The 57,671-nt window shown below is 70.6% G+C and carries 49 protein-coding genes (1 of these 49 running past the window's edge); 23 read left to right on the top strand and 26 right to left on the bottom strand.

The annotated features are described in order from the left end of the window. From QC180_RS11225 to QC180_RS11210, 4 genes are all read left to right on the top strand, one after another. Positions 1-401, top strand: partial view of an RNB domain-containing ribonuclease gene (locus tag QC180_RS11225; RefSeq protein WP_278262630.1) — the 3' portion only. The gene continues 1,027 nt to the left of window position 1, outside the view; 401 of the gene's 1,428 nt are visible here — the last part of the coding sequence; its start codon lies beyond the left edge, outside the window; the stop codon is at positions 399-401. A gap of 108 nt (positions 402-509) precedes the next feature. Further along, positions 510-1,967 (top strand): WXG100 family type VII secretion target, encoded by a 1,458-nt coding sequence (locus QC180_RS11220; RefSeq protein ID WP_278262629.1) that lies wholly within the window; start codon positions 510-512, stop codon positions 1,965-1,967. After that, positions 1,964-2,269, top strand: coding sequence for a hypothetical protein (locus QC180_RS11215; protein WP_278262628.1), 306 nt, complete (start codon positions 1,964-1,966; stop codon positions 2,267-2,269). Before QC180_RS11220 ends, QC180_RS11215 begins: the two co-directional genes overlap by 4 nt. 4 nt (positions 2,270-2,273) lie before the next feature. Continuing rightward, positions 2,274-2,654 carry a hypothetical protein gene (locus tag QC180_RS11210; RefSeq protein ID WP_278262627.1) on the top strand — a complete coding sequence of 127 codons (381 nt, stop codon included), beginning with the start codon at positions 2,274-2,276 and terminating at the stop codon, positions 2,652-2,654. A 28-nt stretch (positions 2,655-2,682) separates the two neighbouring features. Here the strand turns inward: QC180_RS11210 and QC180_RS11205 are convergent, their stop codons facing one another. The 4 genes from QC180_RS11205 to panB all read right to left on the bottom strand — a co-directional run bounded on the left by QC180_RS11205 (position 2,683) and on the right by panB (position 6,101). Continuing rightward, a complete protein-coding gene (locus tag QC180_RS11205; protein WP_278262626.1) occupies positions 2,683-3,540 on the bottom strand; it encodes a CHAD domain-containing protein in 858 nt (285 codons plus the stop codon). Between the two features lie 3 nt (positions 3,541-3,543). Then, positions 3,544-4,506: a prolyl aminopeptidase gene (pip, locus tag QC180_RS11200; RefSeq protein ID WP_278262625.1), complete on the bottom strand. Its 963-nt coding sequence runs from the start codon at positions 4,504-4,506 to the stop codon at positions 3,544-3,546. Continuing rightward, positions 4,506-4,940, bottom strand: a complete 435-nt coding sequence (locus QC180_RS11195; protein ID WP_278262624.1) for a hypothetical protein — start codon at positions 4,938-4,940, stop codon at positions 4,506-4,508. Before QC180_RS11195 ends, pip begins: the two co-directional genes overlap by 1 nt. A gap of 294 nt (positions 4,941-5,234) precedes the next feature. Further along, positions 5,235-6,101 (bottom strand): 3-methyl-2-oxobutanoate hydroxymethyltransferase, encoded by an 867-nt coding sequence (panB, locus tag QC180_RS11190; protein WP_278262623.1) that lies wholly within the window; start codon positions 6,099-6,101, stop codon positions 5,235-5,237. A 211-nt stretch (positions 6,102-6,312) separates the two neighbouring features. On the opposite strand from panB, the gene QC180_RS11185 reads away from it, so the two are divergent. The 3 genes from QC180_RS11185 to QC180_RS11175 all read left to right on the top strand — a co-directional run bounded on the left by QC180_RS11185 (position 6,313) and on the right by QC180_RS11175 (position 12,352). Next, positions 6,313-7,845: an alpha/beta hydrolase gene (locus QC180_RS11185; protein ID WP_474646416.1), complete on the top strand. Its 1,533-nt coding sequence runs from the start codon at positions 6,313-6,315 to the stop codon at positions 7,843-7,845. A gap of 111 nt (positions 7,846-7,956) precedes the next feature. Then, positions 7,957-9,294 carry a type I glutamate--ammonia ligase gene (gene glnA / locus QC180_RS11180; RefSeq protein ID WP_278262622.1) on the top strand — a complete coding sequence of 446 codons (1,338 nt, stop codon included), beginning with the start codon at positions 7,957-7,959 and terminating at the stop codon, positions 9,292-9,294. Between the two features lie 43 nt (positions 9,295-9,337). Beyond that, positions 9,338-12,352: a bifunctional [glutamine synthetase] adenylyltransferase/[glutamine synthetase]-adenylyl-L-tyrosine phosphorylase gene (locus QC180_RS11175; RefSeq protein WP_278262621.1), complete on the top strand. Its 3,015-nt coding sequence runs from the start codon at positions 9,338-9,340 to the stop codon at positions 12,350-12,352. A gap of 55 nt (positions 12,353-12,407) precedes the next feature. Here QC180_RS11175 and QC180_RS11170 read toward each other — a convergent pair whose 3' ends face one another. Next, on the bottom strand, positions 12,408-12,611 hold the full coding sequence (locus tag QC180_RS11170) for a cold-shock protein (protein WP_278262620.1): 204 nt from the start codon (positions 12,609-12,611) through the stop codon (positions 12,408-12,410). A gap of 224 nt (positions 12,612-12,835) precedes the next feature. Here QC180_RS11170 and QC180_RS11165 point away from each other — a divergent pair, with 224 nt between their 5' ends. The 4 genes from QC180_RS11165 (at position 12,836) to QC180_RS11150 (ending at position 19,020) form a co-directional block, all read left to right on the top strand. Continuing rightward, positions 12,836-13,852, top strand: a complete 1,017-nt coding sequence (locus tag QC180_RS11165) for a hypothetical protein (RefSeq protein ID WP_278262619.1) — start codon at positions 12,836-12,838, stop codon at positions 13,850-13,852. A gap of 113 nt (positions 13,853-13,965) precedes the next feature. Then, entirely contained in the window at positions 13,966-16,479 is a 2,514-nt protein-coding gene (locus tag QC180_RS11160; RefSeq protein WP_278262618.1) for a GmrSD restriction endonuclease domain-containing protein, read from the top strand. A gap of 66 nt (positions 16,480-16,545) precedes the next feature. Beyond that, positions 16,546-17,496 (top strand): endonuclease/exonuclease/phosphatase family protein, encoded by a 951-nt coding sequence (locus tag QC180_RS11155; RefSeq protein WP_278262617.1) that lies wholly within the window; start codon positions 16,546-16,548, stop codon positions 17,494-17,496. A 75-nt stretch (positions 17,497-17,571) separates the two neighbouring features. Then, positions 17,572-19,020, top strand: coding sequence for a neutral zinc metallopeptidase (locus tag QC180_RS11150; RefSeq protein WP_278262616.1), 1,449 nt, complete (start codon positions 17,572-17,574; stop codon positions 19,018-19,020). Between the two features lies 1 nt (position 19,021). On the opposite strand, the gene QC180_RS11145 is transcribed toward QC180_RS11150, so the two are convergent. Both QC180_RS11145 and QC180_RS11140 read right to left on the bottom strand, forming a co-directional pair. Next, the gene (locus tag QC180_RS11145; protein ID WP_278262615.1) at positions 19,022-19,486 is read right to left on the bottom strand and encodes a 6,7-dimethyl-8-ribityllumazine synthase; all 465 of its coding nucleotides are present in this window, start codon (positions 19,484-19,486) and stop codon (positions 19,022-19,024) included. Between the two features lie 51 nt (positions 19,487-19,537). Then, positions 19,538-23,113, bottom strand: a complete 3,576-nt coding sequence (locus QC180_RS11140) for an ABC transporter ATP-binding protein (RefSeq protein WP_278262614.1) — start codon at positions 23,111-23,113, stop codon at positions 19,538-19,540. Positions 23,114-23,201: 88 nt separating this feature from the next. On the opposite strand from QC180_RS11140, the gene QC180_RS11135 reads away from it, so the two are divergent. Beyond that, complete coding sequence (locus tag QC180_RS11135; protein WP_278262613.1) at positions 23,202-23,906, top strand: TetR/AcrR family transcriptional regulator; 705 nt, start codon at positions 23,202-23,204, stop codon at positions 23,904-23,906. Here QC180_RS11135 and QC180_RS11130 read toward each other — a convergent pair. Together QC180_RS11130 and QC180_RS11125 are read right to left on the bottom strand one after the other, a co-directional pair. Then, positions 23,903-24,739 (bottom strand): alpha/beta hydrolase, encoded by an 837-nt coding sequence (locus QC180_RS11130; RefSeq protein WP_278262612.1) that lies wholly within the window; start codon positions 24,737-24,739, stop codon positions 23,903-23,905. The two genes, QC180_RS11135 and QC180_RS11130, sit on opposite strands and share 4 nt — an antisense overlap. Next, positions 24,736-26,157, bottom strand: a complete 1,422-nt coding sequence (locus QC180_RS11125; RefSeq protein WP_278262611.1) for a M20/M25/M40 family metallo-hydrolase — start codon at positions 26,155-26,157, stop codon at positions 24,736-24,738. The genes QC180_RS11130 and QC180_RS11125 overlap by 4 nt, the downstream gene beginning before the upstream one ends. 120 nt (positions 26,158-26,277) lie before the next feature. Between QC180_RS11125 and QC180_RS11120 the strand changes: the two genes are divergently transcribed. Continuing rightward, entirely contained in the window at positions 26,278-27,021 is a 744-nt protein-coding gene (locus QC180_RS11120) for a DUF4191 domain-containing protein (protein WP_278262610.1), read from the top strand. A 53-nt stretch (positions 27,022-27,074) separates the two neighbouring features. Here QC180_RS11120 and QC180_RS11115 read toward each other — a convergent pair whose 3' ends face one another. After that, positions 27,075-27,458 (bottom strand): YrdB family protein, encoded by a 384-nt coding sequence (locus tag QC180_RS11115; protein ID WP_278262609.1) that lies wholly within the window; start codon positions 27,456-27,458, stop codon positions 27,075-27,077. A 28-nt stretch (positions 27,459-27,486) separates the two neighbouring features. Then, entirely contained in the window at positions 27,487-27,942 is a 456-nt protein-coding gene (locus tag QC180_RS11110) for an RDD family protein (RefSeq protein ID WP_278262608.1), read from the bottom strand. A gap of 252 nt (positions 27,943-28,194) precedes the next feature. Here QC180_RS11110 and glnA (QC180_RS11105) point away from each other — a divergent pair, with 252 nt between their 5' ends. The 4 genes from glnA (QC180_RS11105) (at position 28,195) to QC180_RS11090 (ending at position 32,169) form a co-directional block, all read left to right on the top strand. Beyond that, complete coding sequence (glnA, locus tag QC180_RS11105) at positions 28,195-29,631, top strand: type I glutamate--ammonia ligase (protein WP_278262607.1); 1,437 nt, start codon at positions 28,195-28,197, stop codon at positions 29,629-29,631. A gap of 123 nt (positions 29,632-29,754) precedes the next feature. Next, positions 29,755-30,039, top strand: coding sequence for a hypothetical protein (locus QC180_RS11100; protein WP_278262606.1), 285 nt, complete (start codon positions 29,755-29,757; stop codon positions 30,037-30,039). 75 nt (positions 30,040-30,114) lie between these two features. Then, positions 30,115-30,465: a DNA-binding protein gene (locus QC180_RS11095; protein ID WP_278262605.1), complete on the top strand. Its 351-nt coding sequence runs from the start codon at positions 30,115-30,117 to the stop codon at positions 30,463-30,465. 60 nt (positions 30,466-30,525) lie between these two features. After that, entirely contained in the window at positions 30,526-32,169 is a 1,644-nt protein-coding gene (locus tag QC180_RS11090) for a CocE/NonD family hydrolase (protein WP_278262604.1), read from the top strand. A gap of 76 nt (positions 32,170-32,245) precedes the next feature. On the opposite strand, the gene QC180_RS11085 is transcribed toward QC180_RS11090, so the two are convergent. The 3 genes from QC180_RS11085 to QC180_RS11075 all read right to left on the bottom strand — a co-directional run bounded on the left by QC180_RS11085 (position 32,246) and on the right by QC180_RS11075 (position 35,585). Then, positions 32,246-33,979, bottom strand: a complete 1,734-nt coding sequence (locus QC180_RS11085; RefSeq protein ID WP_278262603.1) for an alpha/beta fold hydrolase — start codon at positions 33,977-33,979, stop codon at positions 32,246-32,248. 71 nt (positions 33,980-34,050) lie between these two features. Further along, positions 34,051-34,605, bottom strand: a complete 555-nt coding sequence (locus tag QC180_RS11080) for a TetR/AcrR family transcriptional regulator (protein ID WP_278262602.1) — start codon at positions 34,603-34,605, stop codon at positions 34,051-34,053. Positions 34,606-34,643: 38 nt separating this feature from the next. Beyond that, on the bottom strand, positions 34,644-35,585 hold the full coding sequence (locus tag QC180_RS11075; RefSeq protein ID WP_278263122.1) for an NAD(P)H-dependent flavin oxidoreductase: 942 nt from the start codon (positions 35,583-35,585) through the stop codon (positions 34,644-34,646). Positions 35,586-35,679: 94 nt separating this feature from the next. On the opposite strand from QC180_RS11075, the gene QC180_RS11070 reads away from it, so the two are divergent. Further along, entirely contained in the window at positions 35,680-35,979 is a 300-nt protein-coding gene (locus tag QC180_RS11070) for a hypothetical protein (RefSeq protein ID WP_278262601.1), read from the top strand. Here the strand turns inward: QC180_RS11070 and QC180_RS11065 are convergent. Next, positions 35,915-36,253, bottom strand: a complete 339-nt coding sequence (locus tag QC180_RS11065) for a hypothetical protein (protein ID WP_278262600.1) — start codon at positions 36,251-36,253, stop codon at positions 35,915-35,917. The two genes, QC180_RS11070 and QC180_RS11065, sit on opposite strands and share 65 nt — an antisense overlap. A gap of 127 nt (positions 36,254-36,380) precedes the next feature. Here QC180_RS11065 and QC180_RS11060 point away from each other — a divergent pair, with 127 nt between their 5' ends. Further along, positions 36,381-37,049 carry a class I SAM-dependent methyltransferase gene (locus QC180_RS11060; protein WP_278262599.1) on the top strand — a complete coding sequence of 223 codons (669 nt, stop codon included), beginning with the start codon at positions 36,381-36,383 and terminating at the stop codon, positions 37,047-37,049. Positions 37,050-37,119: 70 nt separating this feature from the next. After that, on the top strand, positions 37,120-37,773 hold the full coding sequence (locus QC180_RS11055) for an HD domain-containing protein (RefSeq protein ID WP_278262598.1): 654 nt from the start codon (positions 37,120-37,122) through the stop codon (positions 37,771-37,773). 61 nt (positions 37,774-37,834) lie between these two features. Here the strand turns inward: QC180_RS11055 and QC180_RS11050 are convergent, their stop codons facing one another. From QC180_RS11050 to QC180_RS11030, 5 genes are read right to left on the bottom strand one after another with little or no spacing between them, the layout of a single operon-like run. Beyond that, positions 37,835-38,557: a copper homeostasis protein CutC gene (locus QC180_RS11050; protein WP_278262597.1), complete on the bottom strand. Its 723-nt coding sequence runs from the start codon at positions 38,555-38,557 to the stop codon at positions 37,835-37,837. 1 nt (position 38,558) lies between these two features. Then, entirely contained in the window at positions 38,559-39,338 is a 780-nt protein-coding gene (gene nagB, locus QC180_RS11045; protein ID WP_278262596.1) for a glucosamine-6-phosphate deaminase, read from the bottom strand. After that, a complete protein-coding gene (locus QC180_RS11040; RefSeq protein WP_278262595.1) occupies positions 39,338-40,507 on the bottom strand; it encodes an N-acetylglucosamine-6-phosphate deacetylase in 1,170 nt (389 codons plus the stop codon). Before QC180_RS11040 ends, nagB begins: the two co-directional genes overlap by 1 nt. Then, positions 40,504-42,174, bottom strand: coding sequence for a phosphoenolpyruvate--protein phosphotransferase (ptsP, locus tag QC180_RS11035; protein ID WP_278262594.1), 1,671 nt, complete (start codon positions 42,172-42,174; stop codon positions 40,504-40,506). Before ptsP ends, QC180_RS11040 begins: the two co-directional genes overlap by 4 nt. Before the next feature lie 6 nt (positions 42,175-42,180). Beyond that, entirely contained in the window at positions 42,181-43,527 is a 1,347-nt protein-coding gene (locus tag QC180_RS11030) for a PTS transporter subunit EIIC (protein ID WP_278262593.1), read from the bottom strand. Between the two features lie 202 nt (positions 43,528-43,729). Between QC180_RS11030 and QC180_RS11025 the strand changes: the two genes are divergently transcribed. Continuing rightward, complete coding sequence (locus QC180_RS11025) at positions 43,730-43,960, top strand: PTS sugar transporter subunit IIB (RefSeq protein WP_278262592.1); 231 nt, start codon at positions 43,730-43,732, stop codon at positions 43,958-43,960. Further along, positions 43,957-44,412, top strand: coding sequence for a PTS sugar transporter subunit IIA (locus tag QC180_RS11020; RefSeq protein WP_278262591.1), 456 nt, complete (start codon positions 43,957-43,959; stop codon positions 44,410-44,412). The genes QC180_RS11025 and QC180_RS11020 overlap by 4 nt, the downstream gene beginning before the upstream one ends. Before the next feature lie 9 nt (positions 44,413-44,421). Here QC180_RS11020 and QC180_RS11015 read toward each other — a convergent pair whose 3' ends face one another. Beyond that, on the bottom strand, positions 44,422-44,691 hold the full coding sequence (locus QC180_RS11015) for a hypothetical protein (protein WP_278262590.1): 270 nt from the start codon (positions 44,689-44,691) through the stop codon (positions 44,422-44,424). Positions 44,692-44,835: 144 nt separating this feature from the next. Further along, positions 44,836-48,120 (bottom strand): DEAD/DEAH box helicase, encoded by a 3,285-nt coding sequence (locus QC180_RS11010; RefSeq protein WP_278262589.1) that lies wholly within the window; start codon positions 48,118-48,120, stop codon positions 44,836-44,838. A gap of 145 nt (positions 48,121-48,265) precedes the next feature. Here QC180_RS11010 and QC180_RS11005 point away from each other — a divergent pair, with 145 nt between their 5' ends. Then, on the top strand, positions 48,266-48,499 hold the full coding sequence (locus tag QC180_RS11005; protein WP_278262588.1) for a hypothetical protein: 234 nt from the start codon (positions 48,266-48,268) through the stop codon (positions 48,497-48,499). On the opposite strand, the gene QC180_RS11000 is transcribed toward QC180_RS11005, so the two are convergent. From QC180_RS11000 to QC180_RS10985, 4 genes are all read right to left on the bottom strand, one after another. Then, complete coding sequence (locus QC180_RS11000) at positions 48,439-49,788, bottom strand: aminotransferase class I/II-fold pyridoxal phosphate-dependent enzyme (RefSeq protein ID WP_278262587.1); 1,350 nt, start codon at positions 49,786-49,788, stop codon at positions 48,439-48,441. The two genes, QC180_RS11005 and QC180_RS11000, sit on opposite strands and share 61 nt — an antisense overlap. After that, the gene (locus QC180_RS10995) at positions 49,785-56,096 is read right to left on the bottom strand and encodes a type I polyketide synthase (RefSeq protein ID WP_278262586.1); all 6,312 of its coding nucleotides are present in this window, start codon (positions 56,094-56,096) and stop codon (positions 49,785-49,787) included. The genes QC180_RS11000 and QC180_RS10995 overlap by 4 nt, the downstream gene beginning before the upstream one ends. Positions 56,097-56,148: 52 nt before the next feature. Then, positions 56,149-56,745, bottom strand: coding sequence for a GNAT family N-acetyltransferase (locus tag QC180_RS10990; RefSeq protein WP_278262585.1), 597 nt, complete (start codon positions 56,743-56,745; stop codon positions 56,149-56,151). Between the two features lie 207 nt (positions 56,746-56,952). Continuing rightward, positions 56,953-57,671, bottom strand: a 719-nt coding sequence (locus QC180_RS10985; RefSeq protein ID WP_347567318.1) for a SanA/YdcF family protein, incomplete at its 5' end; no start/stop codon positions are given.

The following is a 57,671-nucleotide window of genomic DNA, read 5'->3' as shown; positions in this document are numbered from 1 at the left end:
CCTACGCCCACGTCACCGCCCCGCTGCGGCGCCTGGCCGACCGCTTCACCACCGAGATCTGCCTGGCCTACTGCGCGGGCACCGAGGTGCCGCGATGGGTCAGCGACGGGCTGGCCGCGGCCGTGGACACGATGCGCCGCACCGACGCCGTGGCGGGCAAGGTGGACCGCGCCTGCGTCGACCTGACCGAGGCCACCGTGCTGCGCCCGCGCGTGGGCACCGACTTCGACGCGGTCGTCCTACGCGCCGCCGAGGGCTCCCGCGACGCCGAGATCTTCGTCGCCACCCCACCGATCCTGGCCCGCTGCACCGGCGAACCCCCCGAAGGCCACACCGTCCGCGCCCGCCTCACCGCCGCCGACCCCACCACCCGCACCCTCGCCTTCACCTACGTCCCCTGATCATCGCCGCCCGTCTGTCGGTGCCCGTGGTTATAGTGGCCGCCGAAGGGGTTCCGGGACGAAAAAGGGGGGCACGATGACTGTCGGCGCACACCGGGAGAACTCGGCGTGAGTACCGCGCAGCAGACGGCGGGAACACTCACCACCACACAGGTACTGGCCTGGCGACCGGCGACGCTCACCGCGCGTGGGGACACCTGGTCGGCGCAGGCGGGCAAGCTCGCCGCCTTCGATGATGCGAACCACCGCGCGGTCGACGCCGGTCGCGACTTCTGGCAGGGGAGTGCCGCAGAGGCGATGCGGGCCGCCCACGAGCAACGGCGCACCACTACCAGGACGTTCCTCGCCGCGCTCCAGGACGGCGCCGCCGCGGCACGATCCGGGGCGGACTCCCTCGACGCCGCCCGCACCGCGCTGGCCGATGCCATCCGCACCGCGGAGGGCAAGGGCTACACGGTCGCCGAGGACGGCACCGTCAGCCTGTCGGCGAGCACGCACCAGACCCTGCTCTCCCAGCTACCCGACGCGTCGTCGTACACGACCGCAGCTGGGGCGTTGCAGGTCGACGCCGATGCCGCCACCGCGTCGGTGAAACAGACATTGGAAGCCGCGCGCACCGCCGCCGACACGGTGACGAGCGCCGTCGAGAAGGCCTTCGCGGGACTGCCGGAGGGCGACTCCCCGATCCAGACCGAGGTGCCGATCAGCTCGGCCCCGATGAACGATTCGGCTCGTCGCGAGGCGTCGGCGGCGGCCTTCCGCAAGGTGTTCGGTCGCGACCCGTCCAGCAATGTCGACTGGGAGACCGCCCTGGCATTGAACCCCGAGAGCACCGACCCCAAATACAAGGGTGTCGACGCCGAGATCAAGGTCGTGCGCATCGAACCGGTGCCGGGGCAGGGTGTGGTACGTACCTCGCAGTGGATCGAGCAGGAGAAGGTCTTCAACGTCCCGAAGGACCTGGGCGACAACCGCACCAACGATCCGAACTTCGATCCCGAGCACGCCCGGGTGACCACCTACGTCGACTACGAGAACGGCATCGTCGTCGTGCGGCAGAATCCGTCGGTCTCGACCAACGGCGAGGTGGATGTCAAAGCGCCCGAGGCCACGGTGTGGCAGGCCGCCGACGGGTCGGTACGCGTGGACTATGACGCGGGCAATCCGCATTCGCCCGATCCGTCCGGCATCTGGACGGTCAACGGCGACGTGGTCTTCGTGCCGGGCCAGAACGGTGCGGACGTCACCGTACACGGCACCCGTACCGATTATCCCTCCCTCGAGGTGTACCAGGAACGTCAGGATGGGAGCGTGAAGGAGATCGCCATCGACCCGGCGGTGACCGGCGGCGAACACGGGCCGGTCGCGAATCTGCCTTTCCACCATGAGGTCCCGGGCTCGGACATGAAGGTCTTCGACAAGTTCAAGGCCATCCAGCAGTTCCCCGAAGGCGACCCGGGACCGGGCTATCCGGGCACCTACGATCTGCCCGGCACCACAGCCGGTGGGGTCGACGATCCACCCGTGGTCCGCAAGATCACCCCGAGCGATATGCCACTGGGATGAGCGCGCTGATCCCGCCGGACCAGCGGTACTGGATGAGTGCGACTCTCGCGGTGGTGGTGTTCGCCGTGCTCGCCTACGCGGTGGCGTTTCTCGCCGCGGCGCTGCTGGACGGCATGACCGGTCTGCCGGAGCGGTGGGCGTTGCCGGTCGGGTCGCTCACCGGTGTTCTGGTCGCGGTGCCGGTGGCGATGGTGCTGCGGCGCTGGGACGGGCGGGAGGTGGCGCGGGGGATCGCAGCGGGGCTGCTGGCCGCTGGCGGGCTGAACGTGGTGGTCGGTGTCGGCGTCGGAATCCTGGGGTAGACGGATGAACGACACCGAGATCGAGGACGTGCAGGAGGAGTTGAGGGCTTTCGGGCCGTGGAGCTTCGGCACCGTGGCGGTCGTTTTCACCCTGGCCGCGCTCTACGCCCTGGCCGGGCAGGACGTGGTCCTGCCGGAGGTGAGCATGCCGGTTTGGCTGGTGTTCGTCCTCGGCTGGGGGGTGGCGTTGTGGGTCGGCGGTCGGGCTCGTGAGATCGCGGTGGGGGTGTTGCTCGGTGCGTTCGGAATGATGCTGCCCGCGCTGCTGTATCCGGCGATCCTGGTTCTCGCGGTCGCCCTGCCCGCGACGGCGGTGTGGGCGGTAGTGGTCGCGGTGCGTCGACGACGTCGTCCGGCGGGAACCGGAGCCGCCCCGTCCGGGTAGCGCGGGAGGCGGCGAATTCGGCTCTGTCTCAGGGAGTTCCGGTGACGAAGGCGGCGGCGGCGGGGTAGCGGGCCAGGGCTTGGCCCGCGGCGACTTCCTCGGCGTCGGCCAGCAGCTCGAACAGGGTGGCGCCGGTGGGGGCCAACTCGGCGGCGGCGGCCTGGATGGCCTCGCGGGATTCGACGGCGTCGCGGTGATCGCCCAGGACGGTCTGCAGGCGCTTGGCCCGGGTGCCGAGATCGGCGGCGGCGTCGCCGAGCACCTCGCTGGCCGCCTCGCAGGAATAGCGCAGCCGCTTGGCGCCCTTGCGGATGTCGTGCAGCAGCTCGACGCGGTCGGCGGGGGCGGCGGTCGGTTCGGCGAGGACCAGGGCGCGCAGCCGCTTGCGGTCGCGGCGTAGCACGCGCTCGAAGGCGCTGGCGGCATCGGTGTCCGCGGCGTCGGTGGTGAGCGGGGGATCGGTGCGCCAGTCGGTGAGGGTGTCGGCCAGGCGGCGGTAGCGGTCGCCGTCGAGGGTGGTGAGGACCTCGGAGTGGCCGGTGGCGTACACGTGCCGGGACGCGCCCACCAGTGCCCGGATCACCTCGACCGGGACGTCGTCGTGGTCGCGCAGCAGGTTCTTGAAGCGGGCGGCGCGCACCTCGGCGTCACGGGCGACCCCGAGGATGTCGGCCAGCCACTTCAGTTCGCGCGCGGTGGTTTTCGAGTGGTCGCCGGTGAACAGCGCGCGATAGGAGCGCAGCACGCTGCGCAGCCGTCGGGTGGCCACTCGCATCTGGTGCACCGAGTCGTCGGCGTCGGCGCGCACGTCGGGTTCGGCGGCCAGCAGCCGATCGATGTCCTCGCGCAGGGCGTCGCGCAGGGCGGTCGCAGCCGTGGTCGCCATGATTCAGTCTCGCTTCCCGAACGCGTCGGTCGCCGTCACCAGGTGGTGGGTGATGCCGGGCTCGTGCGCGGTGTGTCCCGCGTCCTCCACGATGTGCAGGGTGGAGGCGGGCCACGCGGTGTGCAGGTCCCACGCGCTGACCGCCGGGCAGACGATGTCGTGGCGGCCCTGCACGATCACCCCGGGGATGTCGGCGATCCGATCGATGTCACGCAGCAACTGTCCCTCGTCGAGGAATCCGCCGTGCCGGAAATAGTGGTTTTCGATGCGGGCGAAGGCGAGTGCGAAGCGCGCCTCGCCGGTCTCGGCGATCCGATCCGGTTGCGGCAGCAGCGAACTCGTCGCGCCCTCCCACGTCGACCAGGCCACCGCGGCATCCAGCGCGACCTGTGGATCGTCGGCATGCAGCAGCCGATGATAGGCCTCGACCAGGTCGCCGTCGCGCTCCTCGACGGGCACCGGTGCGAGGAACTTCTCCCACTCGGCCGGGTAGACATTGCCCGCGGCGCCGTTGTAGTACCAGTCGATCTCCTTACGCCGCAACAGGAAGATGCCGCGCAACACCAGTTCGGTGACCCGCTCCGGATGCGCCTGCGCGTAGGCCAGGCCGAGCGTGGAGCCCCACGACCCGCCGAACACCTGCCAACGCTCGATGCCGAGCCGAGCGCGCAGCAGTTCCATATCGGCGATCAGGTGCGCGGTGGTGTTGGTCTCCAGACTCGCGCCATCGGCGATGTGCGGCACCGACTTTCCGCAGCCGCGCTGATCGAAGAGCACGATCCGGTACACCGCCGGATCGAAGAAGCGCCGCTGCAGCGGCCCGGCGCCGCCGCCGGGACCGCCGTGCACGAACACCACCGGCTTGCCATCCGGGGCACCGCTGACCTCCCAGTACACCGACTGGCCGTCACCCACCTCGAGCAGCCCGTGCTCGAACGGCTCGATCTCGGGGTAGAGATCGCGCATCAGAAGGCCAGTCCGGCAGCGAGATTCGGCAGTTCCAGCGCGGTGAGCGCCTCGGTGCGGACATCGGCGCACGCACCGGTGGTGACCCGGTCGACGATGGCCTTGTCGGCCAGCACCTGGGCGTTGATGCCGCCGTTGCGCAGCGCCCACTCGTGCACCATCGCGTTGAGCGAGAACCGGCCCAGCGTCGGGCCCTGCACCCGGAAGTTCGACAGCTCGGGCCGGATCATGTCGCACAGCTGGGTGGCCGCGGCGTCGCTGATGGCCACGTCACCGGGCTTGGCGGCCGTGGTGGTGGTCGCGACGGCCGAGGTGGTGGTGCCCGCCGCACCGTCCTGGGCGGGTTCCGCGCTGCCACAGGCGGTCAGACCCGCGACGGCGAGCGCTCCCGCCAGCGAAAAGACGGTTCGGGAAATCCAGCGACGATGCGGCATCGATACCTCTGACTACTCGGAGACTGACACTCCCGAGTCTGCCACTGTGTTTGTTGGAGCGCTGGCGCGCTCGAGGTCGCGGCCCCTGGGGGCCGCCGGTCAGGCGCCGTTGCTTGCTCCTTCGTCGCCTACGCAACGGCGCCTGACCGGCGGCCCGGCCGCGACCGGCCGACTTCGTCGGCCGCCGCTCCTCGGGGTCGCGGGTGCGGGGTTGGGTTTGTTGGGACGCTCGCCCGGCCGCGACCGGCCACTGCTCCTCGGGGTCGCGGGTACAGGGCCGGTGGTGCGGTCGGGTCAGAAGCTGTGTTCGGGGCCGGGGAAGGTGCCCTGGCGGACTTCTTCGGCGTAGGCGGCGGCGGCGGAACGGAGTTCGTCGCCGACGTTGCCGAAGCGCTTGACGAACTTGGCGGTCTTGCCGCTGGTGTATCCGGCCATGTCCTGCCAGACCAGCACCTGGGCGTCGCAGTCGGCACCGGCGCCGATGCCGACGGTGGGGATGGTGAGTTTGTGGGTCACCTGGCCCGCCAGTTCGGCGGGGACCATTTCCATGACCACCGAGAACGCACCGGCCTCCTGCACGGCGATGGCGTCGGCGATGAGCTGTTCGGCGCCGTCGCCACGGCCCTGCACGCGGAAGCCGCCGAGGGTGTTGACGCTCTGCGGGGTGAAACCGATGTGGGCCATCACGGGGATGCCCGCGGCGGTGATCAGCGCGATCTGCTCGGCGACACGTTCGCCGCCCTCGAGCTTCACCGCGTGCGCCAGGCCCTCTTTCATGAAGCGGGTGGCGGTGGCCAGCGCCTGCTGCGGCGAGGACTCGTAGGTGCCGAAGGGCAGATCGGCCACGACCAGCGCGTGCGGGGCGCCGCGGACCACACCGCGCACCAGCGGGATGAGCTCGTCGACGGTGATCGGCACGGTGGTGTCGTAGCCGTAGACCACATTGGCGGCGGAATCGCCGACCAGCAGCACCGGGATGCCCGCCTCTTCGAACAGGCGCGCGGAGGAGTAGTCGTAGGCGGTCAGCATGGACCAGCGTTGGCCCTCGGCCTTCATCTGCTGCAGATGCTGGACGCGGGTCTTGCGGCGAGGCTGCTCGGTCGGGGCGGGTTCGGCGGGAGCGGCACCGTAGGCAGGGGTCTGCTCATCGGATACGGACATCATCGTCCCTTTCGTCTGGTTCCTCGAGGCCCGTAGCGGGTCCCCGGGTTTTTCTGACGAATCCAGTGTGCCACCCGCGCCCGGGGCCTCTTAAGGGGCCGGCCGGTGTGATCGGTCACACCGACGGCTCGGCTACCGTGACAGCGAGCCCATTCGTGTGGATCGGGCGCATCGTGCTGTGCGCCCCGGTGGCGCGGAAAGGTGGGCCACTGTGCAGCGAGGTCGGCTCGTCCTCACCCTCGGCGCGCTCTGCGCGCTGGTCGTCACCGGTTGCTCCGCCGAGCAGGCGGCCCCGAGCGCGCCGCTGCCCCCGCCGCCCGCCGGGCTGGACCGCTTCTACGACCAGCAGGTCGAGTGGGGTTCGTGCGCGGAGTACGGCAGCCCGGACGACCGGTTGCCACCCAATGCCCAGTGCGCGCGGGTCACCGTGCCCGTCGACTACGCGCGCCCGGACGGCGAGACCGCCCAGATCGCGCTGTCGCGCATTCCGGCGACCGGGAAGAACAAGATCGGCTCGCTGCTGTTGAACCCCGGTGGACCGGGTGTGTCCGGCCTGTCGATGGTCGGCATCGGCAACCGCACCCCGCTGGCCGAGCGCTTCGACCGCGTCGGGTTCGATCCGCGCGGTGTCGGCTCGTCGCTGCCCGCGATCGTCTGCCTGTCCCCGCAGCAGGCCGACGCCGAACGCGCCGAACCCCCGCTGGACAACACCCCCGAGGGCATCGCCGCCGCCGAGGCCGACAACCGCGAGTACGCGGGTCGCTGCGCCGAACGCACCGGCACCGACCTGCTCGCCCACGTCGGCACCCGCGAGGTGATCCAGGACATGGACGTCATCCGGGCCGCGCTCGGCGACGCGAAACTGAGCTACCTGGGCTACTCCTACGGCACCCGGCTGGGCTCGGCCTACGCCGAGAAGTTCCCGCAGAACGTGCGCGCCATGGTGCTCGACGGCGCGGTGGACTCCTCCCAGGACCCGGTCCAGGAATCGCTGCGCCAGGCCGCGGGCTTCCAGGGCGTGTTCAACGCCTACGCCGCCGACTGCGCCACCCACGCCGAATGCCCGCTGGGCACCGATCCGGCGCAGTCCGTGGCCCGGTTCCGCGAGCTGGTCGGGCCGCTGGAGACCACCCCGGCCGCCACCGCCGACCCGCGCGGGCTCAGCTACGGCGACGCCATCACCGGCGTGCAGCAGGCGCTCTACACCGACGACCTGTGGAATGTGCTCACCCAGGGCCTGCTGGAACTGCGCGAGGGCAAGGGCGACACCCTGCTGCAACTGGCCGACATGTACGACGGCCGCCGCGAGGACGGCACCTACGCCAACACCCAGGACGCCTTCAACGCCATCCGCTGCGTCGACGACCCGCGCGTCACCGACCCGGCCGTCACCGGCAAACAGGACAGCGAATACCGCAAGGCCGCGCCCTTCCTCGACGACGGCAAGGGCACCGGCGCCGCGCCCCTGGAACTGTGCGCGTCCTGGCCGGTTCCCAACACCAGCACCCCGCACCGCATCTCGGCGCCGGGCCTGCCCCCCGTCATCGTGGTCTCGACGACCGAGGACCCGGCCACGCCGTACCAGGCGGGCGTCGACCTGGCCGAGCAGTTGGGCGCCGAACTGATCACCTTCCGCGGCAACCGGCACACCGCCGCGCTGGTGGCGGGGGACCGCTGCCTCGACGACGCGGTCGTCGACTACCTCGTCGAACTCACCACGCCCGCCTCCGATCTCACATGCTGAGAGGTCCCGGGACGGCGTCGTGGCCGGTGAGAGGCACGCGCACCGCGATCGGAACGCAAACCCACGCGTGTATGTAACACGGATTTAACGCCAGGTGCTTACGCTCGCCGTATGGATCGCCAGAAGGAATTCGTGCTGCGGACGCTCGAAGAGCGGGACATCCGCTTCGTCCGTCTCTGGTTCACCGACGTGCTGGGCTACCTGAAGTCCGTCGCGATCGCTCCCGCCGAGCTCGAAGGCGCCTTCGAGGAAGGCATCGGCTTCGACGGCTCGGCGATCGAGGGCTTCGCGCGGGTGTCCGAGGCGGACATGGTCGCGCGTCCCGATCCGTCGACCTTCCAGGTGCTGCCCTGGTCGACCTCCAAGGGGCACCAGCACTCCGCGCGCATGTTCTGCGACATCACCATGCCCGACGGCTCGCCGTCCTGGGCCGACCCGCGCCACGTGCTGCGCCGTCAGCTCAACAAGGCCGCCGACGTGGGCTTCAGCTGCTACGTGCACCCCGAGATCGAGTTCTTCCTGCTGGAGAACAACCTCAAGGACGGCGCCCCGGTCCCCGCCGACAACGGCGGCTTCTTCGACCAGGCCGTGCACGACTCGGCCCCGAACTTCCGCCGCCACGCCATCGACGCGCTCGAGTCGATGGGCATCTCGGTGGAGTTCAGCCACCACGAGGGCGCCCCCGGTCAGCAGGAGATCGACCTGCGCTACGCCGACGCCCTGTCGATGGCCGACAACGTGATGACCTTCCGCTACCTCATCAAGGAGGTCGCGATCGACGAGGGCGTGCGCGCCACGTTCATGCCCAAGCCGTTCTCCCAGTACCCGGGCTCGGCCATGCACACCCACATGAGCCTGTTCGAGGGCGAGTCCAACGCCTTCGCCGACCCCGACGACCCGAACAACCTCTCGCTCACCGCGCGCTCGTTCATCGCGGGCATCCTCGAGCACGCCCCGGAGATCAGCGCGATCAGCAACCAGTGGGTCAACTCCTACAAGCGGCTGATCCACGGCGGCGAGGCCCCGACGGCGGCCTCCTGGGGCCGGTCCAACCGCTCGGCGCTGGTGCGCGTGCCGATGTACACGCCGAACAAGTCCTCCTCGCGCCGCGTCGAGATCCGCAGCCCCGATTCGGCCTGCAACCCCTACCTGACCTTCGCGGTGCTGCTGGCCGCCGGTCTGCGCGGCATCGAGAAGGGCTACACCCTGCCGCCCGAGGCCGAGGACGACGTGTGGGCCCTGACCGACGCCGAGCGTCGCGCGATGGGCTTCCGTTCGCTGCCCGGCACCCTCGACGAGGCGCTGCAGGCCATGGAGCGCTCGGAGCTGGTGGCCGAGACCCTCGGCGAGCACGTGTTCGACTTCTTCCTGCGCAACAAGCGCCGGGAGTGGGCCGACTACCGCAGCCAGGTCACCCCGTGGGAACTGAAGGAGTACCTGAGCCTCTGACGGCGTGACGACTTCGTAGCCCGGACCCTGTAGTTTTATCGGCATGGTCCGGCCTCCGACTGCCCGCTCCGCTGTTCCCGGCGTCGGCCGGTTAGGTCTTCTCGAACCGACAGCGGCGGCATCCCTGCGCGAGCTCGGCTGGGACAATGTCGATGGCGTGCCCGTGCTGTGGGCGTTGTCGCGTTCCCCCGACGCCGATCTCACGCTGTCCACGCTCATCCGGCTGCGCGAATCGCTGGAAGACGGGTGGCCCGAACTGGATTCGGCCATCCGCGGCGATACCCGGTTGCGCGGCAGGCTGTTCGGGCTGCTCGGTTCCTCCACCGCGTTCGGTGACCATCTCGTCGCCACCCCCGCCGCGTGGAAGGTCCTGCGCCGCCCGGAACTGCCGCCGCGCGAGGAACTGATCGCCGATCTGCTCGACGCCGTCGACGCGAAACCCGAGACCGGGCCGAATGCCGGACCCATGCTGTTCCGGGCCGGGATCGCCGGGCCGGAGGCGATCGCGTTGCTGCGTAGCCGGTATCGCGATCAGCTGATGCTGCTGGCCGCCGTCGACCTGGCCTCCACGGTCGAGAACGAGCCCGTGCCGCCCTACACCGTGGTCGGCATGCACCTGTCGGATCTGGCCGACGCCGCGCTCACCGCCGCCCTGTCGGTCGCGGTGGCGCGGGTCTGCAAGAACGGCGAGGTGCCGGTGCGCCTGGCCGTGATCGCGATGGGCAAATGCGGTGCGCGCGAACTGAACTACGTCAGCGATGTCGACGTGGTGTTCGTCGCCGAACCGGCCGACGCCACCGCCACCCGCCTGGCCGCGGAGATGATGAGCGTCGCGGGTTCGGCCTTCTTCGAGGTCGACGCGGCCCTGCGCCCCGAGGGCAAGGCGGGCGCGCTGGTGCGCACCCTGGACTCGCACCTGGCCTACTACAAGCGCTGGGCGCGCACCTGGGAGTTCCAGGCGCTGTTGAAGAACCGGCCGATGACCGGTGACCTCGACCTCGGCCAGCAGTACCGCGACGCGCTGATGCCGATGGTGTGGACGGCCTCGGAGCGTCCCGACTTCGTCGCCGATGTGCAGGCCATGCGCCGCCGCGTCGAGGATCTGGTCCCGGCCGACATGCGCGAGCGCGAGCTCAAGCTCGGCGCGGGCAGCCTGCGCGATGTCGAATTCGCCGTCCAGCTCCTGCAATTGGTGCACGGGCGGGTCGACGAGTCGCTGCACGTGACCAATACCGTCGAGGCGTTGGCCGCGCTGGCCGCGGGCGGTTACGTCGGCCGTGACGACGCCGCCAACCTCACCGCCTCCTACGAATTCCTGCGCCTGCTCGAACACCGGCTGCAGTTGCAGCGGCTCAAGCGCACCCACACCCTGCCCGCCGCCGACGACGAGGAGGGGATGCGCTGGCTGGCTCGCGCCGCCCATATCCGTCCCGACGGTCGTCAGGACGCGGTGGGTGTGCTCGACACCGAGATCCGCCGCAACGCGGTGCGGGTGCGGCGCCTGCACGCCAAGCTGTTCTACCGGCCGCTGCTGGACGCGGTGGCCAGGATGGACTCCGACGCGCTGCGGCTGAGCCCCGACGCCGCCGTCCGTCAGCTCGCCGCCCTGGGCTACGCCGCCCCCGAGAACGCCCTTGGCCACCTCAAGGCGCTCACCGGCGGGGTCTCGCGCAAGGGCCGCATCCAGGCGCTGCTGCTGCCCACCCTGCTGGAATGGCTCGGCGACACCCCCAACCCCGACGCGGGTCTGCTGGCCTACCGTCGGGTGTCGGAGGGCCTCGACGACCAGATCTGGTTCCTGCGCGAACTGCGCGACGAGGGAGCCATCGCGCAGCGGCTGATGATCGTGCTCGGCTCCTCGGAGTACCTGCCCGACCTGCTGATCAACGCCCCCGAGACCATCCGCATGTACGCCGACGGACCGGGCGGCCCGCAGCTGCTCGGCCCGCAACCCGAGGACGTCGCGCGCGGCATCCAGACCGCCGCCGCCCGCTACGACGATCCGCGTCGCGCGGTGGCCGCGGCGCGCTCGCTGCGCAGGCACGAACTGGCCAGGGTCGCCTCGGCCGATCTGCTGGGCATGCTCGACGTGCCGCAGGTGTGCGCGGCGCTGTCGTCGGTGTGGGTCGCGGTGCTCGAGGCCGCGCTGCGGGCGGTGATCCGGGCCTCGGAGGCCGAGCGCGGCGCCCCGGCGCCCGCCGACTTCGCGGTGATCGGCATGGGCAGACTCGGCGGCAAGGAACTCGGCTACGGGTCCGACGCCGACGTGCTGTTCGTCTGCGATCCCCGCCCCGGCGAGGACGAGACCGCGGCGGTGAAGTGGGCCATCGGCGTGGCCGAGAAGGTGCAGCGCCTGCTGGGCGCGCCGAGCACCGACCCGCCGCTGCAGGTCGACGCGGGCCTGCGCCCGGAGGGTCGCAACGGTGCCCTGGTCCGCACGCTGGCCGCCTACCAGGCGTACTACGACCAGTGGGCGCAGCCGTGGGAGGTGCAGGCGCTGCTGCGCGCGCACCAGGTGGCGGGCGACGAGGATCTCGGCGTGCGCTTCCTGCACGTCATCGACCCGATCCGCTACCCGGCCGGTGGCGTCTCGGCCGACGCGGTCCGCGAGATCCGTCGGATCAAGGCCAGGGTCGATGCCGAGCGGCTGCCGCGCGGCGCCAACCCGGCGACCCACACCAAGCTCGGTCGCGGCGGGCTGGCCGACATCGAGTGGACCGTGCAGCTGCTGCAGTTGCGCCACGCCCACGAGGTGCCGGGGCTGCACAACACCTCGACGCTGCAATCACTCGACGTCATCGAGGCAGAAGGCCTGCTCGTGCCCGAGGACGTCGCGCTGCTGCGCGAATCGTGGATCACCGCCACCGCGGCCCGCAACGCGCTGGTGCTGGTGAAGGGCAAGGCCACCGATCAGCTGCCCGGCCCGGGCCGCCTGCTGTCGGCGGTCGCGCGGGTGGCGGGCTGGCCGACCGACGACGGTTCGGAGTTCCTCGACAACTACATGCGCATCACCCGACGCGCCAAGGCGGTCGTGGAGCGCGTGTTCGGCGGGGAGTAGGAACGAGAAAAGCCCCGCACCGAGGGTGCGGGGCTTGACTACCGGTGCGCCGGAATCAGATGGCGCGAACGTCCTGAGCCTGAGGGCCCTTCTGGCCCTGGCCGACCTCGAACTCCACGCGCTGACCCTCATCGAGGGACTTGAAGCCGGAGCCGCCGATGGCCGAGTAATGCACGAAGACGTCGGGGCCGCCTCCGTCTTGGGCGATGAAGCCGAAGCCCTTCTCGCCGTTGAACCACTTGACAGTGCCTTGAGTCATGATTTTTGAAAGTCTTTTCCGTAGATGAGCCATGGCGATCACTTGCGATCAGCCCAGTCTCAGTGAGCAAGTATGCCATACTCGTCGGCAAAATGCTCAGACGGAGTTTCCGAAGCACGATCTGGGCGGAGTCTGCCGCTTCTGCCCGGGCGTGTCGCGACCGCCTCCGACGATTGCGAGCGCCTCCCGCACGCCACCGCGCGCGATGTGCGAATCTGGGCACCATGGGTGAGAACGAGGGGCACGGGGACGGCTTCGATCTGGCGATGCGGGTCCTCGACGCGCACGTGGCCTTCGCCAAGGACCAGCTGCTGCGCCGCGAGAGCTTCTTCGAGTTCGTCGAGGAGGAGGTCGACGGCCTGCTCGACGAGGCCGAGGAACTGACCCTGGCCGAAGCGGTGACCCGCACGCAGATCAAGGACGTCGCGCACAAGTACGCCGTGCAGATCCCGGTCGAGGGCGCCATCCCCGAGCTCGTCGGCGAGATCGCCGCGCGGCTCTACAACCATCGCGTCAACGACGAACTCGAGGTCGGCGACGTGGTGGACCCGCACCGGTTCGACGAGCTGATCGACGCGGTGGCCGACATGGACGTCACCCACCGGCTGGTGCGGCTGGTGCTGTCGAGCCCGGTCACCGTCGACGCGTGCGTGGAGGCGGTGCAGCGCGCGGTGGTCACCGCCGTCGACGACGGTAAGCAGGCGGGCGGCGGACTCACCCGCACCCTGCGCGGGGCGCTCTCGCGGCTGGCCGAGCCCGCGCTGCCCGCGATCGAGAACGGCGTCGGCAAGCTCACCCGCACCGGCGCGCGGTTCGTGCTGCGCGGCAACACCGGCGACGCCGACGAGGTGCTGCTCGACAGCGCCCGCGCGACCTGGCGCAAGCACACCGGCGACGCGGTCGGCTCCTTTCGCGACCTGGTCTCGGCCGACGACGTCGAGGACGCGGTGGTGCTCACCTTCGAGTTCTGGCGCACCTTCCGCGAGACGAGCTACTTCCACGCGCTGCTCGACGAGGGTATCGACCACGTCTTCGACAAATACGGTGACACCCCGCTCACCGAACTGCTCGCCGAACTCGGCGTCAGCCGCGAGGACCTGATCGAGGAGGCGCTGCGGTTCGGCCCCTCGGTGCTCGAAAAGCTCGACGAGCGCGGCTATCTGGACACGGTGCTGCGCCGCAGGCTGGCCCCGTTCTACGCCTCGCCGCAGTTCCGCGACGCGGTGACCGGCCCGCGCTAGTCGGGTAGGGTCGCCTCAGTTCCGTTCGGCCGCTGGAGTGTCGGTGTTCGTGGGTACGATCCGTGCAACGATGGGGCGCTTCGCCGCCACCGGATCGCGATCGAAAGGCTGCCGTGACACGTCTGTCCAACCTGCTCGACCAGATCGACTCCGGTGCGGTCCTCCTGCCGGAGTTCCAGCGCGGATACGTATGGAACCGGGATCAGGTGCGCGGGCTCATGCGGTCGCTGTATCTGGGCTATCCGGTCGGCGGACTGCTGGTGTGGGAGACCGGGTCCGAGGACATCGCCGTGCGCGGCACCGCCACCGGCTCGGGTCTGCGTCAGCTGCTGCTCGACGGTCAGCAGCGCATCACCACCCTCTACGGCATTGTGCGCGGGCGCGCGCCGTCGTTCTTCGAGGGTGACGCGATCGCGTTCACCGGCCTGCATTTCGACGTCGAGCGGGAGGTCTTCGAGTTCCAGATCCCGGGGCGCGACACCAGCCCGGCCTGGATCGACATCACCGAACTGTTCGCGCAGGGGCCGATGCACTATCTGTCCCGGTTCCCCGACGAGTCCCCGGATACGTTGGCGGTCTACCTGACCCGGCTCAACAAGCTGCGCGAGATCACCCATCGCGAGTTCAACGTGGAGACCATCACCGGCTCGGATCGCACCGTCGACGAGGTGGTCGACATCTTCAACCGGGTCAACTCCGGCGGCACCAAGCTGTCCAAGGGCGACCTGGCGCTGGCCACCCTCTGCGCGCAGTGGCCGCAGGCGCGCGGCAACCTGCGCGACCACCTGATCCGCTGGGACAAGGACGGCTACACCTTCACCCTGGACTGGTTGCTGCGCAATGTGATCGCGGTGGGCAACGGCCGCGCGCACTTCGACGCGCTCGGCGATCTGGCCCCCGCGGAGTTCGAGCAGGCACTCAGCGACACCGCCGTGCAGGTCGACACCTTCCTCGACACGGTCGCCACGCGGCTGGGCCTCGACCACGACCGGGTCCTGATGGGCCGCTACGCCATTCCGGTGATCACCCGGCTGCTGTTCCTCAACGGCGGCCGCTTCGACAACGATCTGCACCGCGACCGGGTGCTGTACTGGTATGTGCACCAGGCGCTGTGGGGCCGGTTCAGCGGCTCCACCGAGACCTTCCTGCAGCAGGACTACGAGACCCTCGAACGCGGCGGGATCGACGGGCTGATCGCCTCGCTGGAGCGCCTGCGCGGCGGTTCGCTGGACCTGTGCGCCGACGATTTCTCCGGCGCCACCCGGGGCTCCCGGTTCTACCCGCTGCTGTATCTGCTCACCCGCGTGGACGGTTCGCGCGATCTGGGCACCGGCTCGGAACTGGGGATCGCGCGGTTCGGCGAGCGCACGCCGGTGCAGGTGCACTACCTGTTCCCCAAGACGACGCTGCGCGACGCGGGCTACGAGCGCAACGAGATCAACGCCATCGCCAACTTCTGTTTCCTCAGCCCGGACTCGGAAACCGAACTGGGCGAACGCGATCCGGCCGAATACCTCGCCGAGGTCGAGCGCCGCAACCCCGGTGTGCTGGCCTCGCAGTGGATTCCGGCCGACCCGAACCTGTGGCGGGTGGAGAACTACCGCGAGTTCCTACGCGCGCGCAGGCTGCTGCTGTCCGCGGCGGCCGACGCGTTCCTCGAGCAACTGCGCACCGGCACCCTGCACCGGCCGAACCTGCTCAATGTCGGCGTCGCCGGGGCCACCCTGGGCGACCCGGCGGTGGACCAGGTGAACGAGCTGGTCGAGGACCTGGTGGCCGATGGTTTCGGCTTCCCGTTGCTCGACAGCGAGGTCGCCGATCCGATCACCGGGCGTGAACTCGCCGTCGCCGAGGCGTTCTGGCCCGACGGCCTGCAGCCGGGCGTCGGCATGCCGGTGGTGCTGGTGTTCGAACCGGCCAACGCCGATCTCACCCGGCTCGCCCAGCTCGGCTACGCGGTGTTCACCTCCGTCGACGCGCTGCGCGGCTACGTCGACAACCTGCGGGTGGAAGCCTCCGGCGACCTCGGTTTCGACGGCCCGGCCGCCGATGTCGCGGCATTGGCCGAGCGGCTGCCCGCGACCTGGGTGGGCAATTCCGAACAGGTCTGGTTCCGCTTCGCCTGGAATCTGCTGGAGAAGGACCGCGCCGAATCGGGCGGTCCCGAGCTGGGCCCCGAGCTGCTCGCGCTGCGCTACATCGCGCTGTGGGCGCTGACCCGCACCTTCTACATCCACGCCTTCGACCAGGGCAATCCCGGGGAGTGGCGCTACTACCTGGGCGACGCCATCGGCCCGAACCCGCTGATCCCCGGTACCTGGCTGGCCCAGCGGGTGGTCGAGTCCGGCGCGCTGGCCCCCGGCGCGCTGCCCGGTGACGAGGACATCGCGATCGCGCTGGTACACGGGGTGATCGGGACCGTCGACGAGGTCGCCACCGCGCTGACCCACCTGCTCGGCGGCCCCGGCCTGTTCGCCTCCCTGTGGGCCTCGGCGGGCGCGGCCGAGCACTACGGCTATCCGCTGTCGGCCGACCAGATCAACGACCTGATCAACCAGGTCGTCAACGATCCGCAGTCCCGCAAGATCCAGGCCTACAACTGGATCGAGGCGGGTCTGCCGCTCTAGTCGGCCTCAGAGATCCCTCAGAACCACCACAGCGGGCCCTGGGATCGTGCCGCATAGGCTGGCCCGATGATGCGTAGATGGATGGACCGGGCGTTGCTCGGCCTGGGGTGGGGCGCACTGGGCGCGGCGGTGGCGGGATTGATCCTGCACGTCGGGCACTGGCAGCGGAAGAATCTGGTGCTGCTGGCCTCGGGGGCGATGTGGTTGATGCTGGGCGCCGTGCTCGGCGTGGTGCTGCTGCTGGCGGCCCGCAGGTGGCGCAGCGCGGGCGTGGCCGGGGTGGTGCTCGCGGGGGTGCTGTGGACGCTGGTCCCACCGTTCGTGCCCGACAGTCGGGCCGCCGACGGTCCGGAACTCGTTGTCCTGCAATCGAATCTGCTCTTCGGCCAGGCCGACCCGGTCGCGGTGACCGGGGTCGTGCGTGACCATGCCGTCGACGTGCTCACCGTGGACGAGCTGACCGACGACGCGATCGTCCGCCTGCGCGCGGCCGGGCTGGAGGAGCAGCTGCCGCACGTCTACCTGGAACCGGCGCGATCCGGTGGTGGTGGCACCGGGATCTACAGCCGATACCCGCTGCACGACACCGTGAAGTACGACGGCTTCATCATGAGCAACATCTCCGCGACCATGCGGCATCCGCAGCGCGGCGACATCGCGGTGTTCGCCTTCCATCCGATCCCGCCGAATCTGAACTTCGACGCGTGGAAGGCCGAACTGGGCCGGGTCGACGAGATCCTGGCCAGGGTGAGCGGGCCCGCCGTCGTCGGTGCGGATTTCAATGCCACCCAGCATCATTCGGCCTATCGCGCGTTGCTGGACGGGCCGTTCGCGGCGGCCGCGGAGCAGACCGGCGACGGCGTGCTGCTGACCTTCCCGGCCGATCGCCGGTGGGGTCCGGTGATCGGGATCGACCACATCCTCGTCGCCGGTGGGGTGGCCGAACAGGTACGCGCGCTGACCATTCCGGGTAGCGATCACCGGGCGGTGCTGGCCACGGTCCGACTGGACCGCTGAGCGATCTCGACTAGCATGTGAGCGCTCGACAGCGGACCGCGCGTGTCCGCGTCATTCCCGGGGAGGAATCAGCGCATGATCAAGCATCGCTTCGCCATTGCCGCGGCCGCGGCGTTGGTGAGCGTCGGGATACTGACGACCGGCTGTTCGGCGAACACCGTCGCCAGCGACAAGGCCGTCGCGGCCATCGACAATCCGTGGGAGGTGGCGGGGGCGGCGTCCGGCGACGGGCCCAGCGGGCCGCGTCCGGGCGCCGCGAACACCGACAAGAAGGCCGACAACGGCGACGGCGGCGCGGTGGACACCCTCGCGCTCAACGCCATCGCCGATATCGAGAAGTTCTGGCAGACCGAGTACTCCAAGACCTTCCGCGGAAATTTCAAGCCCGCCTCGAAGTACATCTCGTGGTCGGCCAAGGCGCCGGAGTCCGAGGCGGTGGACTTCTGCTTCAGCAGCACCTACCAGCTGGTCAACGCCGCGTACTGTCCGCTCAACCACACCATCGGGTGGGATCGCTCGGTGCTGTTGCCGCTGCTGATCAACCGGTTCGACGAGATGTCGGTGGTGATGGTGCTGGCCCACGAGTACGGCCACGCCATCCAGGCCCAGGCCGATCTGCTGCGCGGGCTCACCATGGACGCGTTGGTCAAGGAGCAGCAGGCCGACTGCCTGGCCGGGGTGTTCCTGCGCCACGTCGCCGAGGGGAACTCCGAGCACTTCACCCTCAACACCACCGACGGCCTCAACGGCGTGCTCGGCGCGACCGTGGCGGTGCGCGACAGCGACCCCAACGACCCGAACGCCGTGCACGGCTCGGCCTTCGAACGGGTCACCGCGGTGCAGATGGGCTACACCGAGGGCGCGGGGACCTGCAAGGGCATCGACAAGGACGAGATCGAGAGCCGCCGGGCCGGACTGCCGGTCACCTTCGAGGACGATGAGCGCGACCAGCAGCTGCCGGTGGACAAGGAGAACCTGAGCACCCTGGCGACCCAGCTGGGCAAGTCGATGCCCGTGCGCAGCGCGCCGAAGTTCGACTACACCGGCGTCACCCGGAATTGCGCGTCGACCACCACCACCGAGCCGGTGTCCTACTGCCCGGGCAGCAACACCATCGGCACCGATCTGACCGCGATGGCCACGCGCGCGGGGGAGGGCGCCGAGACCCAGAACAAGTCGCTGTCGGCGGTGGTGACCGGTGACTACAACGCGGCGGTGGTGTTCGTGTCCCGCTACGCTCTGGCGGTGCAGCAGGACCGTGGGCTCTCGCTCACGGGCGCCGCGAGCGCGGGTCTGCGCACCGCGTGCCTGTCCGGCGCGCTCACCACGAAACTCAGTGAGCCCAGCAGTGATCCGCGGCTGTCGGCCGGTGACCTGGACGAGGCCGTCTCGGGCCTGCTCGCCGACGGCCTGGCCGCCGCCGATGTGAACGGCGAGGTGGTGCCGAGCGGATACCAGCGCCTCGAGGCGTTCCGCACCGGCGTGCTCGACGGCGAACAGGCCTGCCTGACGAAGTTCGCCTGAGTCAGCGCGCGGTGGGCAGGGACCGCAGGGAGCTGAGGGTGTTCGCCACCGCGCGGGCGGCCTCGGCTCCCTTGGTCACGAAGTGGTTGGTGTAGTAGTCCACGTGCTCGCTGTGCTCGTGGAAGTGGTGCGGGGTGAGCACCACCGAGAACACCGGCACGTCGGTGTCGAGCTGCACCCGCATCAGGCCGTCGATCACCGCCGAGGCGACGAAGTCGTGCCGGTAGATGCCACCGTCGACGACCAGCGCCGCGGCCACCACCGCGTCGTAGCGTCCGGTGCGGGCCAGCCGCTGGGCGTGCAGCGGGATCTCGAAGGCGCCCGGCACATCGAAGACCTCGACTCCGGCCGGGTCGAACCCGAGCCCGGCGTACTCGGCGAGGAAGCCCTCGTGCGCCTTGGTGACGATGGAGCTGTGCCAGCTGGCGCGGATGAAGGCGACGGCGCCGGTAGACGTGTTTCCCATGGGCGGAGTCTACTAGGCTATAAGTTACCCGCCGGTAATATGGGTGTGTGTTCAGTGGACGGGCACCGGATCGGCCTCCCCGCTGTCCACCGATTCGCCGAGTAGCCGTCGATAGGTGGCGCTGCTCGCGAGCAGATCGGTGTGGGTGCCGGTGGCCTCGACCCGGCCGTGGTCGAGCACCACGATCTGGTCGACCTGCCGCACGGTCTCGAGCCGGTGCGCGATCACCAACACCGTGCGCCCCGCCGCGAGGGTCTGGAGTGCCTGCTGGATGCGGGCCTCGGTATCGGGGTCTACGGCCGAGACCGCCTCGTCGAGGATCAGCACGGGGGAGTCCTTGAGCAGGGCCCGCGCGATCGACAGTCGTTGGCGCTGACCGCCCGACAGCGTCGAGCCGCCCTCCCCGAGTACGGTGTCGAGCCCGTCGGGCAGCGCGGCCACCACGTCCTCGCACTGGGCCGCCGTGAGCGCCGCCCAGATCTCGTCGTCGGTGGCCTGCGGACGGCCGAGCGCGACATTGAAGCGCACGGTGTCGGGGAACAGGTACACCTCCTGGTAGACGGTGGTCACCGCCGCCATCACCGAGTCGCTGCCCACCTCCGGCAGTGGCACGCCGCCGAGCCGGATGACGCCCGCCTCGACATCCCACAGTCGCGCGGCCAGCGCCGCGATGGTCGACTTGCCCGCGCCCGACGGCCCGACCAGCGCGGTGACCGTGCCCGGGCGCGCCTCGAAGGACACCGCGTCGAGCACCCGGTCGTCGTCGTAACCGAAGCTCACGTCCTCGAAGCGCAGGGTGGCGTCGGCCGGAGGCGTCGGACGGCTCGGTTCACCGAGCACGGGCTCGTCCCACACCTCGGCGATCCTGGCCGCGATCTGCTCCTGATTGCGCCGGTATCCGGCCAGCGCGTTGAGTTCCTGGATCGGCTGGTACAGCGCCAGCGCGAGGAACAGGAACAGCAGCAGCGTCGCCGCGCTCACCTCACCGCCGCGATACAGCGCCGCACCCACCACGATCAGCACCACCAGCCCGCTCTCCACCGCGATACTGCCCAGCGCGGTCGACGGCGTCGCGCGCACCGACATGGCCACACTCGCCCCGCGCAGCTGCTCGACCACCTCGCGATAGCGCCGCGCCACCGCGGAATCCGCCGCCCCGCGCAGCACCGCCGCGCCCCGCGCCTGCTCGAGCAGGACGGTCGAGGCCCGCGCCCGCGCGCGGTGCAGATCGGCGAACACCCGGTGGTAGATCCGGTCGCTCCAGACGGTGACGGCGAGGAAGATCGGGATGCCGATCAACGCGGCCAGCGCCAGCCGCCAATCGAGGACGGCCAGGATCACCGCCGCGTAGAGCGGCTGCACGCACGCGGCGGCCACCTGACCCGGCACGTTCTGGAAGTCGAGCATCAGTGTGTCGTTGGTGATCAGGGTGGCGATCCGGCCCCGATCGACCCGGCCGAGGAAGCCCATCGGCACCCGGCGCAGGCGTTCGATGATCGAGAGCATGATGTCGGTCTTGGCGCGGTCGGCAAGTCCCCAGATGTAGAGGTTGGCCCAGCGCGACAGGATCAGCCGCGCCACCAGACCGGCCGTCAGCAGGGCGAACACCTGCCACAGGAAGCCGGTGCTCAGCTCGCCGTCGACGGCACGCGAGACCACCAGGAACACCGCCGCCAGCGGTACGCCGCGCACCAGCGATTCCAGGAACAGCCGGATCAGCCCGTGCCGCACCAGATCCGGCCAGCCGCGTCCGTAGAGGGTGCGCCACTGCTTGCCGAAGGTCATCGTGCCCACGCCGGGGGTGACCACATCGCGGGCCGCGCGGGTCCACTCGTCGGGGTCGGCGGCCGGGGGTGGTGTGGGGACGGTGGCGTGCGCCGGGGATTCGACCGGGTCCAGGCGCCAGCCGTCGGCCGCGGTGTAGGCGGCCCAGAGTGTGCGGTAGGTGGCACTGGTGCGGGTGAGGTCGTCGTGGGTGCCGACGGCGGTGACCGCGCCCGCCTCGACCACGGCGATCCGGTCGCTGGCGCGCACGGTGTCGAGGCGGTGCGCGATGGCGATCACCGTGCGCCCGGCCGTCAGGTGGGCGAGGGCGGCCAGGGTGCGGCGCTCGGTCTCGGCGTCGAGCGCGGCGGTGGCCTCGTCGAGAACGACCACCGGCGCGTCCTTCACCAGGGCCCGCGCGATCGAGATCCGTTGCCGCTGACCGCCGGAGAGCCTGCCGCCGCCGGGTGGCAGCTCGGTGTCCCAGCCGCCCAGCTCGGCGGCCACCTCGCCCAGCTGCGCGGCCTCGCCCGCGGCGATCACCTCGGCGTCGGTGGCGTCGGGCCGGGCGACGCGGATGTTCTCGGCGAGCGTCGCGGCGAAGATGTACTCGTCCTGCTGCACGTAGGCGACCAGCCGGGCCAGCTCGGCCGACCCGATCTCGCGCAGATCCACGCCCCCGATCTCCACAGATCCCGCGTCCGGGTCCCACAGCCGGGCGATCAGGCGCGCGAGGGTGGACTTGCCCGCCCCGGTCGGCCCGACCAGGGCCAGTGACGACCCGGCCGCCACGGTGAGGTCGATGCCCGAGAGTGCCTCGGCGGTCTCGGAATACGCGAACCGCACGTCCCGCAGGCGCACGTCGAAGGTCTCCGGGCGCACGGGGTGTTCCGGTTCGGGCAGCGCGGGTTCGTCGAGCATCGCCGTGATCGAACCCGCCGCGAACTGGATGCGGATCATCAGCGTCGCCAGCACCCCGACCAGGCCCAGCAGCGGCGACAGATAGCCCAGGCACAGCACCAGCATCAGGATCAGCGTGGGAATCGACACCCAGCCGTGCACGACGCCGATGCCCGCGACCGGCAGCATGGCCGCCACCGCGAAACCGGTGCCCGCCAGCATCACCGACACCACCCACGAGGTCGGCCCGGCCTGGGCCCGGCGCTGGTGGTCGAAGCCGTCGAGCAGGGCGGTGCGCGCCTGGTCGTATCCCGAGTCGGGACGCAGGAAGCCGCGAATCACGGTGAGCCCGTTGAGGTATCCGGAGACCGCCGAATTCAGCGCGGTGAGATGTCCGGCCATGGCGACAGTGGACTTCTGCGCCATGGCCATGCCCGCCCCCGAGACCACCAGCAGGATCACCAGCGCGGCCACAGCCACCAGGGCCAGGCGCCAGTCGATGGTGAAGAACAGCACGGTGGTCGCCACCGGGACCGCGATCGCGGCCGCCAGATCCGGAACACCGTGCGCGAGCGCCTCTTCCAGCTGCTCGACATCGTCGTGCAGCAGTTTCTTCATCTCGCCGGTCGAGCGGGCCTGCACCCGCCCCAGCGGGATGACGCGCAGCTTGTCGGCCAGCGCCAGTCGCAGATCGGCCAGCACCCGATAGGCGGCGACGTGCGCGGTGTGCGTGGACAGCCCCGACAGCACCGCACGTCCCGCGACGGCCAGCGCGGTCCACAGCGCGATCATCGGAATCCGTTCCGGGTCACCACCTTCGGTGAACAGCTCCACCGCCACCCGATACACCGCCACATACGGCGCCAGCGCCAGCACGGCGGCGAGCACCGCGAGCAGGGCGGCCGTGGCGAGGCCGAGTCGGCGGCGGGCGATGACGGCGCGAAGGCTCACCGAAGAGTTCATGAGGTGAGGCTAAGCTGAGTCGCGAATTAAATCAACGGTGTGTGTATTTTTGTGGGAAACCCGCGACCGCTGCGTAGCCTGTGAACCCATGACCACCGAGGGACGCAAGCGCGGCAGACCGCCGCGGACCAGCGGGCACGAGCCGGTCACCAAGGAGCTGATCGGCCGGGTCGCCCTGGAGATCGCGGGCGCCGAGGGATTCCCCCAGCTCACGATGCGCAGGCTCGCCGCCGAGATCGGCGTCACCGTGCGCGCGCTCTACAACGTGGTCGCCGACCGGCAGGAAGTGGTCGACCTCGCCGCCGCCCGGCTCATGGACCTGCTGCCGGTGCACGACTTCGACACCGACGACTGGCGCGCCAGCCTGCGCCGCGTCTACGCCGAGGCGCGCGCGGCCTATCGCGCGGTGCCGCGCGCGACGCTCATCTCCCTGGACGAGACGGTGACCCCCCGGGAGGTGTCGGTCCAACGGATCATCCAGCCGGAACGGATGCTGGCCTTCCTCGTCGCCATCGGTCTCTCCCTCGACGACGCGCTGACCGTGCGGGGGTTCTTCCTCACCGAGGTGTTCGGGTTCGTCCTGCTGGTGGACTACCGCTACGACCGCAGCGACGAGCAGATCCGGCAGATGATGTTCCATCCCGTGCCGGGTCCGTGGCTCGCGGCGCATCCCGAGGTGGAGGCGCCGCTGTCGCGCGGGATCGCCGCCGGGCCCGCGCGCACCGCCGACGACCTGTTCGAGGCGCTGGTCGAGCGGGCGATCCGCGCCGTGGAGGGGATGCTGCCCGGTTAGGCGCCGGGCAGGTGGGCGGTCAGCCAGTCGGTGACGTCACCGAGCACCTGGGCCTGCTCGGGTTCGTTGAACACCTCGTGGAAGAGGCCGGGATAGCGCAGCACGGTGACGTCGGCCGAGCCCGCGTCGCGTTCGAGCACGTCGGCGCTCGACGGCGCCGCGATGGTGTCGGCGGTGCCGTGCAGCACCAGCAGCGGCGCGGTGAGCGCGTCGAGGCGCTGTTTGACCAGCGCGGTGTGCTGCAGGATCTCCACCGCGGTGCGCGCGGGGAGCTTGCCGCGGAACACCAGCGGGTCCTCGTCGTAGGCGCGGATCACCTCCGGATCGCGGCTGATGGTCGACGAATCCAGGGTCAGCACACCGAGATTGGGCGCCACCCGGGTGAGCAGCGGCGCGGCCAGCCGCTGGATCGGGTTGCCCAGCGGGATGTCGAGCGGCGGTGCCGAGACCACGATGCCCGCCACGTCGACCGGGCCGCGGGTGGCCAGGTGCAGCACCACCAGACTGCCCATCGAGTGCCCGAGCAGGAACCGGGGCAGACCGGGGTGGGCGGCGCTCGCGAGCTCGAGCAGCGAGGCCACATTGTCGGCGGCGGCCTGCATCGACCCGATATTGGCCGAACTCCCCTCGGAGAGTCCGTGCCCGACGTGGTCGAGGGCGTAAACCGCGAAACCCGCGTCCGCCAGCGCCGACCCGACGTGCTCGTAGCGCCCGGAATGCTCGGCGACCCCGTGCACGAGCACCACCACCGCGCGCGGATCGGACTCGGGTTGCCATGCGCGCCAGGCGATCCGGCCGCCGTGGCCCGCGAACTCGCCGGTGTCGGTCGTCATGGCCGCGCTCCTGTGGGGTCGGGCGCCGGGGCGGCGAGCCGCTCGATCAGGCGCCGGTTGAACTCGATGAGCCGAGCGTAGTTGAGTCGCGAGAGCCGCTCGTCGGTTCCGTGGATTCGGGTCAGGTCGGCCGCGGTCAGCACGATCGGCGCGAAATTGCAGCGGGTCTCGGCCAGCCCGTCGAAATGCCGGGAGTCGGTGGCGCCGGGCACGAGCCCGGTGGTGGTGACGATGCCCGGCACGAGTCCGGTGGCCAGCTCGTCGATCAGGTCGAAGGCGGGTCCGGGCCCGGTGACCCGCGAGGGTTCGGAGGTCGCGCCGTCGAGCTCGACCGTCACCTCGTCGTCGCGGATCACCCGGCGGCAGTGCGCCACCACGTCCGACACCGAATCACCGGGCAGGATACGGAAATTCACGAGTGCCTCGGCGCTCTGCGGCAGCACATTGGCCTTCACCCCGCCGCTGATCACGGTGGGGGCGGTGGTGGTGCGCACCAGCGCGGCGGTGGTCGGGGCGGCGTCGAGAATCCGGGTGATCAGCGGGGTGGTCAGCGTGCGCACGCCGCGGGTGCCCGCGAGTTCGAGCAGCGTGCGGCGGGGCTCGGGCATGGCCACGCGCATCCGGGCGAGCATGTCGGCGATCACCGGGGTCAGTCGCAGCGGCATGGGGTTGTCCTGGACGCGGGCCACCGCGCGGGCGAGTCGGCCCACCGCGGTCTGTTTCCCGGGCATCGAGGAGTGTCCACCGGCGTCGGTCACCGACAGCCGGACCGTCGCGAAGCCCTTCTCCCCGAGCATGATGGTCGCCACCGGCTGGTCGACCCCGTCGACGACGTCCTGGGTGATCACCCCGCCCTCGTCGAGCAGCAGCCGCGCCCGCACGCCCTCCGCCCGCAGATGCGCGGCCATCGGCACCGCGCCGTGCGCGCCCAGCGCCTCCTCGTCGTGGCCGAACGCCAGGTAAACGGTGTGCCGGGGGCGCAGCCCGGCGGCCAGCGCCCACTCGACGGCCTCCAGGATCGCCAGCACCCGACTCTTGTCGTCGATCGCGCCGCGACCCCAGATGTAGTCCTCGTCGACCACCCCGGCGAACGGCGGATGTGTCCAGCGCGGCGCGTCCTCGGCCGGGACCACGTCCTGGTGGGCGAGCAGGATCGCCGCGACCGGGCCCGGGTCGACGCCCTCCCAGCGGTAGAGCCTGCCGCGGCCGAAGGTGGTCAGCGTCAGCCGGGCGTGGACCAGGGGGAACTCCGCCTCCAGGTGCGCGGCGAGGGCGGCGAACTCCGCGTCGGCGTCGTGGGTGGGATCCTCGGACGAGACCGTCGCGCAGCGCAGAGCCACCGCGAGCCGCTCGGCGGTCGCGTCGTCGACACCCTCGGTAACGGGGGAGTACGCCTGGTTCTCGATGATCGGCCGCATCCGGCCATTCTCGCCGGTCGGCGGCGCTCGCGCCCGGAAAAGCCGCCCGAATCGCCGCCGTGCCGGAGCCAGGCGTCATGCGGTCCGACCGGCCGGTGGTGGGCCATCTAAGCTGACACCATGGCAGGAGGCAAGGGCGGCAAGCCGTCGAAGGAAGCCAAGGCCGCGGCTAAAGCGGCCCGTAAGCAGGCATCACGCGAGCGGCGTCAGCAGTTGTGGCAGGCGTTCAACATGCAGCGCAAGGAAGACAAGGCGCTGCTGCCGCTGATGATCGGCGCACTCGTCGGCACCGCGGTGGTCTTCTTCCTGGTCGGTCTGATCTTCGACCTGCAGTGGTTCCTGCTGCCGCTGGGTGTGCTGCTGGGCGTGCTGTTCGCGTTCATCATCTTCGGGCGTCGCGTGCAGAAGAACGTCTACCGCAAGGCCGAGGGCCAGGCGGGCGCGGCGGCCTGGGTGCTGGACAACCTGCAGGGCAAGTGGCGGGTGGCCAACGGCGTCGCTGCGACCACCCAGCTCGACGCGGTGCACCGCGTCATCGGCCTGCCCGGCGTGATCTTCGTCGCCGAGGGCTCCCCGCAGCGGGTCAAGTCGCTCATCTCCCAGGAGAAGAAGCGCACCGCCCGCCTGATCGGCGACACCCCCATCTACGAGGTGATCGTCGGCAACGACGAGGGCCAGACCCCGCTCAAGGACCTGCAGAAGTTCCTCACCAAGCTGCCGCGCAACATCGACGTCAAGCGGATCGACCAGATCGAGGGCAGGCTCTCCGCGCTCAGCTCGCGCAGCGGCCCCGCCATGCCGAAGGGTCCGATGCCCCCCGGCGCCAAGATGAAGGGCATGCAGCGCGCCATCCGCCGCCGCTGACCCCACTTTCTCCACGAGCCCGGCACCTGTTCAGGTGCCGGGCTCGTGTCGTCTCAGGAGTTGGGCGCCCGCCCGGTCAGCAGCCAGCGGACCCGGTCGTAGGCGAGCAGGTGGTATCCGACGAGCACGCTCGCCAACGCCAGCGCGAGCCCTGGCAGCCCGGCCGCCCACAGCGCTCCGGCACCGCCGAACAGCACCACGAACTCCACGAGCAGCCGAACCGGCCCGGACACCGGCACCGGAGCCCCACCGCCCCGGCTCGGATCATCGGGCAGCGCGAAAACGCCCCACAGCGTCGCGGCGGCGATCGGCAGCACCACGACGAGCAGGTAGCGCCAGGGAGACTCGAACGCCAGCCAGCCGTAGACGCCGAACGAGGCGATGGCGATCAGCTCGAGCGCGAACCGCACGAAGAGTAGAACCGGATTCAGGGACACGGCCGCAGCGTATCGCCGCGACGGCGGCTCAGCGCGCGTTGACCAGGGCGGTGCCGGTGGCGCGGTCGTGCATGCCGCGGCCGTCGGCGTCGGTGAACAGGGCCGGGACGACAAACACGATCAGGACCTGGCGCACCAGCGCGCGCACGAAACCGACCGGCACGGCGGCGTCGATACGCAGCACCCGCAGCTTCATGAAGTACTGGCCGGGCGTGAACCCGAACAGCGTCACCGCCATGATCCCGACCACGAACCACACCAGCAGCGGCACCGACGATCCGGCGAAGCTGCGGGTGATCGCCGCCGCGACGCCGACCGCGATGAACCAGTCCAGGAACAGCGCGACGACTCGGCGCCAGGTGGGGGCCAGCGAGCCCGCGCCCTCGCGCGGCAGGCCGTAGAGCTCACCGGGATACCCGACGATGTCCTCATCGCCCGGTTCCGCGGGATTGCCGGAGAGCCATGTGCCGGTGATACGAGCCATGGCTCCAGGATAGAGGCGCGCCGTCGGCCGCCCACGACCGCATTAGTGGAGGTCACGTGGCCGTGGCGAGCGCGCGGATGGCAGGATGAGGCATGCAGGTCGCGCCCGGATGGCAGACATCACCCCGAATCCGGCACGCGTAACACTGGCGAAACACAGCCTTGACTGTAGGGAAACACCGCGTCCATAGCGTCTGGTCGCGACGAACCCATGCATCGTGACTGGCTGGGAACCGATCCGTAAGGAGAACAAGTGACGTTCAGCACGGCCGAAGAGGTCATCCAGTACATCAAGGAAGAGGACATCGAATACGTCGATATCCGCTTCTCCGACCTGCCCGGCGTCCAGCAGCACTTCTCGATCCCGGCCAAGGCGTTCACCGCCGACCTGGCCGAAGAGGGTCTGGCGTTCGACGGCTCCTCGGTGCGTGGCTTCCAGTCGATCGACGAGTCGGACATGCTCCTGCTCCCCGACTTCAGCACCGCTCGGATCGACCCGTTCCGTGCCGCGAAGACCCTGAACCTGAACTTCTTCGTGCACGACCCGTTCACCCGCGAGGCCTACTCCCGCGACCCGCGCAACATCGCGCGCAAGGCGGAGGAGTACCTGCGTTCGACCGGCATCGCCGACACCGCCTTCTTCGGTGCCGAGGCCGAGTTCTACATCTTCGACGGCATCCGCTACGGCTCGGGCATGAACGGCTCGTTCTACGAGATCGAGTCGGTCTCGGGTTCGTGGAACACCGGCAACGAGTTCAACCCGGACGGCAGCCGCAACCTCGGCTACAAGGTCCGTAACAAGGGCGGCTACTTCCCCGTCGCCCCGTACGACCACTACGTCGACCTGCGCGACAAGATCTCGACCAACCTGCAGAACGCGGGCTTCGAGCTCGAGCGCGGCCACCACGAGGTCGGCACCGCCGGTCAGGCCGAGATCAACTACAAGTTCGGCACCCTGCTGTCGGCCGCGGACGACCTGCAGCTGTTCAAGTACATCGTGAAGAACACCGCGTGGCAGGAAGGCAAGTCCGTCACCTTCATGCCGAAGCCGCTCTTCGGTGACAACGGCTCGGGCATGCACGTGCACCAGTCGCTGTGGAAGGACGGCAAGCCGCTGTTCCACGACGAGGCCGGTTACGGTGGCCTCTCGGATCTGGCGCGTCACTACATCGGCGGCATCCTGCACCACGCGTCGTCGCTGCTGGCGTTCACCAACCCGACCGTGAACTCCTACCACCGTCTGGTGCCGGGCTACGAGGCCCCCATCAACCTGGTGTACTCGCAGCGCAACCGCTCGGCCGCCGTGCGTATCCCGGTGACGGGCAACAACCCGAAGGCCAAGCGCATCGAGTTCCGCGCGCCGGACTCCTCGGGCAACCCGTACCTGGCCTTCGCCGCCATGATGATGGCCGGTCTCGACGGCATCAAGAACAAGATCGAGCCGCTGGCCCCGGTCGACAAGGACCTCTACGAGCTGCCGCCCGAGGAGGCCAAGAACATCCCGCAGGCCCCCACCTCGCTGGCGACCGTCATCGACCGCCTCGAGCAGGACCACGACTACCTCACCGAAGGCAACGTCTTCACCGAGGACCTGATCGAGACCTGGATCCAGCTCAAGCGCGACAACGAGATCGCCCCGGTCAACCTGCGCCCCCACCCGTACGAGTTCGAGCTGTACTACGACGTCTAAGTCGTAACCAGCCGATCCGTCGGTAGCGGTACCTGACGACACCCGTCGCACCACTTCGGTGCGGCGGGTGTCGTCGTTTTCCGTGGTCACCGGGTTTCCTACTCGATTTGATACGATGTGGCGGTGGGTGAGATCGAGCACGGGATCGGGGAAGGGCCTGCGCAGCGGGTGAGTTTGTCGTTGCCGGAGGGGACCGCGGATGCGGTGCGGCGGCGGGTGGGGAAGCGGGAGTTCTCGGCGTTCGTCGCCGCCGCGGTCGAGCGGGAGTTGCGGGGTCAGGTGCTCGACGAGTATCTGGCCGATTACGAGGAACGGGTCGGTCCGATCACCGAGGAGGAGCAGCGTGCCGCGCGTGAGCTCTTCGACACCGCCCTCGCCGAACCCGGTGAGTGGCAGAGCGCGAGCTGAGGGGAGCCGATGACTCGTCGGGGGGAGACACAGCACCAGGGCACGTTGGTGCTCGACTGTGACGGATTGTCGAGGTTGACCGATGACGCGCGGCCCGTCGTCGCGGTGCTGGCCGAGGCGCGGCGGCGCGGGTTGGAGGTCGTCGTCAGCGCGCTGACAGTGATCGAAGCGGTGCACGCGAAAACGAATCGCGCCCGCCTCGCCTGGCTGCTGTCCGGGATCCGGGTGGAGGCGGTGGACGAATCGACGGCCCGGCTCGTCTCCCAGTTGCTGATCGAATCCGGCCTGCACGGGCACAAGTACGCGATCGACGGGGTGGTGGCGGAACTGGCGAGCCGACAGCGCCCGCCCGTCGTCTCGCTGACCAGCGATATCGACGACATGAAGAAACTGTGCGGATCGGCCGTCCGGCTGATCTCCACCTAGACGACGCGCCCAGGGATGTGGGGGCTGGACTCGGGCGGGGTGGGGGGAGATAGTCCAGGGGTGCGATGGGGTTTTGTGGTGCGGGTGTTGGCCGGGGTGGCGTTGGTGGCGGGGATGGCCGCGCCGGTGTCGGCCGAGCCGGTGACGGTGGCGTTCACGTGGACGCAGGAGTATCTGACGGCGGCGGACGGGACGCGGTTGCACGCCGATGTGTTGCGGCCGCCGGGGGTGGGGCCGGAGGAACCGACGCCGGTGTTGTTGACGGCGAGTCCGTATCGGGCGCATCTGGCGTATCTGTCGCAGCCTCGGCCCGAGGGTGGGCCGTCGACGGACAATCTGCCGGTCGACTGGGCGCTGCGGGCCGGGTACACGTATGTGATCGTGGATCTGCGCGGGTTCGGCGGGTCCAACGGGTGCCCGGATTTCGGTGGGCCGGGGGAGCGGTCGGATGTCTTCGCGGCGGTGGAATGGGCGGCGAGCAGGCCGTGGTCGACGGGGCGTGTGGGCGTGGTCGGCACCTCGTACGAGGGGTGGACCGGCATGATGGCGTTGGCCGAGAAGCCGAAGGGGCTGGCGGCGGTGGCCGCGTTCGAGCCGGTCGTCGACCCGTTCTCGTATCTCTACATGCAGGGCATCGCCTGGAAGTTCGGCGGGAAACCGCTGACCGAGGACGGCGTCCGCCCCGCCGACACCGCGGGCGCCGAACACCTGGCCATCGCCTCGACGCCCGGTCGCCCGGACGACTCCCCGGAGTACCAGGCCAATGCCGTCGCCATGACCCAGCAGTGCGCGAGCGACTACCTCGCCCTCACCACCGACCACGATGCCACCAACCCCGGCTGGCGCGACCGCGACATGATCGAAGCCCTGCGCGGCAACACCACGCCACTGTTCCTCGGCCAGAGCTTCCTCGACTCCAACACCCGCGCCGACCGCGTCCTCGAGGCCTGGGAGGCGCGCGGCCCCGGCGAGCATCGCGCCTGGTTCGGCCAGTGGGGTCACTCGGACTGCCGGGAGAAGTGCGGCACCCCGCAGTTCGCGGGTGAGCTCTACGCCTTCCTGGACCGGCATGTGGCCGGTGCCGAGGTCGAGGTGCCGGGTCCGCCGGTCACCGTCGGCCAGTTCGACGGCGGCTGGCGCGGCGAATCCGTCTGGCCCCCGACCGATTCCCGCCGCACCTCGGTCGACCTGCGCACCGGCACCTACACCGATCGCGGCCTGCTCCCCGGCCCGGATCGCGAGATCTGGTCCATCACCGAACCTTTCGCCGCACCGGTCCACCTGGCCGGACGCACCACCGCGTCCCTCTCGCTGACCGGCCCGCCGCAGGCCACCGTCACCGTCGAGCTCTACGACATCGCCCCCGACGGCCACGCCACCGTCATCACCCGTGGCATCGCCCCTGTCCGCGCGCAGACCGAGGTCCGCCTGCTCTGGCAGGACGCTCGCCTGGCCACCGGCCACCGCCTCGGCGTGCGCATCACCGATGTCGTCGACGACGCCTGGTCACACACCCCCGCCAACGCCGCCGTCACCGTCACCGCCGCCCGCCTCGACCTCCCGCTGCTCACCACCCCGCGCGAGCTGGACCTCCCCGGCGGCGTCCCGACCTGGCACGCCCGCTGGCGCACCCACGAAACCACCGACCTCGCCCCGGAGCTGATGACCGATCCCACCCACCACATCGAACTCGACGCCGGGTGATCGCGCAGGGCAAACCCGCTCGACACCCGGTCCGGCCGCGCGCCACGCTAAACCGTTGCTGGACGACGGCGACCGCTCACCGCCGCGCGCGACCGCCCACAGCGCTCGATGTGCCCACACCGGACGGGATCTCGCCGCGCACGATGGCCGCGACCTGCGCGGGATGGGTCAGCTGCGGGTAATGCCCGGTGCCCTCGATGGTGAACACCGGATGGGCGGTGGGCTCGGTCAGCGGGTCGTCCGCGCCGACGACGATCTGCACCGGCACCTCGACGCGCGCGAGCTTCGCGGCCAACTCGGCCCGCGACGCCCCGGCGCCCCGCAGCGCGGCGAAGGTCCGCCGAGCCACCCCCGGCCGCCGCAGATTCGCCGCCGCCGACTCGACCGCCGGTCCCACCGGCACTCCCAACTGAGCGGCGAATGTCGCGATCGGCATCCGCTTGACGACCTCCCCGGTCAGTGGCGTACTCAACCACCACGCGGACGGTTTCTGCAGGAACGCGGGCGCGACGAGCACCAGCCGCGACACCCGCTCCGGATGCCGCAGCGCGAATTCGACCGCGGCCCAGGTCCCGAGCGAATGCCCGACCAGCACCGGCCGCGTGCGCACCGGCGCCAACAGCTCCTCGGCCCAGTCGCCGAGCGACGACGTCGACGGCGCCGACCGACCGACCCCTGGCAGATCGGCGACCAGACCGGGTCCGTCGAGTTCGAGGCCCACTTCGCTCCAGGACTCCCCGTCGATCGGAAGGCCGTGCAGCAGAACATAGTCGGGCGTCTCATGATCACCGGCCAGCCAGGTCCCGTTCCGGAATCCCGAGCCCGGCGCCGGGGTGACGTCCCCGTTGCGGCTGGCCACGATCCCGTCCGCGTAGCTCGTCAGCAGCTCGGCCACCGGCGGATGCGCGATCCCGAGGCGCCGCGCCACCGCGTCGGCCTCGCTGGTGTCGTAGCGGTCGGTGCTCAGGAAGGTCAGCGCCTCGGGATCGGCCTTCGTCAGCGCGCGCGGCAGCCTGCGCACCAGCCCGGTCGGCAGGGTGAAGCGCGGGGCGGGAACGCCCAGGTGGGCGGCGACGAGCCGGATCAGCTCGGGCAGAACGGGAGTGCTCGCGTCGAGCAGCGGGTAGGACTTGCCCTCGGTGTCGGGCAATGTCGGCAATCCGGCGAGGAACCGCACCACATAGCCGAGATCGACGACCGGGACGAAGGTGTCCGCCGATCCCGGCAGCGCGGGCAGATCGCCCTGCCACAGGTTCTCGATGATGTCGGCGAGCCCGAAATACTGCCCCGGCCCGAGCACTCCCGCCGGATTGGCGAAGGTGAGCGGAATGCCGCGCTCGGCCGCGAGTTCCCGCAGCATCCCGTCTGCCTGGATCTTCGACGCCTCGTAGGCCCCGTCGCGGTAGTCGCGCGGGCCGTCGGCCGCGATCCGGTATCCGGTGATGTGCACGACGCGGCGCAGATCCGGTTGCCGCCCGGCCCATTCCAGCACGTGTCGAGCGCCGTCGAAGTTCACCCGCCGCGCCGAGTCGGCATCGAGCCCGAACTTCATCAACGCCGCCGCGTTGTACACATCGCGCACCCCCTCGACCGGCTCGCCGAGCGCCAGATCCGGCTCGCCGATATCGGTGGTGACGATCCGCAACCCGTCGGTGTCCACCGCCTGCGTGGTCAGCCAGTCGCGCAGCCGGTCCGCGCTACCCGCCCGCAAGGCGGCGGTCACGGTGTGCCCGGTGCGCAGCAGTTCGGCGACCAGCGACCGGCCGATGAAGCCCGCGGCTCCGAAGACGATCGAATCGGTGTGAACCATGATGTCCTACTTTCAGTAGACCGATTTACATATTTTGAGGTGATGAGTCGGGGCGAGCCCGGACGTCGGGATCAGATCAGGGTGTCGATGGTGTCGGCGACCTGCCGCAGCGGCTGGCGCGAGCGATGTGCCCGCGCCAAGACGAGGCCGCCCTCGATCAGGGCCAGTGCCGCCGTGGCGACCCGTTCCGGCTCGGGATGGTCGAAGCTGATCAGCCGCTCGCGCAGCGCATCCTCCCAGATCGTGTAGGTGGACGAACAGGCTTGCTGCACAGCGTCATTGGTGGACGCGGTATCCAGCGCGACGGCGGCCACGGGACAGCCGACGGTCCAGTCCGAACCCTCCAGTCGATCACCCAGGAACGTCACCATGCGCCGGGCGAGCTCCCGCGCGTCCCCGGCCTCGGTGGTGCGGATCATCTCGGCGATCTCGACGCCGCTGTCGGTGACGGCGGCCGCCACCAGTTCGTCCTTACCGCCGGGGAAGTGGAAGTACAGCGACCCGCGCGGCGCGCCACTGGTCTGCACGATCTGATTCAAGCCGGTGCCGAAATAGCCGCGCGACTCGATCAGCGATCGCGTCGCCTTGATCAGCTTGCAGCGCGTCTCGGCGCCTTTCGTGCCCACAGGTAAAAACTAGACCGGTCAACATATTTTTGCAAGGCTCACCGTCCGGCCAGCAATTCCGCGGCCGCCGTGCACAGCCGGTCGATGATGTCGGCCGCGGGTTCGATATGGGTGACCAGCCCGACGCCCTGCCCCGCGTCGACCGGCGCCAGCCGTGGATCGTCGGCGGCGATGGCGGCGCGCAGCCGCTCGGGCGACGGGCGCTGATCGTCGTCGAGCCACGGATCGGTGAACTCGTTGCGCAGCACCCGGGCCGGGTAGATCGGCGGCCACGGCAGGTCGAGGGCCTCGTCGAAGGAGGTGGTGAGCACGGTGCCGGTGGAGTCGGCGGCGAGCATGGCCAGTCGGGCGGACTCGGGCAGCAGCGATTCCTCGGCGGCGGCCAGACAGGTCCCCAGCCAGGCGCCGGACGCGCCCGCCGCGAGCACCGCCGCGAGGGTGCGTCCCGACCCGATCCCGCCCGCCGCCAGCACCGGCACGGTCGCGATCTCGAGCACCGCGTCCAGCAGCGGCATCAACGCCATCCGGTCGGCCCCGTGCCCGCCGCCCTCGTTGCCGCGCGCCACCAGGATGTCGACGCCCGCGTCCTGGGCGCGGTGCGCGCCCGGCGCGTCGTAGACCTGGGTGACGGCACGAATCCCCGCCGCCCGCACCCGCGGTACCCAGGAGAAGTCGGTTCCGAAACTGACCGAGATGATCCGTGGTTTCGCCTCGATCGCGGTCTCGAGCAGCCCCGATTCACGCTGACGCACCCAGTCGACCAGCCCGATCCCGTCGACCGGACCCTCGGCCGCCCCCAGCTCACGCCGTAGCGCCTCGACCGAGCCCGCGCTGCCCATCCCGATCATCCCGAGCGCACCGGCCGTCGACACCGCCCGCGCCAGCCGTCCACCCGCCGCGCCACCCATCGGGGCATTGACCACGGGCACCCGCAGCCCCATGTCCTGTGACCACGGTGTCGACAGTTCCAGCTCGGGCATCGGTGCGCCTTTCTCCCAGGACAGTGCCGCCTCCATCATGGCAGTACCGCCGAGCACCCCCGGCCACCCCGCGCGCACGCGTATCGTCGACGCCATGCTCAGGGATCGACTCGTGCGGGTGTGCGCCGAGCCGCCGATGATCTTCGGCGAACCGATCGACCGGCCGGACGGATCCACCGTGATCACCGTGACCGGCGGGGCCGGACTGCTGCGCGGCCAGGGCCCGCTCGGCGTCGTCGTCGTGCACGACGGCCACGCGGAATGGACGCCGGTGGTCGACGCGAACCGCATCGCTCAGCTGGGCGAATGGATCGGTCTGCTCACCGGAGTCATCGCGGCGCTGGCGGTTCTGCGTCGCCCGCCCTGGCCGGACCTGCGCTCGCGCCGCGACTGAGTCCGGCCGCCGCGAGCGTCTCGAATCGGTGCCACGCCTGCTCGGGGGACAGCGGCGTCGCGTGGTCGATCATGTCGGCGATCAGCCCGACCAGTCCCCAGGACAGGAAGGTGATCGTGCCGTCGGGCCGCTGGCCGAGTACCTCGCCGAGCAGCTCGGCACAGCTGCGCCGGTAGGACCGCAGGACCGTGCCGCTCACCTTGGGCCCGACCAGCGGGCGGTAGACCTCGGGATAGTGCGCGGCCAGCTCGAACATCACCCGCAGCGGTGCCACCGGGGAGCCGGGCGCGGCGGTCGGCCATGCGCTCCTCCTGAACGGATTCGCCGGAACTGTGCGGAAACGAACTGTTCCGGCGCTGTTGTGCCTGGTGACGGGCGTGCGGACGTTCGACCATGGACGCATGTCCCGACCTCAGCTTCTCACTCCCATGTTCGTCGACCACGCGGGCACCGGCCTGGTCATCGCGGGCCTGCGCCGCTACAACCTGTTCACCACGCTGTTCTTCCTCGGCCGCCATCGCAGGCTGCTCGCCGAATTCGTCACGCTGTCCGGCGCGCGGGGCGGCGAGCACGCGCTCGATATCGGTTGTGGCCCCGGCAAACTCGTCCGCGCGCTCGGTGCGGCGGTCGGGCCGGGTGGCGCGGCGGTCGGCATCGACCCGTCCGCCACCGCGATCGCCGACAACCGTCGCCGTGACCGCGCCGCCCAGCACCGGTACGAGGTCGGCCCGGCCCAGGATCTGCCACTGCCCGACGCCGCGTTCGATGTCGTCACCTGCACATTCGTCATGCACCACATCCCCGAGGCGCAGCGCACGGCCGCGCTGGCGCAGATGTGGCGGGTGCTGCGACCCGGCGGACGGGTGCTGCTCGCCGACGCCTCGCCGTCGCCTCGGCTGCGCCGGGCGCTGTCGGTGGTTCTCCGCAGTGGCGGAGACCCCTTCGCCGCCGTCGACATTCGGCACTACACCGAACCGCTGCGCGCTCTCGGGTTCACCGAGCTCACCTACACCCGGAGCCGGGATCAGACCGGCATCCTCACCGGCATCAAGCCCACCCGGCTGACCTGATCACGGCATTCTTGTCGGTGCTCTCGGCTAGGGTCGATCTCGACGGAGCAATCGAGCACGGGGGTGTCAGATGGAGTTCGGCGGTATTGCCCAGCGGGAAGCCGACGCGCGCGAGTTCGCTCGCACGGCGCACGGCGAGCAGAAGTACGGTCAGGCGCCCTACATCACCCATCTGGCGGCCGTGCGCGCGGTCCTGGACGACTTCGGCTACGACGGCGCGCTGGGCGCGGCGGCCTGGCTGCACGACGTCATCGAGGACACGCCGGTCACGGCCGAAGAGGTCGAATCCCGTTTCGGCCGTGAGGTTCTCGACCTCGTCTGGGCGGTCACCGGCATCGGCCCGGACCGCAAGGCCCGCAATCTCGACGCCTACGGCAAGATCGCCGCCCATCCGCCCTCGGTCATCCTCAAACTGGCCGACCGTACCGCCAATGCCGAGGCCAGCCCGCCCGGAAGCAGCTGGATGGGCATGTACCGCACCGAACACGCGCTGTTCAAGGCCCATCTCGGCGATCTGTTGGCCGACGATCCCACTGTCGCGCGCATGTGGGCGCGCCTGGAGGACCGCCTGGACCTGACAGTCACGCCACCGACCATCGAGCAGTGGGCCGAGATCGATCGACTCTTCGCCGAGGGGAACAAGCAGGCCGCCATCGACGCGGTCTGCGGGGCCTTCGAGTGCACCCGAGACGAAGCCGAACTGGTGTTGATCGAACGGAGCTAGCGGCGATGTGGGAGGGTTCTCGGCCTCCCACGCCGGGGGTTGTCGTGATGGCTTCGCCGGATCACGTCCACCGCTCTTCGCGCACCGCGGCCACGGCAGCGGTCGCGATGGTGACATCCAATGTCTCACGCGGAGCGTCACCACCACCCGGCCCGGCATCACCGGCCACCACACGGCGAGCCGAAAGATGGATGGCATCGACACCGGCGTTCCGCAGTGCCGCGATATCGGCGACCCGAACACCGCCACCGGCCATGACCTCCACACCACGGTCGGCGTGCTCCACCAGCGCCGCCAGCGCGCCCAGCCCCTCGACACAGCTGGGCGCACCACCGGAAGACAGGACACGGCGGAAACCCAGCTCGCGGAGAACATCCAGCGCCGCGAACTGATCGGAGACCTGATCGACAGCCCGATGGAAGGTGAGCTCGCCCTGCCCGAGCCGGAGGCCCTCGACCAGCCGCTCCAGCGCGGGCACATCCACTTCGCGCTGCTCGGTGAGCGCACCGACCACCACACCGGCGGCCCCGGCCTGCATCGCGGCGACGGCGTCGGCGGCCATCACCGCGAGTTCGTCCTCGTCGTAGACGAAATCGCCGGGACGGCACCGGATCAGCACATGCACCGGCACCCCGGTCGCCACCGCGCCCTCGATCAGGCCGAGGCTCGGCGTGATCCCGCCCGTGCCGCCGAGCGCCGAGCACAACTCCACTCGGTCGGCGCCCAACTGTCGGGCGAGCCGCGCGCCCGCCACGTCCTGCACCGCGAACTCGAGCGCGGTCATCTCAGAACGACTGCCAGGCGGGCTTGTTCGCGAGCGCGTACCGGTAGTAGTCGGCCAGCTTCAGCTTGCTCGCCGCGCCCTCGTCGATCACCACCGTGACGTGCGGATGCCACTGCATCACCGAGGCCGGGCAGAAGGCCGACAGCGGTCCCTCGGCGGCGGCCGCGATGGCGTCGGCCTTGCCCGCGCCCAGCGCGATCATCACCAGATGCCCGGCGTCCCTGATGGTTCCGAGTCCCTGGGTGAGCACGTGATGGGGCACGTCCTCGGGGCCGTCGAAGAAGCGGGCATTGTCCTCGCGGGTCTGTGCGGTGAGAGTCTTGACGCGGGTACGCGAGGTGAGCGCCGAGCCGGGCTCGTTGAAACCGATGTGGCCGTCGGTGCCGATGCCGAGCAACTGCACGTCGACGCCGCCCGCCGCGGCGATCGCGGCGTCGTAGCGGCGGCCCTCGCCCGCGATGTCCCCGGCCTCGCCGTTCGGGCTCAGCACGCGCGCCGGATCGAGGTTGACGTGGTCGACGAACTCCGCGCGGATCACCGAGAAATACGACTGCGGATGCTCTTTCGGCAAGCCGACGTACTCGTCGAGCAGGAACGCGCTCGCCGTGGCGAAGTCGAGGTCGCCCGCCTGATACCGGCGTGCCAGCTCCTGATAGCTGCCCAGCGGCGATGACCCGGTGGCCAGCCCCAGGATCGCGTTCCCGCGCTCCACGTAGCCGCCGACGATATCGGCGACCGTGCGCGCCACCTCGTTCTCGTCCGCCCGGATGACGATTTCCATCAGGTTCCCTCCGTTCCGGCGACGAACACCCGCCGCGGCTGCAGTGACTGGTCGGTGACGAGCAGATCGGCGCGCGCGCCGACGGTGAGGGTCCCGCGCTCACCGTCGAGGCCGAGCATGCGCGCGGGTGTGCGGGTGGCGGCGGTGACGGCGTCCGACAGCGCGACCCCGGCCACCCGCACGGTCCAGCGCAGGACGTCCACCAGCCGGGCCGTGCCACCCGCGATGGCCCCCGGCGACTCGTCCTCGGTGGCGAGCCGCGCGATCCGGTCCCGTACGCGCACGTCCAGGGCGCCGAGCCGGTAGTCGCCGTCGGGCATGCCCGCGGCCGCCATGGCGTCGGAGACCAGCGCGATCCGGTCGGGGCCGACGGTGTCGAACACCATCGCGACGGTCTCCGGCGCCAGATGCACACCGTCGGCGATCAATTCGACCACCATCTCCCCGCGCCCGGCCGCGGCCAGACACGCGGCCACCGGGCCGGGGGAGCGGTGGTGCAGCGCGGGCATGCCGTTGAACAGGTGCGTCGCGGTGAGCGGTCCGTTCGCGGCGGCGCGGATGCGCGCGGTGGTGGTGGCCGCGTCGGCATCGGTGTGCCCGAGGCTGGGCAGGACGCCGTGGTGCCGCATGGCGGCGAGGAGGGCGTCGAAATGCGCGGTCTCCGGCGCCAGCGTCATCGACCGGACGGTGCCCCGCGCGGCCGCGAGGACCCGCTCGAACAGGGCCGGATCACCGGGAACGATCGCGGCGGGATCCTGGGCGCCGCACCGCACCGCGTTGAGGAACGGCCCCTCCAGATGCACCCCGAGCAGTTCCCCGTCCTCGACCAGATCGGCGAGCACGGCCGCCTGCTCGACCAACACCTCCGGCCGCGCCGACACCAGACTGCCCAGCAACCCGGTCGTCCCGTGCCGTCGATGATGCGCGGCGGCCACCCGCGCCCCGGCCGCGTCCGCATTGGGAAACCCGAACCCCGCCGCACCGTGACAGTGCAGATCGATCAGACCGGGCAGAACCAGTTCCGCCCGGAGCTCCGGAAGCCGTTCGGGCGCTGGATAATCGGCGGTGGCACCCACCCAGCGGATCCGTCCGTCGGCGAACTCCACCACCCCGTCGCCGATCTCGCCGGACGGGGTGCCGACGAGATGCCCACGCACGATGTCCGTCACGGCCGCCCGCGCCGGATGATCGCGGTCACCGCGTCGCGCGCCGCCTGCGGATTCCGCGCCGCACAGGCCGCGTCGGCCGCCTCCCGGCACTGCTCGATACCGACCTCGGCCAGCGCCGCGCGCACTGCGGGCAGCGCGGGCGCCGACATCGACAGACTCGTCACCCCGAGCCCCACCAGCACCGGTGCCAGCGCCGGGTCCGAGGCGGCCTCACCACACACTCCCACCGACTTGCCCGCCGCGGTTCCGGCCGCGCCGACCATCGCGATCAGGTCGAGCACCGCGGGCTGCCACGGATCGAGCAGATGCGCCAGCCCGCCCGCCATCCGGTCGACGGCGCAGGTGTACTGGCTCAGATCGTTGGTGCCGATACTGACGAAGTCCAGGTGCGCGAGCAGGTCCGGGGCGCGCAGGGCCGCCGCCGGGATCTCGATCATGGCGCCCACCTTCGTCAGCCCGGATTCCCTGGCCAGCGCGGCGAATCCGGCCGCTTCGTCGGCGGTGGCCACCATCGGCGCCATCACCCACAGGTCCGCGCCCGTCGCCGCGCCCGCCCGCGCCAAGGCGGTGAGCTGGGTGGCGAGGGTGTCGGGAAAGACCGTGCCGATGCGCAGGCCGCGCACGCCCAGCGCCGGGTTCTCCTCGGTGCCGAGATCGAGGAAGGGCAGCGGCTTGTCGGACCCGGCGTCGAGCGTGCGCACGACCACCTGTCGCCCGGCGAACTGCTCGAGCACCGTGGTGTAGGACGCGGTCTGCTCGTCGAGCGAGGGCGCCGCCACCTTGCCGAGATACATGAACTCGGTGCGGAACAGGCCGACCCCCTCACTGTCGACCGGCCCCGCCTTCACCGCGTCCTCGACCGTGCCGATGTTCACCAGCAGCGGCACCGGCGTTCCGTCGGCGGTGTGTCCGGGTCCGCCCGCCGCCGCGAGTCGGGCGGCGTCGGCGGCCGCCTGTTCCGCCGCGGCCCGCTGTCGCAGTGGGCTCGGATCGATCACGACCTCGCCGGTGCCGCCGTCGATCAGTACCGGCGCGTTCTCGATCAGCCGATCGGTGTCCGGGCAGTTCACCACCGCGGGCAGGCCCAGCGATTTCGCCAGAATCGCGGTGTGACTGGTCGGCCCGCCCTCGGTGGTGAGCAGGCCGACCACCTCGCTGTCGCCGAGCATGGCGGTGTCGGCGGGCGCCAGATCTCGTGCGACGAGGACAAACGGATAGCCGGGTTCGGGAATGCCGGGCATCGGCTCGCCGAGCAGCACCGCGACGGTGCGGCCGCCGATATCGCGCAGGTCGGTCGCCCGCTCGGCCATGTAGCCGCCCAGCGCCTCGAGCTTGGCGCAGAACCCCTCGAACGCCAGGTGCACCGCGTGCGCCGTCGGCATGCCCGCCGCCAGTTCCTTCTCGGTGGCGGCCACGATGCCCGGGTCCCTGGCCATGGTCGCCGACATGGACAGGATCTCCGCGGCGACGCCGGTCACCCGTTTCGCCCTGGCCTGCATCTCCTCGGCCACGCCGCCGAGCGCGTCCTTCACCCGGGCGAGTTCCTCGGCGGGGGAGCCGCCGACCGGGTCCTGCGCGGAGGTCTCGAGCTGCGCGCCGAAGCGCAGCCACGGCGCGGACACCACACCGGGGCTCACTCCGAGGCCGCGGATCACCTGTTCGGGCATCGGGCGTCACTCACCTTCCAGTTTCTTGTCCAGCTTCGCTTCGGTCTCGGCGACCGAGGGCGCGTCGACGCGGGTGTCGCCGGTGGCGGTCAGCGCCGCTTCGGCTTCCACCGCGGCCACATCGGGAGCGCCCACCTCGACATCGGTTTCGGCCTCGCGACCGGGTGTGCGCAGATTCCACTTCTTGATCACGAAGCTGAACAGCAGGTAGTAGATCACCGCGTACCCGAGTCCGATCGGGATCAGCATCCACGCGTTGGTCGCCTTGCCGAAGTTCAGCAGATAGTCGATCGCGCCCGCCGAGAAGGTGAACCCGTCGTGGATGCCGAGCGCGTTCACCAAGGCCATCGACGTACCGGTCAGGATCGCGTGCACCACATACAGCGGCCAGGCCACGAACATGAACGAGAACTCGAGCGGCTCGGTGATCCCGGTGACGAACGCGGTCAGGCCGGTGGAGAGCATGATGCCGCCGACCAGCTTCTTCTGCGAGGGCCGCGCGTTGCGCCAGATGGCCAGCGCCGCGGCGGGCAGCGCGAACATCATGATCGGGAAGAAGCCGGTCATGAAGGTGCCCGCGGTGGGGTCACCGGCGAAGAAACGGTTGAGGTCACCGCGCACCAGCTGCCCGGAGGCGTCGGTGTAGTCGCCGACCAGGAACCAGACCGTGGAGTTCAGGATGTGGTGCAGCCCGGTCGGAATGAGCAGCCGGTTGGCCGCGCCGTAGATGCCGCCGCCGACCACCGTGTTGTCCGCGACGGTCTCACCCACCCAGGTGAGCGCGGAATTGAACGCCGGGTAGACGAACGACATCGCGACACCGACCACCAGACCGGTCACCGCCGTCAGGATCGGCACCAGCCGCCTGCCGTTGAAGAAGCCGAGGAAATCGGGCAGTTTCGTGCGGTAGTACCGCTGCCACAGGATCGCCGAGAGCAGACCCATCACGATGCCGCCGAGCACGCCGTAGTTGATCAGCGCCTGCTCGCCCTGGGGATCGGTCTTGCCCTCCAACACGATCGGCGACATCGCCTCGAACACGCCGTTGATCACCATGTAGCCGACCACCGCGGCCAACGCGGTCGAGCCGTCGGACTTCTTGGCCCAGCCGATCGCGATGCCGACGGCGAAGATCAGCGGCAACCAGGTGAACACCGCCTGTCCGGCGGCGGAGATGACCGACGCGGTGCTGTGCAGGGCGGAGAACCTGCCGAGCAGGTCGTCCTGGCCGAGCCGCAGCAGGATGCCCGCCGCGGGGAGCACCGCGATCGGCAGCATGAGGCTGCGACCCAGGCGCTGCAGACCCGCGAACACCTTCGATTCTTGCTGGGGGCTGTCGGTAACGGCAGTCATGTCGACCCTCTTCGACGAGCCGGACGGCGGGGAGCGATCCGGGAGAACTGTTGTGAACCAGTGACCCTGACGGGTACTGTCCGGTCATAACCAGTTGTCAGTTTGACCAGGTGGGTGTCGGATGTCAACCGCGAAATATGACGTGGCGCACATTCGAGGCTCCCATACTGGAACCGGCAACCACCGCGGAAAGGGAGAAGACATGTCCAAAGCGGAAGCGATCGTCGCCGGGCTGGGTGGCGCGGACAACATCGTCGAGATCGAGGCCTGCATCACGCGTCTGCGCACCGAGGTCAAGGACGGCGGCAAGGTCGACGAGGCCGCGCTCAAGGCGGCGGGCGCGCACGGCGTCCTCAAGTCCGGGTCGGTGGTTCAGGTCGTCGTCGGGCCCGAGGCCGACACCCTCGCCGAGGACATCGAGGACATCCTGTGAGCGTGCCCGTCCTGGCTCCGCTGCCCGGCACGGTCCGTGCGCTCGCCGACGTCCCCGACCCGGTGTTCGCCGGTCAGATCGTCGGCTCCGGCGTGGCCATCGACCCCGACCGCACCCGCGGCCCACTCACCGTCGTGGCTCCCATCGCGGGCAAGATCCTCAAACTCCACCCGCATGCCTTCGTCATCCTCGGCGCGGGCGTCGGCGTGCTGGTCCACCTCGGCATCGACACCGTCAAACTCGAGGGCAAGGGTTTCGACCTGCACGTCACCGAGAAGGCCGACGTGCAACCCGGCACCCCCATCGTCACCTGGGACCTCACCGCCCTCGACGACACCGGCTACGCCCCCATCTGCCCCATCGTCGTCATGGACTCCCCGAAAGACTCCATCCACCCCACCACCCTGAACACCACCGTCGAACCCGGCACCCTCCTGTTCGACGCGCCGTAGTCGCGCCCCTCAAACGGGCTCGCAGCCGATGCCGTCTCCGTTGTCGTCGAGTTGGTACTCGTCCGGCCCGATCACGCGCACGCGCCCGGTGTAGCCGGGGCCGTCGCCACCACCGCCGATACAGTCGACATCGCTGTTGATCGGTACGCACGGGTCATAGGACGGGTGGCAGTCGCGGGCCGCCGGGGACAGTGGGTCCGCGGCAGCTGCCGACGGCAGGGCGATCGCGATCGCCAGGGCGGCGCCCGCGATCGATCCGACCAGCGCGGTGGTTCTCATGACGGCTCCGATCACTCGATATGAACCCAGCAATTCTCCCGCGAATCACGGGCGATGTGCCGGGTGGAGATCGAATCGTTCGGAGAGGCGGTGAACGGTTGCGGCCGCGCACCGCCTCCGTCACGGACCGGCCACGCCGGACCCCTACGGGCTGACCGGCTGGCGGACTTCGGTGTGGAGGGGCCAGTGGGTGGCCAGTTGCTCGAAATAGCGCTGGCTGCTCCACAATCGGTGGTTGCCGATGACGTAGACGCGGCGGCGGGCACGGGACACGGCGGCGTTGAGGACGTCGGGGTTCGCGGCGGCCCAGCGGCGCGAACCGCCCGCGGGCGGCGAGGTGCCCAGCACCAGCACGACGACCTCGGCGGAATCGCTGTGCATGGCGTGCACGGTGCCCACCTGCCGGGCCGCGAACTCCGGTCCCAGCACCGACCGGGCAACATCCCGGGCACCCCGCGCGACATCGCGGAACGGGCTGAGCACCCGGATGTCGGCGGCCGCGACCCCGTCCTCGATCAGTTGCCCGAGCAGCGTGGCCAGCGCCTCGCCCTCACCGGGAATCCAGTTCCCCTCCGCACCCACCGACCGCACATCGATCCACCGGTTCCCGCCGCCGGGGAACTCCGGCCGCTCGGGCGTGCCGAAGAACAGCAGGTCCTCGTCGTAGGCGAGACGATGGGTCAGTTCGAAGATGGGCAGATCGCTGCGCCGGTGCACCCGCAGCGGCGTGCCGACCCACACCGGCCCGTCGGCATCGGACGGGGACAGCCAGGTCCCGTAGCGCACGCCCCGATCGGCGGCACTGCGCGCGGTCGCCCGGTCCGGCAGCCATTCGCGCTCGAGCCCGTACCGGCGCACCAGCTCCTCCTGCGCCGAGGTGGGCAGCACCCCGACCGGTCCCAATTGACGATGATCACCCACGATCACCGCCCGCCGCGTCCGCCACAGCCCACCGGCCACCGACTGCGGCGCCGCCTGCCCGGCATCGTCGACGAACAACCAACCCAGCGCCTCGCGCCCCAACCCGGCGAACAGCGTCGGCAGGGCGGCGAAGGTCGTGGTCACCATCGGGACCGCGAGGAACAGCGTCTGCCACGCGGCCGCGATCGTCTCCGGCTTGGGCGTCACCTCCAGCTCGCCGCGGATCAGCGCGATGACGACGATCAGGTTGTCACGCACCCGCGGCGCCGCGTTGAGCAGGAACGCCCGATGCACCTTCAACGCCGACAGGAACACCTCGCGCCGCGCCGTCGCGTACTGCTCGTCGGCCCACGGATTGCACAGCTGGAACTGCTCTTCGTCCCCGGCCACATCGCCGAACGGGATGGTGCGCGCCCAGTTCTCGCGCGCCCGCTCGATCACATCGAGCGCGTTCTCCCGCCGGGTCGTGAGCGCGAGGTGGTCGCGAATGAGCCCGCGTCCGTGCTCGGCGGCCTGCGCCCACTGCTCGCGCGCGTGGTCGACCTCGCTCTGCCTGCGCCGCGTCTCCGCCTCGGCCGCGTGACGTTCGCGCAGCAACTCGGTGCTGCGCGCGCTCCACCGCCGCCCCGACCGGAACCCGGTCGACAGTGACGCCAGGAACCCCGGCTTCTGCTCACGGTGCTCACCGAGTAACTTGCCCGCCCGATGATGCGCCGCCTGCGCGGCCCGCAACTGCTCGGTCGCCGCCTGATGACGTTGCCGCCAGTGCGCGTGCGCGTCGTCGGCCTCGGCGATCTCGTCGGCCATCGACTGCAGCGCCGTGTTCATGTCGGGCAGTTCGGCGACCGCGTCGGCGACATCCTGACGTTCCTGCGCGAGCCTGCGCACCTCGGCCCGCCTGGTCGCGAAGTCGCGCACCGCAGTCGACCAGTCCGGGATCGAATCCGGGTCCGACTCGGCCTGTTTGAGGATATCGAGCATGCCGACCGTCGACGGCTCGTTCTTGCGCTCGGTGGCGAACCGCTCACCGAACCAGAACTGTTCGCCGTAGCTGCGGCGCGCGCCGCCCAGCGCCGCGGCCACCAGCCCCCAGGCGGGCTCGCCGCCCACGAGTTCGGCCAGCTCGGTGAAGTGGTTGAGCCGCACGCCGGAATCGACGGCGTCGCGATGCTGGATCTCGGTGACCACCGCGGCCGCGGCCTCGTCGCTGCCCGTCGTCAGCACCACCTCGAAGCCGGTGACCTGCGGTGCCAGCCGATGCGCGCCGACGGTGTAGTTCCTGGCCACCTGCACCTGTTCGGTGATCCCGGTGAACGCCGCCATCGGATCGTCGAAGGTGGCCAGCTGGGCGGCCCGTTCGACCACGATCCCCGCGAGCAGATCCCGCAGCATGGTGGTCGTGCCGGTGCCGGGCGCGCCGTGGACAGCGAAGATCCCGGCCTCGTCGCGCAATTCGGCCATGGCCCGGTCGACGGCGAACTGCTGTCCCGACACCAGTGGGTCGCCCGGCCAACGCCCGTCCGGCACGAGGTGGGGGAGCAGTCCCTCGACCACCGCGTCCTGGCGCCTGCGCACATCGATGCGGTCGTCGGTCGGCAGGGCGGCGGTCGGCGCGAGGTAATCGCGCAGTGCCGCACCGATATCGCCCCGGTCGACCGCCTCGGCGAGCGTGCGGAGGTCGGGGCCGAGGCCACTGTTGAGCCGGTCTTCGACGCTGTCGGCGTCGCGGGTGGCGACCTGCACGCAGGCCACCCGCACCCCACCCGCGCGCAGTTCGGAGCGGATACCCAGCGCGCTGCACAGCTCGCCGGTGAAGGTCTGTAGGTCGCGTCCGGTGAGCTGGGGCGCCTCGCCCAGGTCCTCGGGATCGTCGGAGCGCACCCGCTGCGCGAAGGCCAGCGCGGACATGCCCGCCAGTCCCGGCGAGATCACGCCGTCGGCCCCCGCCGCGAGCAGAGAGGCCCCGACTCCGCGACCGGCTACATCCAGCCAGCGGGCCGTCTGCTGTTCGGCGTCGGGCAGCGCCGCGTCTCTGGTCAGGGTGTCGAAGGCGGCGGTGAACGCCGCCGAGTCGTGCCGGAAGCCCTGTGCCCAGCTCGGATCGGTGGGTCCCGGCTCCCGCAGCCGGTTGATCGCCCAGGCCAGACCGGACAGCGTCGCCGAACCACCCACCACCACACCGTCTCCGGTGAGGGTCACCGCGAAAGCGGCCGTGGTCCCCGCGCGCCGGGCGTCGGCGGCGCGGTGGTCGTCGCCGAAGGCCCGGATCAGCGCCTCGCGCGCCCGGCCGAGCCCGAACAACCCGCCGTACACGACGAACTGCCAGCCGCGTCCGGCGCGCAACGCCGGTAGTGCCGCGCCGTCCTCCCACGGCGCTGGTCCTTCCGCGGCGAGCTCGACGACAAGCCCGTCGGCCGTCGGACCGACATCGGGAACACGATGCGGACCGAACAACTCCACGGTCTGCCAGAAACGTACGAGCCGCGCGGCGTGCTCGGATCCGCCCACGATGCACCCCATTCCCTCGGCCACCATGACAACCCCGACCACGCTACGCGATAGCAATTCCCCTGGCACGACCCCCCGAGAGTCCCGCCCGGCGTGGCGCGAATACACGTTGCGCCCGAACCCCCACTGCCGCACCCTGGTCCGCATGGACGAACTCCGCCGCGCCGCCGACCTCTTCGCGGTCGGCGAACTCCACGACGAACGCCTCTCACTCGTCGCCGCCGAGGCCCTGGCCCGCGGCCACGACACGCCCGCCCTACGCGCCGATCGGGAACTACCAGCCGCCGCGCCTCTCGCGGCGAGCCCGATTGCGCAGCTTCACTGCGCGTCTCCGAGATCGGGCAGTTCCTCGGCGGCCCTGACCGCCGCGGCCAGCTGATCGGCCGCCCCGCGCAGCTGCTCGGGGGAGTGCTCGGAGGTGAGGAAGAACCGCACCCGCTCACCGCCGACCGGAACAGCGGGCGCCGAGATCGGCCCGGCGTAGATGCCGTGCTGGAGCAGCCGCGAGGCGACGTATCCCACGCGCAGTTCCTGCGGGATGAGCACCGGACAGATCGGCGTCCCCTGCGAGACACCGAGATCGAGCCCGCGTTCGGTGAGCAGCCCGTGGAACAGCTCGGCGTTGGCCCACAGCCGGGTCAGCCGCTGCGGTTCGCCATCGAGGATGTCGAGCGCGGCCAGCGCGGCGCCGATGGTGGACGGCGCCGGTCCGCCACTGAGCGTCGCCACCCCCGGCGCGCACACCTTCATCGCCCCGATCAGATCCGCGTCCCCGGCGACGAACCCGCCGCAACTACCCAGCGCCTTCGACAGCGTCCCCATCCAGATGTCCACCCCATCGCCCGCCAGCGCGAAATGCTCCCGCACCCCGCGCCCGGTCGCGCCGAGCACCCCGAACGAATGCGCTTCGTCGACCATCACCGCGCAATCGAACTCCCTGGCCACCTCAGCGATCTCGGCGACCCGCCCGATCGTGCCGTCCATGCTGTAGTGCCCCTCGACCACCACCAGCGCCCGATCGAAATTGCCGCGCGCCATCCGCAACACCGACCGCAGCGACTCCGGATCGTTGTGCCGGAACGTGAGCTGCCGCGCCCCCGCCCACCGCACTCCCGAACTCACACTGCGATGGATCAGCGCGTCACAGATAGCCACGTCACCGGCGCCGAGCAGGAACCCGATAACCCCGGCATTGGTGAGATAGCCGCTGGTGGTCACCATCGCGTCGTCGACGTCGTACATCGTCGCCAGCCGCTCTTCGAGCTCGCCGTAGAGCGGGATCTCCCCGGCGACGATCCGCGAGGCCGACGCCGACGCGCCGTAGTTGTCGAGCGCGTCCTTGGCCGCCTGCACCACCTTCGGATGATTGGCCAGCCCGAGATAGTTGTAGGCGCTGAAGTTCACCAGCTGCCGCCCCTGCCACCGGATCACGGTGTCATTGGGACTCTCCCTGGTGAGGAACACCGGATTGGGCATCCCGAACTGCTCGTGCACCGCCGCGATCATGGCGCGCTTGTTCGCCATGGCCGCCACCTCGGGATGATCGGCGAACTGCCGTCCGGGACCCCGCCGCCGGACGGGCGCCTGCGCCGGGGCGGGCGCGGTGGTCCCACCCGTTCCCGCGGCCGACAGCAACTTCCGGGCCAGCTCCCGCGCCGATTCGCTCACGCCGCCACCCCACCGACGATCGCCTCGGCCACCCGCGCACCGGCCTGCTCGAGACTGAACGAGCGCCCCATCTTCATCGTCATCAGATCCACCCCGAGCGATTTCGACACCAGCGCACCGAATTCCACCGCCATCAGCGAATCCAGCCCGAGTTCGGGCACCGGCACCGTGAGGTCGATCGAATCCGCCGCCACCCCCATCACCTGGGCCAGCTGTTCGGCCAGCATGTAGGCCACCACCTCGCCGCGCTTGTCCTCGTCGAGTTCGGCCAGCTCGGCCCGCAACCGCGCCGCCGCCGAATCGTCCTGCGCCGCCGCGGCGATCTGGGCGGCGAGCCGTCCGGTCTGGGCGAAGAACGGCGCGGTGGCGGCCACCTTCGCCCAGTCGATCGGGATGATCGCGGCCTGGGTGACGCCGAGTCGCAGCGCCTGTTCCAGGTAGCGGGTGCCCTCGTCCATATCGAGCGAATCGAAGCCGGTGGTGCGCAGATAGCGGGCGATGTTCTCGTCGGCGGCGGCCATGCCACCGCCCGACATGTGTCCCCACCCGACCGCCAGCGCCGTCCCACCCGCCCGGACCACCGAGTCCGCGACGGCGTGCAACGCGGAATTGGCGGCGGTATAGGCGAATTGACCGACCCCGCCGAACATCGCCGACCCCGAGGAGTACAGCACGAACTGGTCGAGCCGCACCTCCGCGGCGCGCAACCCCGCCACCAGGGCGTGCACCCCGTCCACCTTCGGCCGGAACACCGTCGCCAGGCTGTGCTCGTCCATCACCGTGACCCGCTTGTCGTCGATCACCCCGGCGGTGTGGAACACCCCGCGCAACGGATGTCGCGGCTCGTGCGCCCGCGCGATCACCCCGGCCACGGCCTCGGCATCGGTGACGTCGACCTTCTCCTCGATCACCGTCACCCCCTGCTCCTGCCACGCCGCGACCTGCCCGAGCGCCGCGTCCGTGCGGGCCCCACCGCGCCCGATCAGCGTCAACCGCGTGGCGCCCCGCCCGACCAGCCAGCGTCCGGTGGCCAGGCCGAAGGCGCCGAATCCACCGGTGACCAGGTAGTTCGCCGTTGCGTCGATCGTCACCTCGGGCAGCGTCGGCCGCACCAGCGGCTCGGTCTCGGTGAGATCCAACGCGATCCGGTGCGTCCCGGTGGACCGGGCGACCGCCTCGAACGCCTGCCCGACCTCGGCCGTGCCGTAGCCGACGAACGGCAACGCCCGGTAGGTGCCGTCGTCGAAGCGGGTGTTCACCTCGCGCACCAGATCGAGCACGGCGGTGGGCCGCGCCCGCAGCATGCGGTCCAGATCGAAGGAGTAGTACGCGATGTTCTTGTCGAAGGCGGACAGCTCCAGCACCCCACCCGCGTAGATATCGGCCTTGCCGATCTCCACGATCCGCCCGAATTCCGCGACCATGGTGAAGTTCTGGCGCTGCAGTTCGCCCGGCGCGGTACTGAGGATCACGTCGACCCCGCGTCCGCCGGTCAGCGCGGCCACCTCGTCGACCAGACTCAGCGACCGCGACCCCAGCACGTGATCGGCGCCCTCGGCCAGCACCCGCGCCCGCCGCTGCTCGCTGCTCGCCGTGCCGATCACGACGGCCCCGTGCCGCTTCGCGATCTGCACCGCCGCCGTGCCGACGCCACCGGCCGCACCGTGCACCAGCACCGTCTCGCCCGGCCGCACCCGCGCCAGCTCGAGCAGCGCGTGCTCGGCCGTGGCGAAGGCGGTGCCGCTGGTACAGCGCCCCGGATCGGTCTCGGGTTCGACCCGCGCGACCCGTTCGGCCGCGGTGGTGTGGAACCGCGCGATCATGCCCCGCGAGGTCACCACCACCGCGTCCCCGACCGCGATCCCGCGCACGTCCGCGCCGACCCGAACCACCGTGCCCGCGCCTTCCATCCCCGGCACGGTCCCGAAATACGTCGGCGCCAGCTCACGCTCGCCGAGCAGCCCGATCACCTTCAGCGCGTCCTTGTAGTTGAGCCCGACCGCGCGCATCCGCACCTCGACCTCACCGGCCCCGGGCGCGCGTCGCTCGCACCGGCGCCACCCCAGCTTCGCGAACGTGCGCGAGGCGGGCAGTTCCAGCGCGAAATTCGCCTCCGGATCGGTGAGCGGTGCGGCGGTGTCGAGCGCGTCGAGCCGCTGCGGCAGCGACCGGTCCACGACCGTGGTCCAGCGCAATCCGTCGCGCAACACGATCTCGTCACCGAGGTCGTAGGTGAACGCGCCGGGAATGGTGAGCTCGGCCGCCAGGTCGGCGGGCTGCGTGTCCGCGTCGACGTCGACCAGCCGCCACCGCAACCGTGTCTGCTCGTTGAGCAGCACCCGCCGCGCCCCGGCCACCGCGGCCTGCCCGGGATCGGGCGGCGTGGTGTCGGCGGGATGCGCGTAGGCGTGCGCGGTGACGACCGTGGCGTGCAGTGCCCCGTCCCCGGTCATCGGGATCTCGACCCCGAGCTCGATCGCCCGGTGATCGAGGAACCCCTCCAGCGCCACCGCGACCCGTCGCAGCGCCCACAGACCCGCGACATCGCCCGCCCCGGGCACCACGCAGACGTGCACCCGCGACACCGCCTCGGTGGCGACCACCTCGCGCAGCTGCCGCGTCAGCGTCGCCTCCAGCTCGTCGTCGGCCGGATCGAGCGCCAGCACCGCCGCGCCGATCCCGCTGTCGCACACCGCCTTGTGTACCCGCTCGACCCGATCCTCGGCCCCGATCCCCACGATCAGGGTGAACATCGCGTCGGTGCCGGGCAGCGCGGCCGGATCGACCGGTTCGCGCAACTCCCAGCGGTCCTCGTAGAACAGTTCCGTCATCCGCTGCAACGGCCCGGCCCCCGGTGTCAACGACCCGAACCGCACACCCCGGATCTGCAGACACACCGCGTCCCCGTCGAGCAGATCGATGTCGGCGACCGGCGCGTCACCCTCGGACAACCGCGCGATCACCGTCACCTGCGCGGGCAGCGCGGCCAGCCGCCGCACCGACGCGACCCCGACCGGCACCATCGCCCCTTCGCGCGAGCCACCGCGCGCGGCCAGCAGCGCCGCCACCGTCTGCAGCGCCGCGTCCACCACCGCCGGATGCGCGAGATACCCGGCGTCGGTGTCGATCTCGCCGTCGATCCGCGCCACCACGGTCGCCGGGTCCAGCCAGATCTCGGTGACCCGCCGGAACGTCGGCCCGTATTCGAGCCCCGCCGCGGCCAGCCCCGCGTAGAAACCGGCGGGATCGACCGCCACCATCCCGGTGCGTTCGGGCAGCTCGGCGGTGGTCGGATCATAGGAACCCTCGACGACCCGTCCCAGCGCGTGCACCGTCCAGTGCGATCCGGCCGCGCCCCGCGAGCGGATCGTGAACCGCCGCGTCGACTCCTCGAGATGCAGTTCGACGACCGGCGCGTCACCCCCGTCGACGACCAGCGGCGCGACGAACCGCACCCCCTCCAGCCCCACCTGGGCCGATTCCGTCCGTACCGCCGCCGCGCTCAGCGCCGCCTCCAGATACCCCGCGCCCGGCAGGATCCGCATCCCACCGACCACGTGATCGTCGAGCCACGGCTGCGCCGCCACGGTCAGGTGCCGCCGCCAGGTGGTCGGATCGTCGGGATGCGGGTCACCCAGCATCGGCAGCGCCCCCGGCGTCCCGTGCCGCAGCAACCGCAGCTCGGGCAGTTCGGAACGCAGCCGCGTGCGCTGCCACGGGTATCGCGGCAGGTCCACCTGCGGCGTCGGCCCGTCCACCTCGGTGAACAGCGCGTTCACGTCGAGCGCTCCCGCCGCGTAGAGATCCGCCAGCACCTGACGCATGCTGTGGGTGTCCCGCTGCTTGCGGTGCAGCGTGGCCACGCTCGTGCCGACCTCGCCCGTCCCGATCAGGATCTCCCGGATGTTCGCCCCGAGCACCGGATGCGGCCCGACCTCCAGGAACACCCGGTGCCCCGCGCGCACGACGGCGCCGATCGCGTCGGCGAACCGCACCGGATTGCGCACATTCGCACACCAGTACTCTGCGTCCCAGCCGTCCCCGGTCACCGGCGCGCCGGTCACCGTGGAGTACAGCGGAACACGCGGCTCGGCCACCGTCAGCCCGGCCAGCACACCACGCAGTTCCTCCAGAATCGGATCCATCAGCGCGCTGTGATACGGCACCTCGACGGTCAACCGCCGCGCGAAAACCCCCTGCTCGGTGAGCGATTCGGCGATCTCGTCCAACCTGTCGACCGCACCGGCCAGCGTCACCGCCGACGGACTGTTGATCGCCGCGATGTCGACCGTGTCGTCCGCGGTGAGCATTTCCCGCACCGCGTCCGGCCCCAGCCCCACCGCCAGCATTCCGCCTGTGCCCGCCGTCGTCGCCTGCAACCGCGCCCGGTGGTAGCTCACCAGCACCGCGTCGCGCAGCGACAGCATGCCCGTCACGTAGGCCGCCGCCACCTCGCCGACACTGTGGCCCACCACCACCGCGGGCTCGATCCCGCGCTCCCGCAAGGCCGCGAACAGCGCGACCTGCACCAGGAAGTTGGCGGGCTGCGCCACCGCGGTGGTGCTCACCCGCGACTCGTCCTCCGGCCGCAGCAACTCCTCGACGATCGACCAGCCCGCGACCGCCTGGAACTCCGCGTCCACCCGCCGCGCCTCCTCGGCGAAAACCCCCTCGGCGGTCAGCAGTTCCCGCGCCATACCCCACCACTGCGGACCCATCCCGGTGAACACGAACACCGGCTCGGCCGCCTTCTTGGCCACCGTACGCCCGACCCGACCCGCCCCGGTACCGAGCCCGACCAACCCCTCGACCAGCTCGGCGTCGTCCCCGAAGGCGATCCCGGCCCGCACCGGATGATGATGCCGCCGCCGCCACGCGGCCTCGGCCAACGCCGCCGGATCCGCACCCTCGGCGATCCGCTGGGCCACCCCGAGCGCCAGCTGCCGCACCGCCGCCTCCGACCGCGCCGACAACGGCATGACCCCGAAATGCTCCGGCGCCCTACGCGATCCGTCCGCTCCCCGATACTCCTGCAGAATCGCGTGCGCGTTCGTGCCGCCGTACCCGAACCCGTTGACGGCCACCGTCATCCGCTCGACCTCGGCCCCCACCGGCTCCGCCTCGGTCTGCACCCGGAGGCCCCACTCCGCGAACGGGATCTCCGGATTCGGCGTGTCCAGCCACCCCTGCGGCGGAATCGTCCGATGTCGCACCGCCAGCGCCGATTTGATGACACTCGCGATCCCCGACGCCGCCTCGGTATGCCCCAGCGTCGCCTTCAACGACCCGACCCCGAGCGTCCCCGACCGCCCCGTCGACACCCCGTACGCCCGCCCGATCGCCCGCAGCTCCAGCGGATCACCCACCGGCGTCCCGGTCCCGTGCGCCTCCACATACGTGACATCCCTGGCCGCGACACCCGACCGCCGAATCACCGTGCGCGCCAACGCCTCCTGTGCGGCGGCGTTGGGGACGGTGATGGCGGTGGTCCGCCCGTCCTGATTGGTCCCGGTGGCCTTGACCACCGCGTAGATCCGATCGCCGTCGCACTCGGCGTCGGCCAGCGTCTTCAGCACCACGATGCCCGCGCCCTCGCCGCGCCCGTACCCGTCGGCCGCCGCGTCGAACGGCTTGCTGCGCCCGTCCGCCGCCAGGAACCCGCCCTTGCACATCGACACGAACGTCTCCGGCTGCACCATCACGTTCACGCCACCGGCGATCGCCAGGTCACAGTCCCCGTTCGCGATCGCCTGGCACGCCAGATGCAGCGCGACCAGCGACGACGAACAGGCCGTATCCACCGTGACCGCGGGCCCCTGTAAGTCCAGCGCGTAGGCGATGCGATTCGACAGCATGGTGTAGGACACCCCGACCGCGGTGTGCAGATCCACATGCGGCAGCGCGGGCCCGACCGAGGTCGCCAGCTGATCCAGCGTGAACGCCCCGACGAACACCCCCAGCGCGGCACCCGCGCTGCGTCCGGCGATCCCGGCGTCGTCGAGCGCCTCCCACGCCACCTCCAGCACCAGCCGCTGCTGCGGGTCCATCGCCGTCGCCTCGCGCGGCGAGATGCCGAAGAACTCCGGGTCGAACTCCCACGGATCTCCGGTCATGAACGCGGCGCGCTTGGTGTACATCCGGCCGGGAGCGCGTCGATCGGCGTCGTAGTAGCGTCGCCAGTCCCAGCGCTCCGCCGGGATCTCGCGCACTCCGTCGCGTTTGTCGATCACGAAGTCCCAGAAGGACTCGGGTGAATCGATGCCGCCCGCGTAGCGGCAGCCGATACCGACGATGGCAATGTCAGGCATGGGGAATCCTCGTCCAACTCGGGATTTCGTACGGTCGGCGCAGCGCCGCCGGTCAGTTCTGCCGGGGCCGACGAACGATGACGTTCAGTTCGGGCCCCGCGCTACCCAGGCGCACCGCGCCGACGCGCTCGTTACCCAGCGCCTGGTAGTAGCCCACATTGGCGTCCTTGCAGATCCCGCAGATCGCGGCACCCTCCCGGTCCGCCCGCTCGGTGAACGACGCGTACAGCGCGCGCCCGACACCGCTGCGCTGCAGAGTCGGGTCGGTCCCGAGATACACATGGAAGAAATGCGGGTCGGCGGGCGCCGCGCGGTCCATGGCCGCGTCCACCTCGATCCCGCGCCGCACCGCCGGGCCCATCGCGGCGAGAAGCTGTGGGCCCGCGATCATTTCGCGCCATCCACCCGGCCGATACCCCCGCGGATACCACAGCAGCGCACCGACCACCTGCTCGTCCAACACCGCCACCTCGGCCCCGCCCGCGGGCAGGAAACGATGCGTGATCATGGCCCGCAGCATCCGGGGAGCGCGCCGCCGACGCACGGCCTCGTCCGGGAAGATGTACTCGTCGATGGGGTCGTCGTAGGCGAAGGCCCCCGCCAGGACATCCACCATTCCGGTGATGTCCGCCCGCGTCGCGGTGCGCACGACGGGACTGAGCTTCGATCTCAAAACTGTTGTACCTCAAACGATCTGCGCGTACTCCGAGACGTGGGGATCGCCCCGGCAGTCGGCGGTCGTCAGGCTAGCCCAGCGTGTCGCGCAGTCCGGGCGTTTCGTACGACCGGCCACGTTTTGTAAAGTTTTGTGCGCCGATATCGAGGCGATTCCGGCTCTGCCACACCAGTTTTGGGGTCAAGACAGCAGCATCTGAGCGACCGCCTTCGGCGCCGCCAGCCACTCCCGGATGTTGTTACGGAACTCGGTCTGCGGCCTGCACTCGCAGTAGGCGATCACCCCGTCGGCGTCGATCCCCGTCTCCCGGCACAGCGCCACCGCCCGCGGCAGGTGCTGATACTGCGTGACGATGATGGCCCGCTCCACCCCGAACATCGTCCGCGCCCGCGCACACGTCTCCCGCGTCGAGAACCCCTCACCATCGGCCCGCACGATCGCCGGGTCCACCCCGTGCTCGCTCAGATACCGACTCATCGACGCGATCTCGTCCCCCGACGATCCACCCGCGTCCCCGGACAACAGAATCTCCCCGGCCTTCCCCGCCGCCACCAACTCGATCGCCACATCCAACCGCCCCCGCAGATACGCCATCGGCGTCCCGTCCTCGGCCACCTTCGCCCCCGGCACGATCACCACCGGCACCACGGGCGCCCCCGCTACATCACCGCGATGCTCCGAAGACAACGCCCACAGCGCCATATTCGACCCGACCGTCACCAAGGCCAACCCGGTCACCACCACGACCCCGGCCCCGACGACCCGCCGCCACCCCCGCCGCTTCCTCTTCTCGGTCACGTCCGCTGACCTCTTGCGCCGCATCGTCGTTCCCTCCCGTTGTCGAGGCAGGCCGAGCGTCACCGTACCGCCCATCGGCGCCGAAATACGCTCCGACCAGC

Origin of the sequence: Nocardia anocheti (genome assembly GCF_029675105.1) — a bacterium.
Classification (GTDB): Bacteria; Actinomycetota; Actinomycetes; order Mycobacteriales; family Mycobacteriaceae; genus Nocardia.
Note: the sequence above shows the minus strand (reverse complement) of the source record. Positions and strands in the feature narration are given on the sequence as shown.

Bases quoted from the DNA above. Each gene is read 5' to 3' on its own strand.
- QC180_RS11215 (WP_278262628.1), top strand. From the start codon at position 1,964: ATGAGCGCGCTGATCCCGCCGGACCAGCGGTACTGGATGAGTGCGACT.
- QC180_RS11210 (WP_278262627.1), top strand. From the start codon at position 2,274: ATGAACGACACCGAGATCGAGGACGTGCAGGAGGAGTTGAGGGCTTTC.
- QC180_RS11205 (WP_278262626.1), bottom strand. From the start codon at position 3,540: ATGGCGACCACGGCTGCGACCGCCCTGCGCGACGCCCTGCGCGAGGAC.
- pip (WP_278262625.1), bottom strand. From the start codon at position 4,506: ATGCGCGATCTCTACCCCGAGATCGAGCCGTTCGAGCACGGGCTGCTC.
- QC180_RS11195 (WP_278262624.1), bottom strand. From the start codon at position 4,940: ATGCCGCATCGTCGCTGGATTTCCCGAACCGTCTTTTCGCTGGCGGGA.
- panB (WP_278262623.1), bottom strand. From the start codon at position 6,101: ATGTCCGTATCCGATGAGCAGACCCCTGCCTACGGTGCCGCTCCCGCC.
- glnA (WP_278262622.1), top strand. From the start codon at position 7,957: ATGGATCGCCAGAAGGAATTCGTGCTGCGGACGCTCGAAGAGCGGGAC.
- QC180_RS11175 (WP_278262621.1), top strand. From the start codon at position 9,338: ATGGTCCGGCCTCCGACTGCCCGCTCCGCTGTTCCCGGCGTCGGCCGG.
- QC180_RS11170 (WP_278262620.1), bottom strand. From the start codon at position 12,611: ATGACTCAAGGCACTGTCAAGTGGTTCAACGGCGAGAAGGGCTTCGGC.
- QC180_RS11165 (WP_278262619.1), top strand. From the start codon at position 12,836: ATGGGTGAGAACGAGGGGCACGGGGACGGCTTCGATCTGGCGATGCGG.
- QC180_RS11155 (WP_278262617.1), top strand. From the start codon at position 16,546: ATGATGCGTAGATGGATGGACCGGGCGTTGCTCGGCCTGGGGTGGGGC.
- QC180_RS11150 (WP_278262616.1), top strand. From the start codon at position 17,572: ATGATCAAGCATCGCTTCGCCATTGCCGCGGCCGCGGCGTTGGTGAGC.
- QC180_RS11145 (WP_278262615.1), bottom strand. From the start codon at position 19,486: ATGGGAAACACGTCTACCGGCGCCGTCGCCTTCATCCGCGCCAGCTGG.
- QC180_RS11140 (WP_278262614.1), bottom strand. From the start codon at position 23,113: ATGAACTCTTCGGTGAGCCTTCGCGCCGTCATCGCCCGCCGCCGACTC.
- QC180_RS11135 (WP_278262613.1), top strand. From the start codon at position 23,202: ATGACCACCGAGGGACGCAAGCGCGGCAGACCGCCGCGGACCAGCGGG.
- QC180_RS11130 (WP_278262612.1), bottom strand. From the start codon at position 24,739: ATGACGACCGACACCGGCGAGTTCGCGGGCCACGGCGGCCGGATCGCC.
- QC180_RS11125 (WP_278262611.1), bottom strand. From the start codon at position 26,157: ATGCGGCCGATCATCGAGAACCAGGCGTACTCCCCCGTTACCGAGGGT.
- QC180_RS11120 (WP_278262610.1), top strand. From the start codon at position 26,278: ATGGCAGGAGGCAAGGGCGGCAAGCCGTCGAAGGAAGCCAAGGCCGCG.
- QC180_RS11110 (WP_278262608.1), bottom strand. From the start codon at position 27,942: ATGGCTCGTATCACCGGCACATGGCTCTCCGGCAATCCCGCGGAACCG.
- QC180_RS11085 (WP_278262603.1), bottom strand. From the start codon at position 33,979: ATGGTTCACACCGATTCGATCGTCTTCGGAGCCGCGGGCTTCATCGGC.
- QC180_RS11075 (WP_278263122.1), bottom strand. From the start codon at position 35,585: ATGCCCGAGCTGGAACTGTCGACACCGTGGTCACAGGACATGGGGCTG.
- QC180_RS11070 (WP_278262601.1), top strand. From the start codon at position 35,680: ATGCTCAGGGATCGACTCGTGCGGGTGTGCGCCGAGCCGCCGATGATC.
- QC180_RS11060 (WP_278262599.1), top strand. From the start codon at position 36,381: ATGTCCCGACCTCAGCTTCTCACTCCCATGTTCGTCGACCACGCGGGC.
- QC180_RS11055 (WP_278262598.1), top strand. From the start codon at position 37,120: ATGGAGTTCGGCGGTATTGCCCAGCGGGAAGCCGACGCGCGCGAGTTC.
- QC180_RS11050 (WP_278262597.1), bottom strand. From the start codon at position 38,557: ATGACCGCGCTCGAGTTCGCGGTGCAGGACGTGGCGGGCGCGCGGCTC.
- nagB (WP_278262596.1), bottom strand. From the start codon at position 39,338: ATGGAAATCGTCATCCGGGCGGACGAGAACGAGGTGGCGCGCACGGTC.
- ptsP (WP_278262594.1), bottom strand. From the start codon at position 42,174: ATGCCCGAACAGGTGATCCGCGGCCTCGGAGTGAGCCCCGGTGTGGTG.
- QC180_RS11030 (WP_278262593.1), bottom strand. From the start codon at position 43,527: ATGACTGCCGTTACCGACAGCCCCCAGCAAGAATCGAAGGTGTTCGCG.
- QC180_RS11025 (WP_278262592.1), top strand. From the start codon at position 43,730: ATGTCCAAAGCGGAAGCGATCGTCGCCGGGCTGGGTGGCGCGGACAAC.
- QC180_RS11015 (WP_278262590.1), bottom strand. From the start codon at position 44,691: ATGAGAACCACCGCGCTGGTCGGATCGATCGCGGGCGCCGCCCTGGCG.
- QC180_RS11005 (WP_278262588.1), top strand. From the start codon at position 48,266: ATGGACGAACTCCGCCGCGCCGCCGACCTCTTCGCGGTCGGCGAACTC.
- QC180_RS10995 (WP_278262586.1), bottom strand. From the start codon at position 56,096: ATGCCTGACATTGCCATCGTCGGTATCGGCTGCCGCTACGCGGGCGGC.